Annotated in this window: 55 protein-coding genes and 1 pseudogene (1 of these 56 running past the window's edge); 33 read left to right on the top strand and 23 right to left on the bottom strand. The window is 53.5% G+C overall.

Features of this window, described 5'->3' with window-relative positions; genetic code table 11:
* The first annotated feature begins 217 nt into the window (after positions 1-217).
* Together AC2FJ5_RS16125 and AC2FJ5_RS16120 are read left to right on the top strand one after the other, a co-directional pair.
* Entirely contained in the window at positions 218-2,455 is a 2,238-nt protein-coding gene (locus AC2FJ5_RS16125) for a mechanosensitive ion channel family protein (protein WP_496794011.1), read from the top strand.
* 70 nt (positions 2,456-2,525) lie between these two features.
* The gene (locus tag AC2FJ5_RS16120) at positions 2,526-3,236 is read left to right on the top strand and encodes an IS6 family transposase (protein ID WP_496794010.1); all 711 of its coding nucleotides are present in this window, start codon (positions 2,526-2,528) and stop codon (positions 3,234-3,236) included.
* A gap of 165 nt (positions 3,237-3,401) precedes the next feature.
* On the opposite strand, the gene AC2FJ5_RS16115 is transcribed toward AC2FJ5_RS16120, so the two are convergent.
* A complete protein-coding gene (locus AC2FJ5_RS16115; protein WP_496794008.1) occupies positions 3,402-4,202 on the bottom strand; it encodes a transglycosylase domain-containing protein in 801 nt (266 codons plus the stop codon).
* Positions 4,203-4,901: 699 nt separating this feature from the next.
* Here AC2FJ5_RS16115 and AC2FJ5_RS16110 point away from each other — a divergent pair.
* Positions 4,902-5,210 (top strand): hypothetical protein, encoded by a 309-nt coding sequence (locus AC2FJ5_RS16110; RefSeq protein WP_496794007.1) that lies wholly within the window; start codon positions 4,902-4,904, stop codon positions 5,208-5,210.
* 137 nt (positions 5,211-5,347) lie between these two features.
* Here the strand turns inward: AC2FJ5_RS16110 and AC2FJ5_RS16105 are convergent, their stop codons facing one another.
* Positions 5,348-5,599, bottom strand: a complete 252-nt coding sequence (locus AC2FJ5_RS16105; protein ID WP_496794006.1) for a WGR domain-containing protein — start codon at positions 5,597-5,599, stop codon at positions 5,348-5,350.
* Positions 5,600-5,810: 211 nt separating this feature from the next.
* Here AC2FJ5_RS16105 and AC2FJ5_RS16100 point away from each other — a divergent pair, with 211 nt between their 5' ends.
* Positions 5,811-6,047 carry a DUF6429 family protein gene (locus AC2FJ5_RS16100; RefSeq protein ID WP_496794005.1) on the top strand — a complete coding sequence of 79 codons (237 nt, stop codon included), beginning with the start codon at positions 5,811-5,813 and terminating at the stop codon, positions 6,045-6,047.
* Between the two features lie 116 nt (positions 6,048-6,163).
* Positions 6,164-7,510, top strand: a complete 1,347-nt coding sequence (locus tag AC2FJ5_RS16095; RefSeq protein WP_496794003.1) for a DUF7986 domain-containing protein — start codon at positions 6,164-6,166, stop codon at positions 7,508-7,510.
* A gap of 156 nt (positions 7,511-7,666) precedes the next feature.
* Here AC2FJ5_RS16095 and AC2FJ5_RS16090 read toward each other — a convergent pair whose 3' ends face one another.
* The 7 genes from AC2FJ5_RS16090 to AC2FJ5_RS16060 form a co-directional block, all read right to left on the bottom strand.
* A complete protein-coding gene (locus AC2FJ5_RS16090; RefSeq protein WP_496703980.1) occupies positions 7,667-7,984 on the bottom strand; it encodes a bactofilin family protein in 318 nt (105 codons plus the stop codon).
* A 295-nt stretch (positions 7,985-8,279) separates the two neighbouring features.
* On the bottom strand, positions 8,280-8,531 hold the full coding sequence (locus tag AC2FJ5_RS16085) for a ParB N-terminal domain-containing protein (protein WP_496703981.1): 252 nt from the start codon (positions 8,529-8,531) through the stop codon (positions 8,280-8,282).
* A gap of 414 nt (positions 8,532-8,945) precedes the next feature.
* Positions 8,946-9,809 carry a sugar phosphate isomerase/epimerase family protein gene (locus tag AC2FJ5_RS16080; protein ID WP_496794002.1) on the bottom strand — a complete coding sequence of 288 codons (864 nt, stop codon included), beginning with the start codon at positions 9,807-9,809 and terminating at the stop codon, positions 8,946-8,948.
* Positions 9,810-9,822: 13 nt separating this feature from the next.
* The gene (locus AC2FJ5_RS16075) at positions 9,823-10,713 is read right to left on the bottom strand and encodes an NAD(P)-dependent oxidoreductase (protein ID WP_496794001.1); all 891 of its coding nucleotides are present in this window, start codon (positions 10,711-10,713) and stop codon (positions 9,823-9,825) included.
* Positions 10,714-10,851: 138 nt separating this feature from the next.
* Positions 10,852-12,126, bottom strand: coding sequence for a TRAP transporter large permease (locus tag AC2FJ5_RS16070; protein WP_176866991.1), 1,275 nt, complete (start codon positions 12,124-12,126; stop codon positions 10,852-10,854).
* Positions 12,127-12,128: 2 nt separating this feature from the next.
* Entirely contained in the window at positions 12,129-12,632 is a 504-nt protein-coding gene (locus AC2FJ5_RS16065) for a TRAP transporter small permease (RefSeq protein WP_496793999.1), read from the bottom strand.
* 59 nt (positions 12,633-12,691) lie between these two features.
* Positions 12,692-13,687 carry a TRAP transporter substrate-binding protein gene (locus AC2FJ5_RS16060; protein WP_496699481.1) on the bottom strand — a complete coding sequence of 332 codons (996 nt, stop codon included), beginning with the start codon at positions 13,685-13,687 and terminating at the stop codon, positions 12,692-12,694.
* A gap of 168 nt (positions 13,688-13,855) precedes the next feature.
* Here AC2FJ5_RS16060 and AC2FJ5_RS16055 point away from each other — a divergent pair, with 168 nt between their 5' ends.
* Positions 13,856-14,890, top strand: a complete 1,035-nt coding sequence (locus AC2FJ5_RS16055) for a LacI family DNA-binding transcriptional regulator (protein WP_496793998.1) — start codon at positions 13,856-13,858, stop codon at positions 14,888-14,890.
* A 311-nt stretch (positions 14,891-15,201) separates the two neighbouring features.
* On the opposite strand, the gene AC2FJ5_RS16050 is transcribed toward AC2FJ5_RS16055, so the two are convergent.
* Positions 15,202-16,119: a LysR substrate-binding domain-containing protein gene (locus AC2FJ5_RS16050; RefSeq protein WP_496694422.1), complete on the bottom strand. Its 918-nt coding sequence runs from the start codon at positions 16,117-16,119 to the stop codon at positions 15,202-15,204.
* 51 nt (positions 16,120-16,170) lie between these two features.
* On the opposite strand from AC2FJ5_RS16050, the gene AC2FJ5_RS16045 reads away from it, so the two are divergent.
* Positions 16,171-17,085, top strand: coding sequence for an NAD(P)-dependent oxidoreductase (locus AC2FJ5_RS16045; RefSeq protein WP_271950532.1), 915 nt, complete (start codon positions 16,171-16,173; stop codon positions 17,083-17,085).
* A gap of 137 nt (positions 17,086-17,222) precedes the next feature.
* Here the strand turns inward: AC2FJ5_RS16045 and AC2FJ5_RS16040 are convergent, their stop codons facing one another.
* Positions 17,223-17,552 (bottom strand): arsenate reductase family protein, encoded by a 330-nt coding sequence (locus AC2FJ5_RS16040; RefSeq protein WP_281973422.1) that lies wholly within the window; start codon positions 17,550-17,552, stop codon positions 17,223-17,225.
* Positions 17,553-17,862: 310 nt separating this feature from the next.
* Between AC2FJ5_RS16040 and AC2FJ5_RS16035 the strand changes: the two genes are divergently transcribed.
* Positions 17,863-18,165, top strand: a complete 303-nt coding sequence (locus AC2FJ5_RS16035; protein ID WP_142637291.1) for an SH3 domain-containing protein — start codon at positions 17,863-17,865, stop codon at positions 18,163-18,165.
* 380 nt (positions 18,166-18,545) lie between these two features.
* The gene (locus AC2FJ5_RS16030) at positions 18,546-18,836 is read left to right on the top strand and encodes a hypothetical protein (RefSeq protein WP_496793996.1); all 291 of its coding nucleotides are present in this window, start codon (positions 18,546-18,548) and stop codon (positions 18,834-18,836) included.
* A gap of 126 nt (positions 18,837-18,962) precedes the next feature.
* Here the strand turns inward: AC2FJ5_RS16030 and AC2FJ5_RS16025 are convergent, their stop codons facing one another.
* The gene (locus AC2FJ5_RS16025; RefSeq protein WP_496793995.1) at positions 18,963-19,808 is read right to left on the bottom strand and encodes a LysR family transcriptional regulator; all 846 of its coding nucleotides are present in this window, start codon (positions 19,806-19,808) and stop codon (positions 18,963-18,965) included.
* Between the two features lie 99 nt (positions 19,809-19,907).
* Between AC2FJ5_RS16025 and AC2FJ5_RS16020 the strand changes: the two genes are divergently transcribed.
* From AC2FJ5_RS16020 to AC2FJ5_RS15995, 6 genes are all read left to right on the top strand, one after another.
* Positions 19,908-20,837, top strand: coding sequence for an NAD(P)-dependent oxidoreductase (locus AC2FJ5_RS16020; RefSeq protein WP_496793994.1), 930 nt, complete (start codon positions 19,908-19,910; stop codon positions 20,835-20,837).
* Positions 20,838-21,587: 750 nt separating this feature from the next.
* Positions 21,588-21,974, top strand: coding sequence for a PaaI family thioesterase (locus AC2FJ5_RS16015; protein ID WP_496793993.1), 387 nt, complete (start codon positions 21,588-21,590; stop codon positions 21,972-21,974).
* A 34-nt stretch (positions 21,975-22,008) separates the two neighbouring features.
* A complete protein-coding gene (locus AC2FJ5_RS16010; protein WP_496793991.1) occupies positions 22,009-22,422 on the top strand; it encodes a winged helix-turn-helix transcriptional regulator in 414 nt (137 codons plus the stop codon).
* A gap of 1 nt (position 22,423) precedes the next feature.
* Positions 22,424-23,269 carry an alpha/beta fold hydrolase gene (locus tag AC2FJ5_RS16005; protein WP_496793990.1) on the top strand — a complete coding sequence of 282 codons (846 nt, stop codon included), beginning with the start codon at positions 22,424-22,426 and terminating at the stop codon, positions 23,267-23,269.
* Positions 23,270-23,299: 30 nt separating this feature from the next.
* Positions 23,300-23,800 carry a GFA family protein gene (locus AC2FJ5_RS16000; protein ID WP_496793989.1) on the top strand — a complete coding sequence of 167 codons (501 nt, stop codon included), beginning with the start codon at positions 23,300-23,302 and terminating at the stop codon, positions 23,798-23,800.
* Positions 23,801-23,889: 89 nt separating this feature from the next.
* Positions 23,890-24,753 carry an MBL fold metallo-hydrolase gene (locus tag AC2FJ5_RS15995; protein ID WP_496793987.1) on the top strand — a complete coding sequence of 288 codons (864 nt, stop codon included), beginning with the start codon at positions 23,890-23,892 and terminating at the stop codon, positions 24,751-24,753.
* 346 nt (positions 24,754-25,099) lie between these two features.
* Here the strand turns inward: AC2FJ5_RS15995 and AC2FJ5_RS15990 are convergent, their stop codons facing one another.
* The 4 genes from AC2FJ5_RS15990 to AC2FJ5_RS15975 all read right to left on the bottom strand — a co-directional run bounded on the left by AC2FJ5_RS15990 (position 25,100) and on the right by AC2FJ5_RS15975 (position 29,639).
* Positions 25,100-25,774, bottom strand: coding sequence for an IS6 family transposase (locus AC2FJ5_RS15990; protein WP_496794025.1), 675 nt, complete (start codon positions 25,772-25,774; stop codon positions 25,100-25,102).
* A 365-nt stretch (positions 25,775-26,139) separates the two neighbouring features.
* Positions 26,140-27,147: a TniQ family protein gene (locus AC2FJ5_RS15985; RefSeq protein WP_496793986.1), complete on the bottom strand. Its 1,008-nt coding sequence runs from the start codon at positions 27,145-27,147 to the stop codon at positions 26,140-26,142.
* Positions 27,140-28,015 (bottom strand): TniB family NTP-binding protein, encoded by an 876-nt coding sequence (locus AC2FJ5_RS15980; protein WP_496793985.1) that lies wholly within the window; start codon positions 28,013-28,015, stop codon positions 27,140-27,142. The genes AC2FJ5_RS15985 and AC2FJ5_RS15980 overlap by 8 nt, the downstream gene beginning before the upstream one ends.
* 4 nt (positions 28,016-28,019) lie before the next feature.
* Positions 28,020-29,639: a transposase gene (locus AC2FJ5_RS15975; protein ID WP_496793983.1), complete on the bottom strand. Its 1,620-nt coding sequence runs from the start codon at positions 29,637-29,639 to the stop codon at positions 28,020-28,022.
* 157 nt (positions 29,640-29,796) lie between these two features.
* Between AC2FJ5_RS15975 and AC2FJ5_RS15970 the strand changes: the two genes are divergently transcribed.
* The 5 genes from AC2FJ5_RS15970 (at position 29,797) to AC2FJ5_RS15950 (ending at position 36,230) form a co-directional block, all read left to right on the top strand.
* A complete protein-coding gene (locus AC2FJ5_RS15970) occupies positions 29,797-30,852 on the top strand; it encodes a tyrosine-type recombinase/integrase (RefSeq protein ID WP_496793982.1) in 1,056 nt (351 codons plus the stop codon).
* A gap of 542 nt (positions 30,853-31,394) precedes the next feature.
* Positions 31,395-32,597, top strand: coding sequence for a plasmid partitioning protein RepA (gene repA, locus AC2FJ5_RS15965; RefSeq protein WP_496791561.1), 1,203 nt, complete (start codon positions 31,395-31,397; stop codon positions 32,595-32,597).
* A 1-nt stretch (position 32,598) separates the two neighbouring features.
* Positions 32,599-33,573 (top strand): plasmid partitioning protein RepB, encoded by a 975-nt coding sequence (gene repB / locus AC2FJ5_RS15960; protein ID WP_496793980.1) that lies wholly within the window; start codon positions 32,599-32,601, stop codon positions 33,571-33,573.
* Between the two features lie 205 nt (positions 33,574-33,778).
* Positions 33,779-34,831, top strand: coding sequence for a helix-turn-helix domain-containing protein (locus AC2FJ5_RS15955; RefSeq protein WP_496793979.1), 1,053 nt, complete (start codon positions 33,779-33,781; stop codon positions 34,829-34,831).
* 172 nt (positions 34,832-35,003) lie between these two features.
* The gene (locus tag AC2FJ5_RS15950) at positions 35,004-36,230 is read left to right on the top strand and encodes an ATP-binding protein (RefSeq protein WP_496793978.1); all 1,227 of its coding nucleotides are present in this window, start codon (positions 35,004-35,006) and stop codon (positions 36,228-36,230) included.
* Positions 36,231-36,432: 202 nt separating this feature from the next.
* Here the strand turns inward: AC2FJ5_RS15950 and AC2FJ5_RS15945 are convergent, their stop codons facing one another.
* A complete protein-coding gene (locus AC2FJ5_RS15945; RefSeq protein WP_496793976.1) occupies positions 36,433-37,596 on the bottom strand; it encodes a DNA cytosine methyltransferase in 1,164 nt (387 codons plus the stop codon).
* The gene (locus AC2FJ5_RS15940; RefSeq protein ID WP_496793975.1) at positions 37,589-37,717 is read right to left on the bottom strand and encodes a hypothetical protein; all 129 of its coding nucleotides are present in this window, start codon (positions 37,715-37,717) and stop codon (positions 37,589-37,591) included. The genes AC2FJ5_RS15945 and AC2FJ5_RS15940 overlap by 8 nt, the downstream gene beginning before the upstream one ends.
* 201 nt (positions 37,718-37,918) lie before the next feature.
* On the opposite strand from AC2FJ5_RS15940, the gene AC2FJ5_RS15935 reads away from it, so the two are divergent.
* From AC2FJ5_RS15935 to AC2FJ5_RS15920, 4 genes are read left to right on the top strand one after another with little or no spacing between them, the layout of a single operon-like run.
* A complete protein-coding gene (locus AC2FJ5_RS15935; protein ID WP_496793974.1) occupies positions 37,919-38,785 on the top strand; it encodes a hypothetical protein in 867 nt (288 codons plus the stop codon).
* Positions 38,782-40,101: a hypothetical protein gene (locus tag AC2FJ5_RS15930; RefSeq protein WP_496793972.1), complete on the top strand. Its 1,320-nt coding sequence runs from the start codon at positions 38,782-38,784 to the stop codon at positions 40,099-40,101. The genes AC2FJ5_RS15935 and AC2FJ5_RS15930 overlap by 4 nt, the downstream gene beginning before the upstream one ends.
* Positions 40,101-42,002 (top strand): DEAD/DEAH box helicase, encoded by a 1,902-nt coding sequence (locus tag AC2FJ5_RS15925; RefSeq protein ID WP_496793971.1) that lies wholly within the window; start codon positions 40,101-40,103, stop codon positions 42,000-42,002. The genes AC2FJ5_RS15930 and AC2FJ5_RS15925 overlap by 1 nt, the downstream gene beginning before the upstream one ends.
* A gap of 31 nt (positions 42,003-42,033) precedes the next feature.
* A complete protein-coding gene (locus AC2FJ5_RS15920; RefSeq protein WP_496793969.1) occupies positions 42,034-42,897 on the top strand; it encodes a protein NO VEIN domain-containing protein in 864 nt (287 codons plus the stop codon).
* A gap of 98 nt (positions 42,898-42,995) precedes the next feature.
* Here AC2FJ5_RS15920 and AC2FJ5_RS15915 read toward each other — a convergent pair whose 3' ends face one another.
* Positions 42,996-44,870, bottom strand: a complete 1,875-nt coding sequence (locus AC2FJ5_RS15915) for a hypothetical protein (RefSeq protein WP_496793968.1) — start codon at positions 44,868-44,870, stop codon at positions 42,996-42,998.
* A 255-nt stretch (positions 44,871-45,125) separates the two neighbouring features.
* Here AC2FJ5_RS15915 and AC2FJ5_RS15910 point away from each other — a divergent pair.
* Positions 45,126-45,484 (top strand): annotated as a pseudogene (locus AC2FJ5_RS15910) (transposase); the annotation flags it as partial.
* A gap of 143 nt (positions 45,485-45,627) precedes the next feature.
* Here the strand turns inward: AC2FJ5_RS15910 and AC2FJ5_RS15905 are convergent.
* The gene (locus AC2FJ5_RS15905) at positions 45,628-46,260 is read right to left on the bottom strand and encodes a tyrosine-type recombinase/integrase (RefSeq protein WP_496702580.1); all 633 of its coding nucleotides are present in this window, start codon (positions 46,258-46,260) and stop codon (positions 45,628-45,630) included.
* 213 nt (positions 46,261-46,473) lie between these two features.
* Positions 46,474-47,376 carry a LysR family transcriptional regulator gene (locus AC2FJ5_RS15900; RefSeq protein WP_496694316.1) on the bottom strand — a complete coding sequence of 301 codons (903 nt, stop codon included), beginning with the start codon at positions 47,374-47,376 and terminating at the stop codon, positions 46,474-46,476.
* Between the two features lie 90 nt (positions 47,377-47,466).
* Between AC2FJ5_RS15900 and AC2FJ5_RS15895 the strand changes: the two genes are divergently transcribed.
* From AC2FJ5_RS15895 to AC2FJ5_RS15885, 3 genes are all read left to right on the top strand, one after another.
* Positions 47,467-48,198, top strand: coding sequence for a pirin family protein (locus tag AC2FJ5_RS15895; RefSeq protein WP_496793966.1), 732 nt, complete (start codon positions 47,467-47,469; stop codon positions 48,196-48,198).
* Between the two features lie 18 nt (positions 48,199-48,216).
* Positions 48,217-48,807, top strand: a complete 591-nt coding sequence (locus tag AC2FJ5_RS15890) for an isochorismatase family protein (RefSeq protein WP_496707142.1) — start codon at positions 48,217-48,219, stop codon at positions 48,805-48,807.
* A gap of 432 nt (positions 48,808-49,239) precedes the next feature.
* Entirely contained in the window at positions 49,240-49,635 is a 396-nt protein-coding gene (locus tag AC2FJ5_RS15885) for a hypothetical protein (protein WP_496707117.1), read from the top strand.
* Between the two features lie 178 nt (positions 49,636-49,813).
* On the opposite strand, the gene AC2FJ5_RS15880 is transcribed toward AC2FJ5_RS15885, so the two are convergent.
* Positions 49,814-51,151: a metal-dependent hydrolase family protein gene (locus AC2FJ5_RS15880; protein WP_496692680.1), complete on the bottom strand. Its 1,338-nt coding sequence runs from the start codon at positions 51,149-51,151 to the stop codon at positions 49,814-49,816.
* Between the two features lie 624 nt (positions 51,152-51,775).
* On the bottom strand, positions 51,776-52,501 hold the full coding sequence (locus AC2FJ5_RS15875; protein WP_496793965.1) for a TetR/AcrR family transcriptional regulator: 726 nt from the start codon (positions 52,499-52,501) through the stop codon (positions 51,776-51,778).
* 196 nt (positions 52,502-52,697) lie between these two features.
* Between AC2FJ5_RS15875 and AC2FJ5_RS15870 the strand changes: the two genes are divergently transcribed.
* From AC2FJ5_RS15870 to AC2FJ5_RS15850, 5 genes are all read left to right on the top strand, one after another.
* Entirely contained in the window at positions 52,698-53,351 is a 654-nt protein-coding gene (locus AC2FJ5_RS15870) for a hypothetical protein (RefSeq protein ID WP_496793964.1), read from the top strand.
* Positions 53,352-53,496: 145 nt separating this feature from the next.
* A complete protein-coding gene (locus AC2FJ5_RS15865; RefSeq protein WP_496793962.1) occupies positions 53,497-54,000 on the top strand; it encodes an outer membrane protein in 504 nt (167 codons plus the stop codon).
* Between the two features lie 387 nt (positions 54,001-54,387).
* Entirely contained in the window at positions 54,388-55,491 is a 1,104-nt protein-coding gene (locus tag AC2FJ5_RS15860) for an alpha/beta fold hydrolase (protein ID WP_496793961.1), read from the top strand.
* An 80-nt stretch (positions 55,492-55,571) separates the two neighbouring features.
* A complete protein-coding gene (locus AC2FJ5_RS15855; protein ID WP_496713864.1) occupies positions 55,572-56,084 on the top strand; it encodes a DUF6653 family protein in 513 nt (170 codons plus the stop codon).
* A gap of 38 nt (positions 56,085-56,122) precedes the next feature.
* On the top strand, positions 56,123-56,772 hold the 5' portion of the coding sequence (locus tag AC2FJ5_RS15850; RefSeq protein WP_496699581.1) for an alpha/beta fold hydrolase. The gene runs 97 nt beyond the window's last position; only the first 650 of its 747 coding nucleotides appear in the window; its start codon is at positions 56,123-56,125; its stop codon lies beyond the right edge, outside the window.

The raw sequence follows: 56,772 nt of genomic DNA, 5'->3' as shown, positions 1-56,772 counted from the left end.
ATAGCCTAGTTTGATCAACTTGCCTGATTGCTGATTTTGGTCCAGTGCAATTTTCTTTCTGAAAGTGTGCATCTGAACAATTCTTGGCCCTCAACACCGATACTAATGCCTGTTGACACAGTGTGCCCTACATGGTCGCAGATAGCTTCTACCGCATGTGACCTAAATCCCTTTCAAGCTGACACCAATGCTAAACTCCGAAATCAAGGCCCAATGAATGCTCCACATGCTTCGCCTCGTTCTGTCACTGGTATCCATATTCTTTCTGGTTGTGCCGGTTTACGCGCAGGACAGTACGGCCGCTCCGGTCGCGATTCCTTCTGATTTGACCCCCGAACAGGTCGATGATCTGGTTGCGCGCATGTCCGACGATCAGGTCCGGTCCATTCTTCTTGAACGCCTGGATGCCGTCGCCGAGAAAAACGCGGCTGAAGCCGAAGAGCGCGAGGACCCGATTACCGAGCTCAACGAGATCTGGGCCGAAATGGTGACCTCGTGGACCCAGGTCATTATGACCGTTCCAAATATCTTCCACGCGCAGGTCGAGGCCGTAAGCAATTTCACGGGAACTTTCGGAACAGCCGGCGCGTTTACCTTGATGGGCCTGGTTCTGAGTGTTCTGGTCGTTGGCCTGGTCGCGGAAAAGTTGTTTGAATTGCTCACACGCCGTTGGCACGTACAGAGCGAAGCCGAAAACGAGAACGATCTTTGGGGCGCTGTCCGCTATCTGTTTGGACGTTTTTGTCGCGAAATAGCCGGGCTCGTTGTTTTTTATATCGTCATTCGTGCAGTCGGTCGCGGCCTTTTGACACCAGAGCAAATCACATATGCCGCGCCGTTTGTCTTCTATTTGATCTGGATCCCGCGCCTGGGTGCGGCCGCTTCGCGTTTCGCGTTTGCGCCCAAGAAGCCGCACTACCGTCTGGTCAACATCGACGATCACTGGGCAAAGTACCTGCATCGCAACATTATCGGACTGCTGATCCTGATTGGTTTCACCCTGTTCCTGTTGCACTTTAACCGACTCAACGGGATCACCGGCGGCGAAACGCGTATCGGCTTCTGGCTGAATGCCGGAATTCATATCTACATCGCCGTGATCGCCTGGAAAGCGCGTGAGGGCCTGTCGCAGATGATGCTGGGCACCGACCCCGATCACACCAAATTCGATGAGGAAGTGGCCCGCTACTATCCCTATTTCGCGATCGGTGTGTCGGCGGTTGTCTGGCTGTTGGTCGAGTTTTTGGTGGCGCAACGCCATCCGTCAACCCTCGCGCTGCTCGCCAATGGTGCGCATTTCACGACGATGTTCTGGTTGCTCTGTGCCCCTGGGCTGGACACGCTGATCCGTGGCTTGGTGCGCCATCTGCTGCCGCCGATGCAAGGCGTCGGTCCGGTGGCTGAGCGCGCCTACAGGTCGACCAAGCGAAGCTATATTCGTATTGGCCGCGTCATCGCTGGAATTCTGCTAATCCTGATGATCGCTCGAGCCTGGGATCTTAATCTTCAGGAAATCGCGGGTGGCGGAGCCGATTCCGGCAGTAAGCTGATCCAGTTCTTCATCATTGTTGCGATCGGTTACATCATTAACGAGCTTGTCTCGCTGTGGATCAACCGGTGTTTGGCCAAAGAGCAAACCGCATCAGAGCAAAGCCCCGATGAAGAGGCCGGTGAAGGCGGTGGCGCTGGCGGGTCGCGCTTGACCACGGTTCTGCCGCTGCTGCGCGTGACCGCTCAAGTCACGATTGCAGTCATCTTCACTTTGCTGGCGCTGGGTGCGTTGGGCATCAATATCGCTCCGCTTTTGGCCGGTGCAGGTGTTCTGGGTCTGGCCATCGGCTTTGGTGCGCAGAAACTGGTGTCGGATATTGTTGGCGGTGTGTTTTTCCTAGTCGACGATGCTTTCCGGGTTGGGGAATATGTCGATGTGGGCGGCACCACCGGCACGGTTGAGAAGATCTCGATCCGCTCCATGCAGTTGCGCCACCATCGCGGACCGGTCCACACCATCCCTTACGGTGAAATTCAAAAGCTGACCAACTATAGCCGTGACTGGGTGATTATGAAGCTGAAATTCACCGTGCCGTTCGACACCGACCTCAAAAAGGTCAAGAAGATCTTTAAGAAGATCGGTGCCGAGATGATGGAGGACGAAACCCACAAGGATGGCTTCCTGCAGCCCTTTAAATCGCAAGGTGTGTTCGACTTTGACGATGTCGGCATGATCATCCGCGGCAAGTTCATGGCCAAGCCGGGCAAGCAATTCACCCTGCGCAAGGAAATCTTCAATCGAGTCAAAGTCGCGTTCAAAGAAAACGGGATCGACTTTGCCCGCCGCGAGGTGCGCGTCGCCATTCCTGGACTAGATGAGGCCGACAAGTTGACCGACCAGCAAGAGGCCACGGCAGGCGCCGCTGCGAGCGCTCAAAACAACCTAGCTCAAGGAATCACATAGGTAAACTTCGCTTCAGTTTGAATGGCATTGCCAACTTGTTTGCGCGTTCTGAACTGGTTACCGCTCACGCATGAAGATACCGTTCAAATTGCCGCGCCTGAAGGGCTTTCGTTTTCCGCGAGAGGTCATCGCCTATGCCGTCTGGGTCTACCATCGCTTTGCGCTTAGCACCGCCGATGTTGAAGATCTTCTCGCGGAACGCGGTGTGACGGTCAGCCGGGAGATGGTCCGGCAATGGGTCAACCGCTTTGGCGGCAATTTCGCGAATTGCATCAGGCGATACCGGCCAGCCGCGGCCGACAAATGGCATTTGGACGAAGTGGTCATCCCGATCAACGGTCGAAAATGCTGGCTCTGGCGAGCCGTGGATGCGAACGGGGATACTCTTGATATTCTCGTCCAACCACGGCGGAGTGCTAAGGCCGCCCGCCGCTTTCTGAAGCGATTGATTTCGCAATTCGGCAAACCCCGTGTTGTGATCACGGATAAGTTGCGAAGCTATTTCAAGCCAAGCCGCGATCTTGCGCCGGGTGCGGATCACCGAGCACACAAAGGGTTGAACAATCGGATCGAAGGATCACACAGACCCACTCGAAAGCGTGAAAAGCTCATGGGGCGCTTCAAGTCGCCAAAGCAAGCGCAAAGGTTCCTTGCCGCTCACGACCAGATCAACACCGTGTTTCGACCCCGCCGCTATCAACTCTCCACAATCTCATACCGTCACGCCAGAACCGATGCTTTCGGCCTCTGGGACGGTTACGCTCTCGAAATGACCGCCTGACAGACGCAGGCCAGACTGCAGTCAGCCGCGTGCAAACAAGTTGGCAATGCCATTCTTCGCCATGCTACTTCTCCATGTTGCAGAAATAGGCCAAGCCTAACCTGCTGGGTGAAGCAGCCGGTACATCCCATTATAGACCGATGCTGCGCCGAGAATGAATGTCAGCTATTTCTCCAATTCGCAGCGTTCCAGCGGCACGCTTGTGACTAAGGCCGTCTGGATAGCACTTTCAGCTTCATCGTCTGAAATAAACCCTGCTTTCAACATTTCCGACAGCACGAAGTTTCTTCGCTCAATGGCTCGGTCGTATGATCTAATAGGATGGAAATGCGCTGGGGCCTTGGGGAGAGCTGCTAGGTAAGCGATTTCCTCAAGTCCCAAATCTGCAACAGGTTTTCCAAAGTAAGCCATAGCCGCGCCAGAAATGCCAAAGCAGGTTTGCCCTAGGAAAATCTGGTTTAGGTACCAGCTCAGAACCTCATCATGTGAGAGCGCTTCACCTATCACAAATGCAATCGCTAATCTTTGGAGTTTCCCTGCACGTGGTTGAAGATACCAACGTCCAATCTGTTGTGTGATGGTTGAGTTTTGAGGTGGACGTTCAAAGAAGTAGCGATCTTCTGCCGCGACAAAGGCCAGTTGGGCGGTGCGGGGTATCGTTGACCAATTGGCTGCCGATTCTTGATAGTGCTCGCGTATTTGATCTGGGCGTGGAAGCTCTGAACCTGTGTTGTCGCCTCTGGCAATAGTCGCCGCGACGACGATGGCAAAAATACTAGGAAGCAAGTGTGGAAAAAGGCGCATAAGGAAGCCCATCAGACAAGTTTGTTTGAAGGTTAGAGTCAAAGGCAATGGATAGCCAGCCGATCTGAAAAACGCAGTTGTCAGTCGTTTCTCCAAAGCCGGCAAGCCGCCGTTCGCGCAGCCGCAGCGAATTGGCGCTTTGTCCGCGGTTTTCGAGTTCATGACCTGTGCAGCGAACGGCAGCTACTTTTGCATGTTCTTATATTGTTCTGAATTTTGGCCACTTTTGCACGCTCGGTCCAGTTGGGCCAGAGTGATGCGGCCCGCAGCGCAACGCGCGAGGACACGGTCTTGTCTATTTGTCTTGTCCGAGGGGGGAGGCTGTGCCTTCCCCCTGACGTCGGGGGGCGTTTGGCTTGTCCAAATCCCGCCTGACCCACAAAAAAAGGGCAAAGGAACTTCGATCCTGCGGAAGCGCAAAAGGGATCGTCTCCCGAACGGGCAGAACACCCCAGCATGGACCGACCATGACCCAAAGCCCCTGCCCCGGCTCGCGAGAGACGGATCAGGGGCCACTGGGACAGGGAGATCATGCTGGGGTGTTCTGGGTGGGAGCCTAACCAGGAGCCCGATCACGAGCCGGCTGGCTCGGGATTTGCCAAAGCGTTGCACGTCAGATGACTTTGACCTTCACGTCACAAACTGATTCAGAACCGGTAAGTGTAGTTTCAGGGTTGGGGTGAGCGCGCGCGGGTCCCAATTCACCGTTTGCGTGGTCTTATCAGAAAACAAAAGCACGCGTGTTACCCTCTATCGTCAGAGGCACCACATTTAGTATGCGATTGCTAGGAACCCACAATATACTTGCATTTGAGCCCCTTTTGTTCTATTCTTGACCTGCGCTGCCAAGGGGAAGAACACATGTCCGAAACTGCCAATTCAGAGACACAGACCGCACTTCCAGCCACAGCCAAACAACTTGCTTACGCACGAAAGATCGCGGAGCAGCAAAACATAAATCTACCCTGGGAAATCCAGCAGGATCGGCGGGCTTTGAGTCAGTGGATTGATACGCAGAGGTCAGCACCTCGCGTACGCGATACCCGACCAAGCTCCAGACAGGTGGCATTCGCGGAGCGCATCGCGCGGATCAAGCGTCGCGCTGTTCCAGACGAATGCTTTCGGGATCGCTCCCTGATGTCCCGCTGGATCGATAGCAACAAGCCCTGAACAATATCACGCTGGTTTGGCATCTTTAGCATTGCCTTGCCATGTTGGAAGAAACACCGATGCGGTGCTTTCACACATGCCTTGCTGAATACCATTCCATTGAATAGGCCGCATCATCTAACCATGGGATCAAACGGCTATGCTCCGACCGGAACATAGCCTCGGCGACGTTTTTGTCCTTCAAGTTTCTGGAGCGCGTCAGCAGCCTGGGCTTCGTCATCGTACGTCACCATCATGGCCTGCCCGTTCGTGCCAATACGTCCCCAGGCACGAAGAACGGACACTTCCCCGAACAGCGTCGGCTGCAACTCAATTCCATAGAACCGTGCCATGTTGACGTCCGGGTCTACATGGATCAGGTGGACAGGTGTGGTGTCTGTCAGCTCCATGACTCTATTATTGTTTGGCACAGCCCAGCTGTCCAATGACATTGCGATATCTATTCTCTGGGAGCGATTCATATCCGTGATGTGAGGCGGCACGGGTTTCACCCGGCCTTATCGATCTGGTCGCACCATATACTAGCTGAAGATCTTTGCAGTCCCTCCGTTCGCCGGATCAGGGTTGACGAGCCCAGCCCTTGTCGCATCCGCTGTGGGTATGGACATAGATGAGAACAAGGTGGATGAGGCTGTCCTGGCGCTTCTCTGGTTGACGCTGCATGACGAGCGCCGCGCGTGGAAAGGTTTTGACTGGGACGCGCTTGATCGCCTGCACCGCAACGGGTTGATCCTGGACCCGGTTGGGAAGGCAAAATCGGTGGTGCTGACCGATGAAGGCCTTCGCCACTCCGAAGAACTTTTTGCAGAGCTTTTTGCGCGAGGGCCGAGGACGTAGCACTCTCAGGCGGTGTGACAATCCATCTAACGCAGTTCAGCACAAACTTGTGGTATGGCTGGCGGTTGCGACCTGCGCTAGATCGCCTCTGTCCGGCGAACAGGGAGAAGGTGAAAATGGCGACGGGGAACGATCTTGGCGGGCTCATCGGGTTTGTCACCCGTGACGAGATTTGGTACGAGCGGCTCGCGGACGTGTTGGACGAGCATTTTCTGCCAGCGCTCGAGGCATTCGATCTCGATTTCGAGGATTTGGGCGACCTGCTGGGCGATGACTGGCCAATGGTCCTGTGGGGCGGTGGCCTTGAAGACTTGCTGGGCAGGACATTCGGACCGGGCGCCGAAAACGCTGCAGATGCTTATCTGAACGGGAGCGGTTCTAATGAGAGTGCGCAGACCCGCGCCTATATCAAAGGATTGCGGGACGCGCCGGTCAGCCTTTATGAGGTGAGCGAGATAGACCCCGGCAGATCCATGGTATTGCGCGACGCGCTTTCGGACGCCGAGCCGGTCACCGTCCGGGAACACAGCGCAACGCAGATGCTGCAGCGGTGGGATCGCATCGCCGCTCGGGTTGTCACGCAGGGCGATCACTATGTGATCTCGGGGGCGCTGCTTCCCTTCGAGCCGGACACCGTCGCTTTTTTTGAAGACGGGCTCCGCTCCGTGTTGAAACTGAACCCCGACGATGAGCTGAGACTGACGCAGGATCAGCTACACCGCTCCGCACCCCTCTTCACCAATGCCTGGCTCTTCGCACATTTGCCGAACTTGCTGGACCCGGAACCACCGCAGATCAGCAACAGCGATGGCGGCGATCTGCTCTTTCACGACATGCGCTTCCCGCTCGCCAGTAAGGTGACGCAAAGCCAGGTCTCGCAAAGACTGTCCCAGTCCGCAGAACTCGTGGTCTCTGGTCAGAAGGATTGGACCTGGCTTGACGTCGGCAACCCGTCCGGCAACACCCGTGGCACCGGCCTCGTGTTGGACAGGTCAATGTCAGGGGCCTCCGTGCTTGGGTCCCTGAACCTGAAAGGCAAGACACTCACACTTTCTGTAAATTCTGCAGCGCGCGCCGATCGCGGCGAAGCCTTGGTCCGGGACCTCCTGGAGGATCTGGTGAAGTCACCGCTGACATCAATTCAGACCGTCGAACAGATGATGGCGGATGACAGCCTGAAAAGCGAAGTGGCAGAAGAAGAGGACATCCCCCCTGCCCTTGCCCGTCAGATTGCCCACGAACATCTCGACCATCACTACCGCGACACGCTTGATCAGCCGATCCCGGCCCTTGGGGACAAATCACCGCGCCAGGCCGCTCGCAGCACGGCGGGCAGGAAGAAAGTCATCGACTGGCTGAAGACAATCGAAAACCGCAGCGCGCGCCAGACCCGCTCTCCTGTTGCAGACTATGATTTCGGCTGGATGTGGGACGAGCTGGGCCTGTCAAACCACCGAAAATGAAACAGGTAACCTACACAGTCGAGGCGTAAGACGGGCAAGCAGTTTGCTGGGCAGCTTCCCAGAAGATGCGCATCGAGCCTCTCAGGTTTCACTCTGAACCAGGCAATCGCATTTGTCTGAAGTGTAACCATGATACTGGTCGTTGGCAGGCATGCCCTACTGCCCGCCCGCGATGTTAACTTTGCCCACAACCTTCGCACCGCTTTCAGTCGCCATCGTCTTGGCCGCTACATCAGCTCGAATTTGTGCGCTCGATGCAATCTTCAGATCGTCGCACTTCAGGCTTCCCTGGTGCTTGCCATCAATAATGATCTTCTTGGCCGATAGTTCACCGTCGACCGACCCGCCAACCTGAACAATGATTGTCTCAGCGCTAACGTCGCCAACCACTTGCCCTTTGACCTGGATGCCTCCCGCACTTGAGTTGAGATTGCCTTCAATTGTCAGATCTTCTTCAATGATTGAGCTTGCCACGTTGAAACCCTCTGGATGAGACGTTGGCGACCTTAGAAGGAAAGTCGCTGCTTGAACACCTTCCAATCCTAACCATCGTCGTGCTGCTCAAACGTTCATTTATTGGCGAGTTCCACCTAAAAATCGAAGGTTTCGGAACGGTCGTCGCGACATGTACCGTATTTACCGATCGTCCAATTCTGCCGCTCATCACTTGATCTAGCGCTGCGGTACGGCTTCCTCAGAACGGACTTTCGCGCTCAGCGTATCAATTGGTTAGGTTTTCAGGATGAAAAAACCTGCAATTTGGATACATTCAGTGTAGCTGAGCGTGAACCAGAAATCCTTCGACTTCAACTTCACCAATAGCGCGCAAAGCCTCAAGCCGGTGATATCCTTCGACAAGAATGTAACCGCCGCCCTTATCGGCGCGCAGGCGTATGGGCGTGGTTTGGCCGTTTTCCATTATATCGTACGCGATGCGTTCGACTTTGGCGGGATCCAGAGTTTTTCTCCGTTTGACCGGAATGCGAACGTCACAAATGGCATATTTTTCTTTTATAGGCATGATCTCAATTTGCGCGAGAGGGCAGCCTATAAGCAAGCACTTCGGCCGAGATATCCACCAATTTCCAATTTTGTCTCATGGCGCCGCTAGATAACAGCCTATGTACAAGCGGCCATGAGTTCGTAAATTACCGAGCATTTAGCCAAATCGAGGGCATCTTGGTGAACTGCCCAGAGCCGACTTTGAGCACTGTGTCTAATTGCTGCGGTCGAGCCCGCTTAGCGGCCATTCGTTGCGCTGCCAAAATTTGTGTCTGTTACAACTCACAGGTTGCGGGACATTGCCGACCTTGGCCTATCCAGTATACTCTGGATGCATGTGTCGACGGTTTTGCGTCGTGCAACAAATGCAAAATGGGCCACCCGGATCGTTGAAATCAAGCTGGGCGACCCTTTCGGGCAAAAGGGAGAAGGTTTACCCGAAGTTTTCTTGAAAACGCTCTATGCAGAGACGGAAGCCATCTTCGAAATTGCCGTTGCCAGGATGGTAGACGCTTTCAAAGCTGATGACACCGTCATAGCCATCGGCCCGCAACGCATCGGCCATGGGTTCGAACTGGTCAGCCAATTGACCCTCACCCATGCGCCGTAATTCTAGCGTGGCACGTGGGGTGTCGACCTGTACGTCCTTTATGTGGATATGGCCAAGGTAGCCGTCTTTCACCTCTTCATAGCCATCGGGGAAAGCCCTTTCGTGGCACCAGCAATTGTTGGCCGGATCCCACAGCACTTTCAGGGCGCCTTTGGCATCCAGATCGTCGATCAACTTGCGGCCAGTGTAGTTCGAGTTGACCATGGTGCCGTTGCCGGTTTCGACCACCAGCGTAAGGCCCGCGTCCTTGATCACATCGACCGCAGGCGCGATCAGCGGCAACATCGCATCCCAGGCACCATGTGCCACGTTCCACTTTTCGGCCCCGTTCAGGCCCCACAGGATTTGTTCTTTCTTGGGGCTCATAATCCGAACTAAGGGTGACCCGACCACATGCGCCATATCGATAACGCGCTTCAGCGCATCCATGTGTTTGGTATGAAGCTCGTCTCCCGGCTTGTTTGCTCCGGTCGTGCCAGCAAAAATATGACGAGACAGGCAGGACACGGGTTTACCACGAGCGCGCAAGAGCGTGTCGATTTCCTTGATTTCCTGCGCCGAGTGGTCGCCCACTTCAGTATCACCAACAAATTGCAGTTCCGCATATTCGAGGCCGAATTCGTCCATAACATCGACAGAATAAGAGAGATCTCGGCTGATGCCGTCGCAGATGACGCCTAATTTCATGAGTCTTTCCTTTTTAGCGGTGCAATTCTGCGCCAATGATTTCTTCCATGACCCGCGTGCAAACCCAATTGTCGCCTGCGGGGTATTTGGTCTTTCCCTGATGGAATATCTGCATGGCGGTCGAGGCCATGAACAACGGCACGCCGATTTCCTCAGCCAAGTCCAGCGAGATTGTCAGATCCTTGTGCATAGTGCCGATACCGGATCCGGTGCCTTCGAATTTACGATCAATGATATTTTCAAGCGCGGTATTGGAAACGCCGCAACCCGCCCCTGATGTTGAGAAGACATCGAACAGAACCTGCCCAGAGACTCCGGCCTTTGCGGCAAGAGCGGCGGCCTCAAAAGTCGCGCCAAAGATTGAGCCAATCAGCGTTTGCAGGCAGGATTTGACGACCTGTCCGTCACCGGCCTGGGCACCAACCCGGTGGATGGTTTTGGACACCGCCTCCATCACAGGTTTGTAGGTATCCAGAACCGAGGGTTCACCCGCGGCCATCATGGTCAACGCACCGCTCTGTGCACCGGGAAAACCGCCCGAAACTGGGCTGTCAATCAAGTGAACTCCGGATCCTTCCATCGCCGTCGCGATCTCACGCGCTTCACTAGGTTTGATCGTAGCAGTTAGAACCACCGCGCCACCCTTGGTCATGTGGCTGATCAGGCCGTTATCCCCCAGGATAACGGCCTTGGCCTGCGCGCCGTTCATCACCATAACATAAACCGCATCAGCATTCGCACCGACTTCGGCCACGCTGGTCGCTGATATGCCACCCATCGCGGCAAACGCGCTCATTCGATCTTCACTCAGATCTAGGCCGGTCGTTGCAAACCCATTTTTGATTAGGTTCTTGGCTAGCCCGCTACCCATATCCCCTAAGCCGATGACACCAGCTCGTAACATTTCAGCTTCCTTGTATATCCGGCACTTGCCGGGCCGTTGACGTTTAACACCCGGTTGCCGGACGCTATTGCAAGAGAGGTTTCAACGCGTTCGCGTCGGGCGGGTCCAAAAGACACCTCCTGCCCATTTCATTCCCGGCTAGAAAACCAAGCCGGGTATCCACAACACCAACTGCGGGAAAACACAGATCAGGATCAGCACAACGACGTTTGCGCACAGAAACGGGGCCGCCCCGAGAAAGATTTTTCCGATGCTGAGTCGCGAAATTGCGGCGCAAACGTTTAGGCAATTGCCGACTGGCGGCGTACAGGCTCCGACAGCAAGCCCCGAGATCATCACCACCCCGAAATGCACCCCCGAAATGCCAAGCTCCTGAGCAACCGGCAAGAGCACGGGCGTCATCAACAGGATCGCCGGGCTTACGTCGATGAAGGTGCCTGAAATCAGAATCAACAACGCCATCAGTAAAATGAAGCCCGTTGGACCTAAGCCAAACCCTGAAACAAAATCAGCCAGTTGATTGGGAACCCGCTCGAGTGCCAGCACCGTGATGAACACCTGGCTGAAGGCGATGATCATCATAATTTTGGCAGACATGATGATGGCTTGCCGCATGGCGCCGGGCAGTTCCTTGACCACCACCAAACCAACTAGAAAAAGCCCGATGATCAGGCCGTAAACCACAGCTGCCCCAGCCGTTTCTGTTGGCGTCACAAAGCCGAAAACCACGGATCCGACAATCATTATAGGCATGATCACCACGGGCGCAGATCGCTTGGCTTCAAGCCACGCAGCCCGCAGTGTGAAGGGGATGTTTTCGGTCGGGTAGCCGTTGCGGCGGGCCATGTACCAAACCACAATCATCTGCATTAGCCCGACCATGATACCGGGAATGATGCCTCCCAGAAACAGCTGCCCAATCGATTCCTCAGCTGCGATAGCGTAGATGATCATCGGCACCGATGGCGGAATGATCATACCCATCGTTGACGAAGCGACAGTAATGCCTGCGGCCACTTCTTTCGGATAGCCACGCTTTTCCATCTCTGGGATCAGGACCGCGCCGATCGACGCCGTGTCTGACGCCGACGAGCCAGAGATGCCGCCGAAGATCATCGAAGCCACGACGTTCACATGGCCCAGACCACCACGGAACCGGCCCACGAAGAACATCGACAGATCGAGCAGGCGGCGGGTGATGCCGCCGGAATTCATCACCAGCCCCATCAGAATGAAGAATGGTAACGACACCAGCGGGTAATTGTTTATGCCTGAAAAGAACCGCTGCACGACAAAACCCATCGCAGCAGGTGCTTCGATCATGAAGTAAGCGACCGATGCAAGACCCAACGCGTAAGCGACGGGCACGCCGATGACCAAAAGAAGCAGAAGGGATCCAAGGAGAATAAACATGGTCAGTCCTCGGGCATCCAAAGTATGTCGGTCTTCTCGTCGCCAGACAACGTCAGGACGATTTTGATGGCGCAAAACAACACGGCAAGCGAGCAGGCAAGCGGGACAATGACAAAGACGTAAGATTGCGGCATGCCAAATGGCTGCCAAATATTCTTGCCCGGTCCAGCAATCCAGTCAAAGGATAGATAGACCAACAACCCATTCATCGCACCGACAAGCGCCAGGCCCAAAATATACAGGCTGACTTTAATAGTATGCGGCAACAGATCTATGAAGACGGTGATGGCAATGTGTTCCCGACGGGAAATTGCGACCGCACCACCAAGGGCGCTGGTGGTCAGGAAAGACATCTTGACCAGTTCATCAACCCCGTAGATCGCAGCATCGAAGGGTCGCATCAGAACTTTGGCACATACTATGACCAGAAAAATGGCAAATAGAACCACCATGATGTTCTCCAGCAGAGCAGTCAGCACCCGATTTATGGCAATAAGACGATCCACAACATTACCCTTCTGCTTGCAGGGTTCGGGCCAGCAACTCAGGCCCGAACCCAATCTGATCAATTGCAGGACTGAGCAGCAGCGCGGGCTGCATCAATGTCATCTTGGGAGAAATGACCTGCATCAATCATCTGTGCGTAAACAGGTTCAACGGCGGTCTGGAAACCAGTCAGGGCAGCGGGTTCCAAAGTATTGATTTCCACAAATTCCTTCATGTCTTCAATCACATTAGTTTCGGCCTCGCGGTACAGGTTGTCGGACATTGCGAGCGCTTCCACCGAAACCTCGTCAAAGATAGCCTGCAGATCGGCGGGTAGAGCGTCGTACCATGCCTTGTTCACGATAAGCGGATCGGGGCCTGTCATATGGTTTGTAAGAGACAGATATTTTTGGACTTCATGTACCTTGAAGTCCCAGATGTTTTGCGGCGGGTTATGCTGGCCATCAATCACACCCTGCTGGAAAGCCTGATAGGTTTCAGAAAATGGCATGGCAACTGGAACAGATCCAAGCGCGGTACCGGTTGCGATCATCAAATCGGACTGCGGTTCGCGGATTTTTAACCCGGCAAGATCTTCGACTTTGGTGATGGGTTTCACATTGTTTGTATAGGCGCGAAATCCTTGGCTGATGCCGGTGGCGGGCACGTGATAGCCATTGGCCGCGGCGCGGGCTCCGATTTCTTTGGTGAAATCGCTACCAACCAAGCACTGCATTTCGTCCCAGCTCGCAACCAAAAAAGGCAGCTGAAACAAATTGAAGGCCCCGCTGGCATCAGCAAAGAATCCGCCACGCGTACCTTGCAAAAGCCCCGACGTGACCTGATCCATCATTTCGCGTTCATTACCTAACGCGCCACCAAAGAATGTCTCGACATCAATGCGGCCACCCGAGCGGTCCTCAAGTTCTTTTTCAAAGAATACCATCGACTGAGACCGGATCGAAGCTTCGGGCTGTTCGTTCCCATATTTGAATGTAAAATCAGCCGCCGACGCGCCGGTTGCTGCGATGATCGAGCTGACCACTGTGGCCAGAAATTTTGTTGTCCGTTTCATGACGTCCTCCCAGTTTTTTGGGTGCGTAGACCCAGCATAAGCGAGAAACTCACGATCGGTGCCGCCCATTGCAAGGAATATCGGGCATCAGTTCAATCATGATGCAAAATGATGTACACATTTGGAAATTATTACTAATAGTGATGCAAAATGATGTGGAGGTAGGCCGTGGATTCAGAACCACTGATCCCAAAACATGCACGAGTCGCAGATATCGCACGCCTTGCCGGGGTTGGGACAGCCACTGTCGACCGCGTCCTGAATGGTCGCGGTAATGTGCGCGATTCAACGCGGCAGCGCGTCATTCAGGCGAAAGCCGCGATTGAAACCGGCACACCTGTGGTCGACCGAAACAGACCCTGGCGGTTGAAAATATTTTTACCAGGTAAAGCCGGCCCTTCCACCGAATATCTTGCCCAGTGTTTTCAGGAATTCGGCGCCAGGGGGAACGCAACGATTGAATGCGTCTTTACCACCAAAATGGAGCCGGGTGCGTTGGCACGCAAACTACGCGCTTGTGAAGGACAAGGTATAGATGCCGTCGCCTTCCAGGCACTGGAAGATCAACGCGTGCGCGATGCGGTCGACCACTTGAAGATCCGCGGAATTCCGTGCCTGTCCCTGATTTCTAGCCTCGCGAATTCGGCCGTCATTGGATTTGTCGGAACAGACTCGCGCGCCGCCGGACGTACCGCTGGATTGCTTATGGGTCGCCTGTGTCAGTCAGCCGGATTGGTCGCAATCATCTCGGGCGGTCAATATTACAGAAGCCACGAAAATCGCGAAATGGGTTTTCGCGCGGTGGTCCGCAAAGAGTTTCCACACCTGCAATTGGCTGATACGATTTCGGGTCAAGATGACATCGAAGGAAACTATAACGCCACCTGTACCTTCATCGAGGAACATCCCGACTTGTTGGGGATCTACAGTGTCGGCGGTGGCAATGAAGGGATCGTTAGGGCCCTGCAAGCTAATGGCGTCGCTGGCGAAGTCAAATTGATCGGCCACAATCTGACGGCGAAGACGCAGGCATATCTGCTTGAGGGCAGTATGCACTATACGCTGCATCAGAACATGCGTCGGGCCGCGGAATTGGCTGTCCAGGTGATGATCGCGGAACTGGAGCACCAAAAACCTATAATTCCTATTCTTCCAATAGAAATTATCACCCGAGAGAACATTCTTGGTACAACTTTCGGTTAGAACATTGCGATGCAAGAGCAGGCTTCATCCGAGCAGTACCCGGCGCGGCACTAAAGTTTCTCAGTGACTACTACCCCTGAGCTCTGGCTGCCATGCACAGTTTTCCTCTTGGCATTTATGACAAGGTGTTGGAAGCGACCGATGCCGCCCGCATCTTAGAATCGACAAACGGCCCACACCGGACCTTCGCCCCTGCCATTAACGCAGCGGTGCGGCATCCACAGAGCGGACCTTCAGTCGTAGCGCAGCATTGTCGGGTCGTTACCTTGTAAGTCAGTCCCTATTTGACTCTAACCGGTGCTCTTTATCGTCTACAACAGGTGAGCGGGCGGCCATCGGAACAGGCTTTTCTCATATTCGGTAATTGATTTTGAAAGCCACTGTATGAACAGTTTTGCCACTGGCCGAACCGGACCAGACAGCGTGACAAGGTAATAGCCGATCCGTGGTATTGGATCATCAAACAGCGCCACGAGTTGTCCTGACTTCAACTCGTCAGAGACAAAGGCCGGTACTGTCGCCCCGATACCGTCACCTCGGCGGATGCCATCCAACAGCATGTTGCCCGGCATGCGGATCACTTTCCGTTCCGCTTCGGGCGGGATGCCAGCCTTTTCCAGCCACAGATCAAACTCGACCGACGCCTGTTCCTGAAGAAGTGTGAAATCAAGCAATTCTACAGGGTTTTTGAGCACCCTGTTTCCGATCAGTTCGCGGGACGCGACGACCGTCAGACAACCAGGTAACAGCATTTGCGAGACAAGCCCTGGCCAGCGACCTGTTCCGTATCGGACGGCCATATCAATTCCGCCCGGCTTGAGATCGACAGCCTGGATCGTTGAATCGATCCTCAATTCGATATGGGGGAATTCGTCAATGAACGTCGACAGTCGCGGCATGAGGAACGCGCTTGAAAACATCGGAGTCGCGCTGACCACCAACGGTCGAACCGACTCTGCACTCGTCACCCTCTCGGTCACAGAGGCCATTTCAGCGAAGGCTTCAAGCAAACCAGCCGACAGGAATTCGCCTTGCGATGTCAGAGAAATACCGTGCCGGGTACGAGTGATAAGCCGGGTGCCGAGTTGTTGTTCTAGCCCGCGGATTTGCTGGCTGACTGCGGAATGGGTCACGTTCAGTGCCTCTGCCGCCCGGGTCAGATTTTGAAACTCGGCGGCGGCGGCGAAAGCTCTGAGAGATGTCAACGAGGGAAGCGTGCGCCAATCCATAAGTTAGACCATCTAACAATATAGAAAAATTTACAACTATGTCATCTCCCCATGCCGGCGCATGCTGGTGCTGGAACTCATTGGCGGACACAGGAGGCTAAGATCATGAAACTTGCTGTATTGGGACTGGGCAACATGGGGTCAGCGCTGGCGCATTGCCTGCTCAAGTCAGGTCACGATGTCAGCGTTTGGAACCGCACGCCGGAAAAGGCAGAGGTTTTCGCTGAGGTTGGCGCCACCATCTGCTCCTCACCGAATGATGCCATCGCGGCGTCTGATTTTGTCATCATTTGTATCAAGAGCCACACGGAAACAGTTGAACTAGTCAACGGGCTGAGTCTTTCGCTAGAGGGTAAGACTATCTGCGACATGAGCACAGGCGATACCTCGGATGCCGATAGACTGGTCGCCATCCTGGAGAAACAGGGGGCTGGCTACATGCTTGGCATGATCAATGCCTACCCTTCTGGCATTGGCGGTGACGAAACCACAATCCTGACGGTCGGCAGTGCCGGTACCTGGGACCGTTATGGCAGCGTCATCGGAAACTTGGGTGGAAAGTCCGCCCATGTTGGAGAGAAGCCAGCGGCGCTTGCCGCGCTCTTCGCCGGCCTCTTCACGGTTCGGCAGGGGTTTATGTTCGGAATGATATACGGTGCACTTGTTTGTCAGAAAGCGGGCATCCCGATGCAAGTTTATGCCGACCAACTTCCTGCCACGATCAAATTGGTCAAGGACTACCATGATCTCTTTGCCAGAACCGTTCCGACCGAGGACTACGACAATGCAGAAGCCTCTCTGAAGGTTTACGCGATGGCGCAAGAGGATGCGTTGAAGACCTATCTCTCACTTAAGGCTCCCGCTGATTTCATCCGGTTGATGCATGACCGAACCAAGACGGCTTGGGACGATGGCCATGGCGACAGACAGCTGACCTCACTGGTCCAGCATATGACCGATGCCTGATGCAAAAAGGCTCTCCGCCCATTGCAGACGTTCTGCAGCTACCACGATCTACCGAACGGCACTCCGAGAGCGGGCATTCGGCCCTGTGCAGCATTTCAGCGGGTTTCGTTAAGCTAATTATGCATTTTTTTAAAAACTCAGCTCTGTAGCAAAGCGACTTGAATCGTCTCATCCCAGCCAAGATACAACACATCCCGATCGCGTATTACCGGGCGCGCCATCACCTTGGGTTGGGCCGAAATCTGTGCCTCTACTTCCGAATTTTTTAGCCAGTCATTAAGCGCTCGGTAATCGTTCGATTTTCGGTCCACCAGCAAGTCCCCGAATTCTGCAATCAGCTCAGCCAGCTCCGCTTCGGTCAGAGGTTCCGCCCTGACATCGCGGAAAGTGACTTCCTTGCCTTCTGCCTCCAACGCCTTTCGGGCCTTCTGGCAAATCGCGCAGGTGTTCAATCCATAGATCATCATGTCGCGGTCTCTTTTGCAGCCATCTCGCAACCTCACGCATCAACCCCTCCAACGCAACCATTTGATCTGGCATAGCTGCCCACATGTATCCCACGCTACGAACATTGTTCGTCGTTCCTTGAGGTTTCTGGATCAACCCATTCCAGTAAATTGCCTGACAATCGAGATACTGCGTTGCGGCCCTTCGAACCGGGCGTGGCAGTCATAGCCACCAGACTTTGGCCAATTTGCGCATTCCTGTCTTAGGGTTATTCCTCTTGGTGAGCTGAATCGCTACGATTGTAGATGAGGCAACAAGCAGGATAACGCGATGCGCAGTGCAATCTTCTTACCCGTAGCGGCGATGTTCCTGGGGGCCACAATATACGCTGCACCAGCAACGGCCGCCTCACTCGGACGATACGAGGTTTTTGGCGTCGAAGACGGTGACATGCTGAAAATGCGTGGTGGACCCGGAACAGGCTACAATGTGATTGTTGGTCTGCCAAATGGAACCGCCTTACGAGTTCACAGTTGCGAGCAAACCGGTGGCACCCGTTGGTGCCGCGTTTCTTTGGTGCGTGCGCGTGGGCTCAAAGGGTATGTCTCCTGGGCATATTTGCGAAAAATTTGATACAATGGCGATCAGCATTGCCATGTTAACAGCGACCTTGAAATGTCGATGGAAATTGCCCTTTCTGTTCAATTGGCATCGTTCAACATGGGCTTAAAACTGACCTATGGGCCGCAGAGGGGTTGGCCCGTTACACTCCTTGGAAATTAGCGATAATTGCTGACGTTGGTGCGGCAATTCGACGACGCCTTGCATCAAGCGACCTACAGCAATTTACGGATAGCGCGGCATTACTTCTGATGGAGCCAATTGCGGCCACACGAAGAATGCTTCCCGCAACAGCCCCGAGGTATTAAAGTAAGAATGAAAAATCTGTTGCTGCCTGAATGTGCATGAGGCAGGCCAACTGCCCTCACCTCCTAAGCTTTAGGACAGACTTGATGTCAACCGAGACCGCATCCAGCCCTTCATCCTCGACTGCCGACAGTGCAAAGAGCGCAAGCCCCAAGAAGCTTGGGCATTTTGCTATAACGCTGCTGGTGGTCAGCGCCATGTTTGGCGGAGGAGTATTCAATATCCCGCAGAATATGGCTCAATCTGCGGCACCTGGGGCAATCTTGGTTGCGTGGATGATCTCGGGCCTGGGCATCTTCTTTCTCGCCCGCAGTTTTCAGGTCCTGGCCGATATTCGTCCCGAAATGACTAGTCATATGGCTTGCCGCACAGGTTGATTAGCGGCCATTTGTGCGACTTGCAGCATCCGGTATTTTGGGCTCGCAGCCGACCTTCGAGGCAGCGCAGCTTAGGGTCATGGCGACGTCACCGTCAGGGCCAGCACTGATTGTTAGAATGGCAAGTCAGAAAGCGCTTATCACCAGTTCCTTGATTTGAAGGGCTGCGCTGGACAGACCCTTATCGCGTTCTACAATTTGAATGCAAGTCCTTGGCAAGTTAGGGAGCCGGTAACTCTTGGAAAGCGGGCGCAGCTCAACAGGAATGGTCCCCAATGCCATGACGGTAATAGCGGTTTCCGCGGCGGCGGCGCTCTGAATAACCTGCCCGCTGGGGCTGACCAAAGCTTCACGGAACGCTATGCCTTGCTCAGCAAGACATTTCTTGGCCGCGGCGCGGAACGCACAGCCCTCAGGAAAGAAGGCAATAGGCCAGGGCGTTCCCTCTCCATGTCGGAAGCCAGGGGCGGCTACCCATTTCAACTCAGGTTCGGCCAGCACATGCGCCCCGGGTTTGGTCTCTGGTAGTGTCACCACTGCCAGATCCAGATTGCGGGCTTCAACCTGCTGGCACAGGTTTCGACTGAGCCCAGTAACAATGCTCAACTCGATGCCGGGATAAATTTGCTGTACGCGCTTCAGAAGATTGGCCAACATCGGTAAAACATAGTCCTCGGCAATCCCCAGTCGCACATTGCCTGACACCTGCCCTTTGCGAGCCCGGTTCAGGAAGTTGTCGTGCTCGTCTACCACTCGCTGGGCATGGGGCAACAACTCGGTGCCGCCGGGGGTGAGGACAACACTGTGATAGCCGCGTTCAAACAATGTAACGCCCAACAGCCCTTCGAGCTGACGAATGCGTTGCGACATGGTCGCCTGCGAGTATCCCAAGCGACTGGCCGCGTTGGAAAAGCTGCGTTCAGTGGCAACTGAGAGAAAAGACCGCAGAAGTTTCGTATCGATGTCATACATGAAGTATTGGATATTCCAATATCATTGATTGGTCAAAATTGTTTTACTGATGATACATCGCACCCGTAGAAAGCTACCGACATAAGGAAGGATTCTATCATGAAAGTCGGCTTCATCGGTCTTGGAACCATGGGCGGTAACGCTGCCAAGAACATCATCCGTGCGGGTTTTGAAACCTATGTTTTTGATCTGCGTCGTGAGGCGGCCGAGCATCACATCGCCATGGGTGCAACTTGGGCCGATAGCCCGAAAGCTATGATCGATCAGGTTGACTGCGTCGTTTCAATGGTCTTTGGCCCTCCGCATTGCGAGGCGGTTCTGAAAGGCGAGAACGGCCTGATCCACGGGGACTGCGCCGGCAAGATCTGGATCGATCTAACCACCTCGTCGCCCGGTTTCATGCGCGAATTGACTAAGGATTTCGTCGCCAAGGGCGGCAAGCCGGTGGATGCGCCAGTGACCGGTTCTGTGGACGCGGCCATTCGTGGTGACATGCCCATGTTCGTCGGCGGTGAAGACGCTTATGTCGAAGAGGCCCGCCCGGTGATTGAAGCTATGGGCGAAGTCCGAAAGGTCGGTCAATATGGCAACGGTTACGTCGCCAAGTTGGTCAACAACCAGCTTTGGAAGATCCATGCCGCTGCCATTGGTGAAGCCATGGTGACCGCCAAGCTGGCCGGGATCGACCCCGATGTCTGGTGGGACGTGATGAAAGGCGGCGCGGCCGACAGCTTTGTCATGCAGCACGATGTGCCGTCGATCTTTGCAGGCCATTATGATCCGTCCTTCCCGTTGAAACTCTGCTTGAAGGATCTGGCGCTGATCAAGGAACTGATGGACGCCACCGGCACTCGCTCCGAGCTGACCGATGCCTGCCACGACCGGTTCAAGGAAGCGGGTGAACGCTATGGCGTGGATGCTGGCGAGATGACCGTCTGCAAGCTAATCGAGGAAGACGCTGGCGTCACGCTGCAGATCGAAGGCGATTGGGTTGCTCCGTGGGAAGTGCCCCACGACGCCGTGGCCTAGAAAGAAACGCGAAGCCACGTCAACGACATGGCTACCTCAATCCACTAGCAAAACCGGGCACGGGGATCACTTTAATTTCATCGGATGATAAGCGAGTGTAGGTCAGCAAGGCGTTGACGATGTGGAGACCCGGCCCAAAGCGGACATTGACCGGCGGAATCCATCGCCGCGGTGCGGCCCGTCGAAGGAGACATTCGCTGCGCTTGCTCACTCTCAAGTGTCGCAGACGTTCGGACCACGGACCATTGATGACGTTTGCTGCATCTGCAGTTTAGTTTGCACAGGACGTTTGCCTTGCACACTACATAGCGCAAACCTCTTTCGATAAAATGCCAACCAAAGCCTGAATCTATTAGTGGCTGTCGCTCACATCAGTGCATGAATGCCAGGCCTATTTGCTTAGCCGTGAATTCATATGCGCAGATTGCCGAATTATCCTTTTCACAAACAATTTTGGAGAATTGAAATGAGAGTTCTAATCGCAGGTGCAAATGGACTGATCGGAAGCGCAATCGCCGACCGGTTCTCTACCAAACATGCAATCATCCGGGCCGGGCAAACCGGTGGCGATGTTTAGGTTGATCTTGGATTAAAGGTTTCAGTTGAAGCAATGTCGTGGGTGTAGCTTAGTTCGGATATTCGCCCTCTCCATTCTGTCATTTTAAATCTTGGAACTTGCAAAACACAAGTGTTCGTCGTATATCCAGAGCCTTGCAAAACGCAAGTTTCGATACAAAGGAGCTGGAGAGTATGTCTCACCAAACTGCCAATCTGAATGGATCGGTCGAATTTGACGTTTCGTTCGTTGCAGAAGGTGTAGCGACGGGCCTCATGCCGATCCAAGATGGAATCCGAAACCCATTCGGGACTGTGCACGCAGGTGCGATGATCTGGTTCGCGGATGTCGTGGCGACCACGCTGGCGCTTCAGGGCGAACACACAACGCCTGGCATGAAGGGTTTCCCTTTGGCCATCACCCTTAACGCCAATATTTTGTCCAACAGCCGGGAAGGCGCACTTCAAGCAAAGGCCGTATTTGTGAAGAAGGGTCGAACCGTTTCGACAGTGCGCACAACAGTCTCCTCCGATGATGGCAAGACATTGCTCGACCTGACCACTACTCATATTGCGTCATAACGTGCAGCCGCAGGAACAGTCAGGGGGAATGTCAATGAAACAAGGCAATCGTTCGAGGTGCCCCATCAACCTTTCACTGGAAATCTGGGGGGACAAATGGACCCTTCTCATCATCAGGGACATGATGTTCGTGGGAAAACGCACCTACGGCGATTTTCTGAAGTCTGAGGAAGGGATATCGACGAATATCCTCGCAGACCGGCTCAAGATGCTGACCGAAAAGGGCATCATCGAACAGTCTAACTCGACCCAAACCAGATCAGGCTCTGCCTACAGGCTCACCCCGAAAGGGATCGGTCTGCTCCCAATCATGGCAGAAATCTACATATGGTCGGATGCGCATTTGGATCTCACTGACGAGCTGCGCAACCGCATCCAGGACATCAAGAGTGATAGGGCTGCTTTCATTGCGGCCGTCACCGAAACCCTCTCCAGGGACAACCCATAGAATGCACGCGCAAACATCCCGCTATGTCGATGCCGAAACCCAATTTGTTTCTGTAAACGGTACCAAGTTCGCATATCGGACCATCGGTCCTAAATCAGGTGCCCCAATCGTGATGTTCAATCATCTTGCGGGCACAATTGACGGTTGGGACCCAGCGGTCGTTGACGGGCTGGCGACGCAGCACCAGGTTTTCACTTTCGATAATCGCGGTATTGGTGGCTCCGAAGGCGTCACCCCGAAAACGGTCGCGGGCATGGCGGATGATGGCACTTCCTTCATCAAGGCACTGGGGCTCAAACAAGTCCACATGCTTGGGTTCTCTCTTGGTGGCGCCGTCGTTCAGGACATCGTCTTCAAAGAGCCCGAGCTCGCTAAAAAAATCATTTTGGGTGGTATCGGTCCAAGGGGAGGTATTGGCATCCGCAACATTCCGAGTCAGGCCTATCGCAATCAACTGCGCAGCATTGTGACGTTCACCGATATTCGAGTTTTCTTGTTTTTTACTCGTACCGAAAACGGCAAGCGCGCGGCGCGCAGATTCCTTTCTCGCTTGAGCGAAAAGAAAACCGGACGGGTCAAAACGGTATCAGTAAGGTCGTTTCGCGCTCAGCTTGCGGCCATCGCGGAATATGCAAGCAGCGCACCGCCCGATCTCAGCCGGATTACCATGCCGACATTCGTCGCGAATGGCGAACATGACATCATGGTTCCCAGTGTGAACTCTGCGCATCTGATGCTCGGCATCCCGAACGCGCGTTTATCGCTCTACAAGGACGCGGGTCACGGCGGGATCTTCCAGTATCACGAGCAGTTCGTGAAAGAATCTCTGGAGTTCCTGAACGAATGAAGATGCCAGGGCTTGTTGTGCGGGGCGATTGTGACGTCCTCAATTGATCTCAACTTTTCTCCACGCAGAGGTTTTGGCGGATGCCATTGCGGGAACGTACGTTACGCCATTGAAGGCGCCCCGTTGTTCCGTGCGTTCTGCCATTGCGAGACGTGTCAGGCTTACAATAAGGCCGACAATGCGGACATCATCGTGATGCGCTCCGAGAGCGTTACACTGCAAGTTCAGGCCGAAATCGACTTTCAGTTTCACCAAAGACCACCGCTTGTTAATCGGGGCAATTGTTCGGTCTGTAGTGGCGTGGCTGTTGAGAAAATCAGCTTTCCACTGTTTCCGAAGTTGATCGCTATCCCTGTACAAACGCTGGAGTCTCAGGATCGCGCACCGGCGCCCGCGTTCCACATGTTCTGTCACCGGCGCGTCAGCGAGATCGAAGACAACCTACCCAAGTATTCCGGATACCTCAGCAGCCAATGGGCATTTACTTCGGCGGTCTTGAGGGGTCTTCGAAGGACTCGGGCATCCATCTGAATTGGCAGGTCAGGAACGACAATCCTGCTCTGGGCGATTGAGCATAGGTGTACAGCGAACCAACAGATCACATACAGAAGGAGCCGAACATGAAAAAGCAACTTGCAATCGAAACCTTTGACATCCCTACATACGCCTTGAACATGCCTTCCCAACTAGAGGCACCTGAAGGTGGTTGGACATGGCCGTATTCGACCGCAACGCTCCTTTCTGGGGAAGAAGAAGCTGTTCTTATCGATGCTGCCCCCACTATTAAAGACTCCGAGCGCTTGGTTGATTGGATAAAAGCTTCGGGCAAGCGACTGCGCACAATCTACATCACTCACGGTCACTTTGATCACTACATTGGTGCCTCAATAGTTCTGGAGCATTTCCCTGAAGCATCCCTTATCGCTACTAAATCAACGATAGAATTCATTGAAGAAGAGAAGGAAACGGGGCGCGATCGCGCTATTTGGGCATCGCTCTTTTCGGAAGATATCGTACAGACGATTGTTGTACCTGAGCTTACCAACGGAACTCTTGACATCGAAGGTCACAAGATCACTGCTGTTGAAGTCGGCCAATCAGACATAACGCGATCAAGCTACGTGCATGTTCCCAGCCTTGGGGCAATAATCGTAGGGGACATTGCCTACAATCAGGTACACCCGACCTTGATTGATAGTGATCATGACAAGCGTTCGGCCTGGATTCAAACGCTCTCAGATTTGCTTGATCTGAAGCCGCAGATCGTCGTGGCATCTCACCGGACCCCGGATTCAGCGAACGACATCCACGCCATAGAAGAAACGATCGCCTATTTACGTCAGGCCAATCACTTCTTGGCTGAGAAGCCCTCAACCACTGAATTCATTGCTAAAATGATGGCTGCGTTTCCGTCACACAATAACCTATCTACGCTCTTTGTCGGTGCTGCCTCTCTAAGGTTAGATGAAGCCTCTGGTGGTTGATGATTGAGGGTTTCACCCTCCTCCGATCGGCTTAGTCATGAAAGCTGAACGATCCGGCATTTCATGTAAGCTGGACGTTCTCATACTCCTACGGAGCGGCGACGCGGGCGCCCCACTAAAGTACTTGCGATTATGATCGACTGCGCGTCCGTCTCTCGATGCCGCGCCTCTTTTTGGCCTCGAAATCCATCGAGTTTCAGGAACTAAGAAACCAGACGTTCGCTACTCTTTGGCTAAGAATCGGATTGGGCTCTTTCCAGACCTCGGATGCACCGCTGTATCTGACTCGTTGAGGTTGTGTCGCAAACTTTTGGAACGGCCAGAGGCGGCGATTTACTGGACACATCTATCCTGCGATCTCAGCAAACATCCGAAAGCCCGAGGTAGCAGTGCTAGAGAATTGCTGCTTCCGGATCATGTTGGCTACCTCAATGCCATCCAATGTGGTTGAGGCGGATTCGAACGACTTAAACCCACACATGTGCCGAACACGCCGCTTTATGAAACGAGGATCCTGTTCGATCATGTTGTTCAGATACTTGGACCTGATTGTCTGTATTTTGGCTGGGCACCCAAATCGCCTCAGAATTCTGTTCACTTCTCGAATACCGGCCGCGTTTGCTCCACTTTTGTCGATGACGATCTTGCTCGGGATTCCATTTGACGACAGCGCTTTGGCAAAGAACCTTGCTGCAGCTGAACGATTCCTTCGCTCAGACAGCATGAAATCAAGGGTGTTTCCTGCTTTGTTGACAGCTCGATAGAGATATATCCATTTGCCGCGAACACGTATGTAGGTCTCGTCCATTCTCCAGGACTTCTGTTTTGGGCGTTTCTTCGATTGCGCTCGCGCGGCGACCAAGGGTGAGAATTTTACAACCCATCTGTTGAGAGTAGCGTGGTTAACCTGCACACCGCGCTCAGCCATGATCTCTTCCAAATTACGATATGACACCGTGTACCGCAGATAGAAATACACAGCGTACAAAACCGCATCCTTGGGGAAATGGCAGCCCTTCAGTAGAGATCATGTTGAAACCTGTTCAAAATCTATTCGACGGGAACAAACGTCAGATCACGCATATTCGTCAAATGGACCTCAGAGTTTGCGACACATCCGCGAAGTTTAAACAAGGCGACAGAGCGACTTACGTAACCGGTCAAATTCCAACTTATTGCAAGACTTCTATTCGCCTTGCGCGCAAAATTGGGCATTTTTGATCGCTACATTTCCAACTTTCTAGATTCGCTGTTACATTTGATAAGTACCGCTTATCAAGAATAATTGATTATCAGCAGAATCCGGCGTAAATTGGTGCCCATTGTCGGTTTTCCTTAACCACTGGACTCGCGACGGCATTGGTCCAAAACCCGTAGACTCCTGCCCTACCCGACACCCTGTTTCCGAAGAATCTGATCTGCCTGTCGCCGCAGCGCTTTTGCTGTGACCGGTTGGCCTTGAGCCGTCAAATCTGTGCGGGCTTGCGCAAGGGCCTCCGCCACGCGGTCCTTCAGCCCGTCGAGAACAGAGACCGGCTGCGGAGGTTTTGGTGTCACCATAGCTGTGTGCGCCGGTGCGACACGCACCTTACCCTTGGTCGGAGCCGCCTCGCGCGCCGCCAAGACCGGCATATCGGCCAGCACAACGTTTTGTTCCGAGGCCGCGATTGCACAGGCTTCCAAGGCCGCCCGCCAGTCTCGAACAGATGTGCCTGCCGCAAGGTGATGTCCGTATTGCCCGGCCAGTTGCCCCAGCGCGGCCCAATCCAGAGCCCCCGTCATCGCCCGGACCCGTGTCCGATCAGGGTCCGACACGATCTTCACGATACGCCGATGGATCGAGGCCAGGCACGCCATTGCCCTGGGATCGACCGGATCAACCGGGGTGACGCGGTAGGGCGTGGCACAGCGGGCACAACAGGTAAGTGGCAGGCCGGTCACAGGCAAGGGCTCCTGGCAGTGGCTGCACGCCCGCTCAAGCCACACGTGATGCGTCAGGCACACCGGACCGCCCATGCGCCAGTGCAGCGGCCATAGCGGCGTGGCCGTGGCCAGGCACAGGGGACAAAAGCGCCGGGTGCCATCTAACAGCCGGAACGGCCCGATCCGCCATGGAGCAGCTGTGACCCGAAGCCGATCCGCAAGCCTGGGCGCCTCCTCGACCCACGGCAACACCATCGCAGATAACCGCGCGACATCGATGCCAGTGCACCGGGCCAGCGCCTCCAGATGGGCGTGATCGGGTCGATCGCTATCCGCGAGGCCGTTTTGCTGGCCCATCCACCACCACATGCGCCGTTCCGTCCCAAAATACAGCGCCTCCAGCTGACTCAACCAGCCCGAAAGGCTTTCTCCGGCCCGAGGCGTAGGGACAAATGGCAATTTGTCAGGCAAGGGCCTGCCATCCCCCCGCAGCTGCGGCTTCGAGACCCTGTAACGTAATACGCTCTTCACCCCCGACCGCTGCTGCCGCAGCCGTCGTCAGCAGATGAAATACATCCCCCGTGATACCGCCCGAAAGGGCCACAAGCGCCCGCATCACAGCCCTGTCCTGCACCGGGCTTGGGGCGCGCAACGGCATTGCAGCCACGATGCTGCACACCAGATCCGCAAATGCCTCATTATCTCGCCAGACCCGCAGGCCATGCTTGTCAAACCGGCTGTCGACCTGGGTATCCAGCTTCAGAACATGCAGGGAGGCATCGGTGCCGAAGGCGATCACGGGCATTTCAAGCTCGTTGGCCAGAAACTTGATCAGGTTCAGCAGCGCCTGAACATCCCGAACCCCTGATGCCCCCACATGCTGGAACTCATCCAGCAGAAGCGCCGCCGGCTGCAGGTGCCGCAACAGCCGAATGGCGGCAATCTCGATCTGGTCCAGCGTGTCCCGCGGGCGCGCAGGGGCGCCCAGCCGGTCCAGAAGATGTGCGTAAAACCGCCGCTCATCGGGTCGGGCCGGCAGTTGCATCGATACCAGCGGATGCGGCCTGTCGCTGCCCGGCACGGCAAAGCCGTCCGCATGATCCCGTTCCAGTTTGCGCCGGATCAGGGTTTTGCCCATGCCGGACGGGCCATGGATCAACAGCGAGCGCATTCGTGACACCCTGGGCCGCTGCAGCAACTCCTCGACCCGCCGCACCGTCTGCATTGCCAGCGGGTAGCTCACCCAACGATCAGACCGGATAATCCGCCTGCGCTCCGCGTCGCCCAGAGCCGCCAGCGGGCGTATTGCGGGTGGTAAATGCGTGAAAGATGCTTTCATGTCCTCACCAGAGTTCGGAATCGTAGATTTTTGGCACATAATCCGTGTCTGGCACCTCAGCTTCAGCACCGGTTTCTGGTGCGTTCAGCCCCTCATGCGCATCAGTTCGGCGCTGCTCAGCCCGCCGCGCCGCCCGGCTCTTCCCGGCGGCAGCCGCCACCAGATGGCGGCCCGCTTCAATGGCGTCGAACACAGCGGCCTCATTTGCCGTCCCCTGCCCCGCCTCGCGCAACGCAGCAAGGGCCGCCCGGTGCTCCCAAAGGGTGATCGGCGGGCGATCCGCATGTTTGGTGGTTAACCGTTCCAACCGCCCCTCCGGCGTCTGAAGCCAGACACAGGACAGATCCCGGGGATCGTAGCGCACCGGCAGTTTGCCGGGCTTTGACGCCGCCCAGACCGCCATGTCCGGATGCCAATAAGCGATATTGAACAGCTGCAGCCCATCGCGGCGCGGCGTGCGGTATGCAAAGGGCAGGAAATCGAGCAACAACCGGTCCGAATCTTTCGGAGTTCTGGGCACCCACCCTGTAGCCTCGGCCGCTCTCCAGGCACTCAACGGCGTGCGTCCAAGCGCCGTATGTACCCGGTTGTGGTAGACACCGGTGATCCGGCCGGCGAGCCAGGTTTCCAGCTCAGCGCGCGTCATGACGGCCCGGGCTTCGCTGTCATACCCCCCCTTTTCGACCGGGTTGGAGAACGTCGTGCCCGGCAACAGATGGCATTCGGTCATCAATGTGCCCATCAAACGCTCGATATGGCCACCCCACCAGGGCGCACCCGGCGGGCGAAAATCCAGCGCCATACCGTATTGTTCACACCCCCGTTTCAGTGCAACAGCCCGAAACTCTGCCGCATTGTCGAGCTTGATCGTGTCAAAAAGCCCTGTACAGGGCCAAATATGCGCGAGATTGCGCCCTGCAAGCCACTCCGCCTTGTCTCCAACGGCCTGTGCAATGGCCAGTGCGACCGACAGGCGCGATGGCGGGTCCAGAGAGACAACAAATCCCAGCACCATGCGGGTGGCAACATCCAGGACCAACGTCAGCCAGGGTCGGCCGATCGGTTTGCGACGAACGTCATCGACCAGCTGGACATCAACAAGCGTGTGATCAATCTGCACGACACTGAGGGGCATAGTGGCCTGGAGAGACCCTTTGGACGGCCCGACCTTTGACTGAGCAGCCCTATACCCCTCCCGTGCCCGCGTCAGTTTGACCTGATTCAGGCGTAAAGCACGGGATCTGACCGCCTTCAAACTCGGTGACTTCAAACCCTGCGCCCGGCAGAGCCTCGAAATCTCCCGGTGTACGGCAGACAGGACCGGCTTTTGTCGCGACGCATAAAACCGGTCCAGTTGATCGGTGATGATGACCTCAACCGCATCCGAGAGCAAACGATGCCCCTTTGGGCGACCACCTTTTGCGGGGACCAGCGACACCGTCCGGGGATCTTCCGAATATCTGTTCAGCAGCCGGTACACCCAGGCCACGGAGAGGTTCAGCCGTCGGGCCGCCCGTGCAACCTCGGCCCGGTTGCCCCGTCGCTGACTCAGGGGGCGGATTTCCCGCTCACGCCGCACGGCCTCCACCCAACGGGCTTCGTCAATCGCCTCAACACCACCCATTCGTCTCCGCCGCGCTGAAATCTGACATTTTGTAAACAAGTATTGGCACAAATCCAGCGCGAGTCTACACTTAAAGGACCAGCACAGCACAAGGCCAACCATGAAAAATGGTCAAAACAAGCAAGAGCAGTCTACAGGTTTGGGAAAATCGACACCCATGAAGCCCCCTGCCCCATATCTCCCTACCGCCGCCCCTGCCCTGTCCGCAGCGGATCAAGAGGCGCTCACTGATCTGTATGTGCGCGGCACACCGGAGAACACTTTACGAGCCTATGAGCGCGATCTGTTGTATATCACCGCCTGGAAATCCGCACGCTTTGGCACGGCGCTGGACTGGCCGGAATCCGAAGCCACCGCCCTCGCCTTCATACTTGATCACGCGCGTGACCTAAGTGACGCACTGGAAACGGATGTTGCCCGTGAAACCGCCGAAGCGCTGATCGCACAAAGGTTGCGCAGATCCCTCATCTGCCCGGCTCCCTCGACACTGGACCGCCGTATCGCCTCCTGGCTGGCCTTCCACCGGATGAAGAACCTCACCAGCCCCTTTGGTGCGCCACAGGTCAAACAGGCCCGGGCCAAGGCGCGCCGGGCGGCAGCCCGCCCCCCTGCCCCGAAATCGCAACACCCGATCACCCGCGACGTGCTGGAACAGCTGCTCGCCACCTGCCGCGGTTCACGTCGGGACTGCCGCGACCGGGCTTTGCTGATGCTGGGCTGGGCCTCGGGCGGGCGCCGTCGCTCGGAACTCACCGGATTGATGTGTGAAGACGTGTCGCTGAAGGAATTCGGCGACAAAGGCCTCATCTGGCTGTCCCTGCTGGAGACCAAGACCACCCGCAAAGGTGAGACACCACGGTTGGTGCTCAAAGGGCGCGCCGCGCAGGCGCTGGTGCACTGGATTGAAGTCGGGAAGATCAGCGACGGTTCCCTCTTTCGCCCGATCTCCAAGGCCGACCGTGTGCTGAAACGGCGCCTGTCCCCCGATGCGATCTATCAGATCGTCAAACACCGACTGAGGCTTGCAGGTTTACCCGAGGGCTTCGCTTCGCCGCATGGATTGCGCTCGGGGTTTCTGACTCAGGCCGCTTTGGACGGTGCCCCGATCCAGGCCGCCATGCGCCTGTCTCTGCATCGCTCCATGGCCCAGGCGCAGACATATTACGATGACGTTGATATAGCCGAGAACCCGGCAACAGATTTGTTGGGGTAAAGTCGACACCGCTTCAATTGAACCGCAGTGCCGCCATTTGTTGTTCCGCCGCTTCCCTCTCCCTGAAGATCATCGCCCAAAAAGTTGCAACAGCGACGATCGTCAGCCAAGAAACTCGGCAATCAAATGCCTGCCGCCCTACCCTAACTAGCTGGAAAAGCTGTCGCCTGATAGCAGGCGCAACCAACGTACGGACGCCACGTCGATTTACTGTATTGCGCAATATCTGAAGCAGTCGAACTTCAAATTGAGTAAGTCGTGAATGCACATTCACACCCGAGATTGACTGTCGATTCGTTTCGGAAGACAAATTTCTCGAAATCAAACAGCCCGGAAAAGAGCGGGATCCGAGGCCAAATTCTGAGCGGTAATTTGCATTCCCCAATCGCCTCTTGAGTGCTCGATGGCAACCTGAGTTAACAGCTGTTAACTTCGGGGCGCTTGTGTTGGCTGCAAAACGATCCACAAGTTATTGATTTTTCTCTTGACATGAATCGGAATACGAGTGCCTAAATATACCCAAGTTGCGCAACCAAACAAAAATGAGCAGGAAAACTGCAACTATGCTACAGACCACACCCATTGCTGCGACGACGCAGTCTCACGTTACACGTGAAATCTCTGATCGTCTACAAGTTGCACTGACGACTCACTTAACTCAGGCATATTCTCCCGAGCTGTCAAAAACCCTCCGCCTCTTTAGTGCGACAGAAGTGGCAGACCTATTTGGTACAACCGGTCAGTTCCTTAGAAAAGGTCACGCTGAAGGCTCACTTCCCGAGCCGAGCGTAAACAAAAACGGTCGGCGCTTTTATTCCGGGTCCGAAATCTTAGCAATGCGGCAGATCCTTGAGGGCAGCTCCAGAAAACCTGGTAAATACCTTCCTGGCCGTCGCGACGACGACCGGCTTCAGGTCATTCAACTTATGAACTTCAAAGGTGGCTCAGCGAAGTCCACTTCGGCCATTCACTTATGTCATTATCTTGCACTTCAAGGCTATCGCGTTCTAGCAATCGACCTTGACCCCCAAGGTAGCTTGACTGGGTTCTGCGGCATTCAACCCGAAATTGAATTTGACGGCAATTCTATCTACGACGCATTGCGTTATGAGGATCCAGTCTCAATGCGCGAGTGCATTCGGACCACATACTTTCCTGGACTGGATCTCTCCCCCGCCCAACTAATCCTATCAGAGTTCGAGACAGAAACCGCTGTGTACGCACGAAAGGGTATTCCTTTCTACAATCGGCTCGCCAGCGCGATTGAGTCTGTCGAAGCAAACTATGATGTAATCATCGTCGATAGCCCTCCTTCTCTGGGCTTTTTGACACTTGCCGGTTTGTTTGCTGCGACGTCTGTGATGGTTCCATTAACGCCAAGCATGTTGGATGTAGCCTCCACCCAGCAGTTTCTCGAAATGACTTCGGCTTACCTGGAAGAATTTGAGAACTCCGGGATTCCTATTGTTCACGACAATTTCCGCTTTCTCATAACCAGAGACGATCCATCTGATACACCTTCCCAACAGATTGTCAGCCTAATGCGTGCATTGTTTCAGGATCGGGTAATTGGCGCGACTGCGCTGAGAAGCACGGCTATCGCCGACGCCGCGATGCTGAAAATGACAATGTACGAAGTTGTTCGATCGGAAATGACGCGATCGACCTATGACCGTGCCCGATCAAGCATGGATGCCGTCGGACATGAAGTTTCAAACATGATTCAAACCGCGTGGGGCCGTTGAAATGGCACTTAAACAAAACAAAACCAGCATGGCAGCGGCGATTGCTGCGGCAGCCGGAAACCCGCCTATTCCACCTGCAAATACGGAACGTGCAAATGCAGCACTTCCTCGCGGCACGATTGCATCAGTCCGTGTTGGAGCCGGAGGCATCCAGGACATCGATACCTCGCTTATTTTGCCCTGGGGCCCAAAAGACAGGCTTGGTATCGAGTTAACACCTGTTAACTCAGAAGCCGAACCGTACGTCGATTCAGCCGTTTTTGAGCTGGCCGAAAGCATCAAGGAGGCAGGCGGTCAGCAGGTTCCGGTCCTCCTGCGCCCTTCAGAGGAAGTTGATGGTCATTTCGAAGTAATTTACGGTCGCCGTCGTATCTTGGCCTGTCAGCATCTAAACCAGCCAGTACGCGCGCTGGTGCGAACGCTTGATGACAAGGAGGCGCTTCAAGCGAAAGGTCTGGAGAACTCTTCGCGTGTTGATCTCAGCTATTATGAGAGGGCTCGGTTCGCCCGCGAAATTCTCAACCAAGGATATGACCGTTCGGAAGCGATCACAGCACTGGCGATATCCAAGAATACGCTGTCGCAATTGGAGCGAGTCACCAACGACATTCCTGACGATCTCGGGGATATGATTGGGCCGGCGCCGAAGTCTGGCCGCCCGAAGTGGACTGCTCTCGCTGAAGCATTGCGAAAGAAAGTAATAACAGCGGATAGGGCAAAAAGGTTTCTAGATAAGCTCAATACATCTGATTCCGACGATCGATTGAACGGGCTCCTAGGTAGCTTGACCCACAAGGAAGCAGCACAGGAAATTCATCCGGCACCTGACGTTGTCATCAAGACCAACAGTTCAGCGGTGAACATGACGATCAAAAGATCAGGGGAGAATGAAGCTTATGCACGTTGGCTTGAGGAAAACCTTGGTCAAATTATTGAGAAATCCTACGAGCGTTTCAAAGAAGGCGCCGAGGAATAAGCGAGTTAACAGGTGTTAACTCTACATGAGGCAATGAGCAAAAGGAGAAAAGCAAAAAAGAAACCCCCGAAACCTAAGGCTCCGAGGGCTGAAAACCAACTAGTGGTTATAGATTTGACACCTAAACCCTAACAGCCCGCGAATCACGAGACAACAAAAAACGCCTCTGGGTGAACAGGTTTTCTTTGTCTGCTGACATAAAATCATGAAAACACTAACAGGATTGGCTCCAAGTGGAGCAACCTTGTCAAGAATGGCAGGGCAGGGGGCTATTACGCCTAAAAAATGGATGCTTCTTCGAGCCGTTGAAGAAGCCAGAGAGCCCCTCGGGCTCAAGTCAACATCCCTCAATGTGCTGAGAGCAATGATCTCATTTGTGAGTGTAGATCAGATTTCTGCGGACCAGGATGATCACCATGTTTGTTTCGCTTCCAACGCTGCGATTGCCAAACGAACTCACGTCAGCCTTCAAACTGTTGAACGTCACATCTCAGCACTTGTTGAGCTCGGACTAATCCGTCGTGTCATGAGCGCAAACGGTAAACGCTGGGCGCGCCGGGATCGACAGGGCAGGGTGGTTAACGCATCTGGGTTGTCCCTGATGCCATTGTCGGAGCGGCATGGGGAATTCATCCAGGAAGCTCAGAAACATACTGACCGTGTTCTTGAATTCACTGTGCTCCGCGACAAGGTTTCGGCAGCCCTGGCTCACCTCAAGGAACTCGTTGCAGACGATAGCACAATCTCAGACCTGATGGTGACTGTACGCAACGCTCTGCGCCGCAAACCGGACGCAAACGTACTTAGCAAATTACTGTCTGAAATATCTGTGGAAATCTCGGAGATTACGCAAACCGATACAGAAAATTTGAGGGGCAATGACACTGAAATTGAGGGGCACAAAGAGGACTCATTGAATCCAGAAGTTAAGAAAGAGAAAATCTCTCGGATTCAAGTTTCCCCAGATCAAATGCAGCACAGTTTTCCACGGTTATGCTCCGAACTACGCTTTGCACGGGATCAAGCACATTGTGATCGTCTGATGGACGACATCGCTGCATATCTACGACTTGGACAAACCTGGTATGCTATGAAGTCGACACATGGCCCAGCTATTTGTTTCATGGTTTTGGGGTACATCTTCCAACGCGCTGAGAAAATACAGTCTCACGTGTCTTACATGATTACCCTTTTAGCGAAGTTAGACAGTGGTGAAATGAAACCTACAGCTCTGTTGGCACCAAAGGCTCGTATTTAAAAGATTTCGTCCTGACCACTGAAAGATACCATGAAAAAGGTACACCTGTTATGGCGACCAAAACTCAGTCAGCGCTTTCAGTCTTCAGTGTCGCGGTTTTCAATTAGTCGGTCATTGACTTTCAGTTGGTCGTGACCGTACTTTCAATCGGTCAGAATGAGATAGTTCAAGCATGTATCCAAGATTCGCTAAAACAAGAATTGAAGAGGCGTTGTCGGACACCCGTGTTGTTCTTATCTCGGGACCCCGTCAGTCTGGCAAGACAACGCTTGCCACAGACATCGCTTCCGACAAGGTTCCTTTTCTAACATTGGATGACGCGACCGTCTTGCAGTCAGCTGTCGATGATCCGGTCGGTTTTGTACGAGGACTGGATCGGGCAGTAATCGACGAGATTCAGCGGGCACCAGACTTACTACTGGCAATTAAGAAAACGGTGGATGATGACAGAAGGGCAGGGAGGTTTCTGCTAACCGGTTCTGCCAATCTCATGACCATACCGAAGGTCGCGGACTCCCTTGCAGGTCGAATGGAAATTGTTCGTCTCCTCCCCCTCAGCCAGACAGAAATCCTTGAAACAAAATCGGGCTTTATCGACAGGGTGTTTGACGCAAAGAACCCTGTCGTACACAAGCTGGTCATCGGAGATGACCTTGTAGAGACAGTTCTTTCTGGTGGCTATCCTGAGGCACTTGGACGGAAAAGATGGGGACGAAAGCAGGATTGGTACCACGATTACGTCGACGCTATTGTCCAGCGGGATGTCCGCGACGTGGCCCAGATCGAACAGCTCGCCATCATGCCGAAACTACTGGCAGTTCTCGCGGAGCATTCCGGTCAACTGGTCAACTATTCGGGGTTAGGTGCCGCCGTTGGTTTGAATCATGTGACCACCCAGAAATACATGCGCGTGTTCGAAAGCCTTTTTCTCGTGCACAGTTTGCAGCCGTGGTTCACAAATCGTCTGAAGCGCCTCACCAAATCCCCCAAGCTGCACTTTCTTGATGCAGGACTTCTTGCAGCGATGCGCAACGTCACCCCAGATACTGTCAAAAAGGAAAAGACACCCTTCGGGTCGATCCTGGAAACATTTGTGTTCAGTGAATTGCGCAAGATTGCCACCTGGAGCGAACAAAGGTGCACGTTTTCTCATTTCCGCGACAAAGACAGAAACGAGGTAGATATCGTTCTGGAAAACAGACGTGGGGAGATCGTCGGGATCGAGGTGAAGTCGTCTGCAACGGTTACTTCCAGCGACTTTTCCGGGATGCGCAAATTGGCAGAAGCGTGTGGTGACAAATTTGTTCAAGGGCTCGTTCTCTACGACCACGATCAGGTTGTACCCTTTGCAGACAACATGTTTGCGGCACCTCTATCGAGCCTGTGGGCGGCTACTTAATAGATGCGCAAAGCTATTGGAGGGCAGGGGGCTTAAGCCATCGCTATCTCCATTTGCAACACATAGCTTTCGGCACAAGCGGGCGGAAAGCGGTTATTCGCGGCAAGCGCAACTTTTTTAAAACAATAACTTGGAAGCAGACATTTGATGCTAGTAGAAAACTAGGAGACTTGATTGAGCTCCGGTTCGTAGTTGTTTAACTCTAAGCGGCTTCACCAATCTCTTTGTTAGGCTCTTTTACAAGATCTTGGTGAGCGGCCAAAGGTTCCAAAATCTGTTCGGCCAAGAAACGAACAACAGGTACAGCCACGCCGTCACCAGTTAGATGATAGGCGTCATTGTAACCTTCAGGTAGAATGTAGCCATCGTCCAGCCCCATTAGTCTTGCTGTTTCCCTAGCGGTTATTAAGCGAGATTTTACGCAATCGCCATTCACAATCATTATGAGTTGGCGGCTTGAACCTCCTGCAGGTGTACGAAGACATCCCGCGATACCATCAAATCTCACTTCTGCCCGCTGAATGCGTTCTCCATCTGCCGTCCCTCGCATTCGCTTGTAGATGCAACCTACGGTCAACTTCTTGGAGGCTTTAGCATCTTCTACTTTTTGCAAATGTAGCGGTGACATCATGTTCAGCAGAGCTTGGGTTTTATCCGCAGTATGCCATTCACCGATAAAGTCGGCGTGATCTAGTAATTCAACCAATTTGAGCTTCCGAGACGTTGGTTCGGGTAAGTGCCACCATATCCAGCGTCGAGCAACCTCATCAGGCAAAAGCTCTTTTGCCAGCACGAGCCGTTTAGAATGATATCTCTCGATCGGCTCATGAGTCAGGAGCTTATGGGGGATCTTAACGGTGTCCTTTACACCAATGATGAATAGCCGCGGTCTTGACTGCGGGACAAATAGCGAGGCATCGACAACAACCGCTCCAAATTTGTAGCCCCGCAAAGCAAAAGCCTCGCCAATTGCCGCAAAATCTCGACCACCATGTGAGGTCAATGTTCCGCAAACGTTTTCGAGGGCTATCACGTTAGGTGAGCGGCCTTCCTCGTCAAGCTGTCCCATCAAGTCCCAAAAAGGCCAAAAAGTCCCAGACCTATGGCCCATTAAGCCAGCTCCGCCCCCTGCAAGGCTCAAATCCTGGCAAGGGAATGAAGCCCAAGCGAGGTCCGCATTGCCCGGAATTTTATCAGAACGCAAAGCCGCAACATCTCCAACATGCAGCTCTGCCCCACCCCAATTCTTCTCGTAGGATATGGCCTTCTTCTGGTCGTAGTCATTTGCAAACAGACAAGTCCAACCCGAGCCCAACCCTGCCCTTGCCATACCACCACCTGCAAAGAACTCGTAGAACTCAGGCACCTTTTGCGTCCTCGATCCGAACACCTTCGCGCTCGAGTTTTTCGACGATTGCTTCAACGATCCAAGTGTTGCTCGAGATTGTTCCGGGTCTCAAAGAGCAGGCTAGGCTGACGGCGTTCATAATTTGCTCCTCGACTCTAATGCTTGTATGTTTTTTGTTGATCATCACTAAACCTAGGCTTGCATTGCATTAGTATGGGCGCCAAAGTGGCGCCAAAGCAAGGAAAAGTTCGGTTACTTGCCTTTTCGCGCCAACGATTGCTCGCAGCAGTTTTCAGGGGCTTTATTGGACAAGGAAACCCAGATAACCGGGACAGCAAGAATGAACGCTGAAGACGCCTTACCGTGCCGTCACGTTGGCGCTCCAAGTGAGAACGTCATCGAGCTAACACGTAAAGCTATTGCTGCAATTTCGAATGACAGTCACTTTCTGTCGAGTTCTGGACTTACACGCGAAGAATTTGAGCTGGCGCTTCCTGTTGTTTTGCAGCGTATGCGTGGAAGTGTTGCCGCAAGTAACACCGACAGGCGCAACTTCCTTCAATCAATTATCGACAGCATGAAGGCAGTGGGGCTGATCGAAGCAGTCAGAATGCCGAAGTACGGTGCAGACACGGTGTACCGCCTTGAGATTCCGGAATTTGGATCAGTGGCGATAATTCAAAAGGGCTGCCCAGACGGTACCCATAGTAGCGAAAACTGGGAGAGGCCAGAATGGGCGCAAGAGGCTTATCTCTGGTGGCTGTGTGACAGTGTAAGCAATGAACCTGGCGAGCACGTAGTTAAAGGTGTCAACAGGCTTCGCAACCGCTTTTTCGATATGTCGAACACTGACGCCATTGATGGCATCGTCTTTCATAACGCAACTTGTGGTTCAGCAGTTAGACCTTGTCCCAAGATGCAACGCACCATCGAAATCGATGGGATAAGCGTTCCGCCGCCTTGCATTTGGGTGATGCCTGAAAGGGTTGGGATTGAGCGTGGCGGCCAATCTTCATGGAACTGGAGTGGCGACCGAGAACTTTCATTTCCCAAGACGCTTATGTCGCTCTTTGGTCTGACCAAGAGCCAGTGTTCTAACTATGTAGGATACGTAGGCTTTAGCAGGGCGACTAGAGGCATCAGGTCAACAATATCAACAAATTCTGGCCCATGCCAAAATTCAGTTTTTAGGAGTAAATCACGTTGAACCCGGTATTAGACCAAGAACGCGCTCAGTTTGTCGCGACCCGCATCGCCAGCGCTCCAAAACAGTTGTTGCCACAATGGATTAGACGCAACAAGGAGTTACCCGTTGAGGACTTCCCTGTATCCTGGGTCAAGTTCTCCATTCTGAATCACCGGACGAGAGCAGAACAACTTCAAATTCGACGGCAGCCCGGCAAAGAAGACGTTTTTTCAGACCCTTTATCGGACGAAGCTCAGCAAGAACAATACAACATCTTGATCGCACAAGCTGAGGACGATCAGTTGCTTGACGACCTGAGAGATCGAGGGCAGCAAGAGCCCGCCGTGATCACAGCCGATGGTGTGCTAATTAATGGTAATCGCAGGGCAGCAGCGCTTAGAAAGCTCTACTCGGAAGATGGGTTACGCTCCGCACGAGAGATAAGGGCTTTTGTCCTACCAGATGATGTTACAGCGGAAGAAATCCTCGACCTTGAAACCGAACTTCAAGTCTCGCGGGACTTTCGTCAGGAATACACATGGGTAAATGAAGGTTTCTTAATTGAGGATATTTTTGAAGCGTCCAACAAAAAGTGGGACAAAGTCGCTAAACGCGTCCGCCTCAAGCCGAATGAAGCACGCAATAGATACACTCAGTTGCAGCAACTCCATCAGTTGGTTGAAATGTCGGGCGGCGCTCTAAACTATACCGATTTCGAAGACAAAGAGAGCCCCTTTACTGAGCTTACAACTTACATAGGCAACAAGACGCCAGATGAATCGAAGGTGGTAAGGGATGCGTTCTTCCTCGGAGTGATTGCTGATGCGAATTATCGCGATCTTCGTCACTTAAAGCGCCCTGACGCCAACGAATTCATTGAAAACGAGTTCCAAAAGGTACCCGTTCTCGTCAGTCTCACAGAACTGGCAACGGAAGAATCGAATGAACAATTCGATGTTTCTGATGATTTGCTAAATGGCGTATTGGGGACTTCGACGGAATCCAATGGGAACATGGCTGCCGTATTGTCGTTTTTGGCCCAGAAAGGAAAGTCAGAGGTAATGAACCTACCCGGCGGCGAAACAGTTGCCGTAGAAAATCTACTTAGTACAGTAAAGCAAGCTGTCACCGCCGCTGCATACGAAGCCAACGAAGAAAGTAAGGACAGCAAGGCAGTAAGCGCGCCTCTTGTAAGGCTAGATAATGCAATCCGTGATGCGAAAAGATCACTGTCGATCTTACCGGAGGCCAGAAGCTACGCAGAATTTGACGAAGATGGATTTCAGGATCGCGTCAAACAACTCAAAGCGATCGCAGCAGACTTAGAGCAACAATAATGTTCGCCGCAGAGCTGTACAAACAAGACCGGCCTAAAGTCATTATCGAACGGCAAGGGGAAGAGTTTCCTGGTGCCTGGGCCAGGTTGGAAGAAGCGTTGGCACGCGGAATTGAGTCCGGTTCGGCGTCTCGAACGGTTGTCCACGCAGATGTATTTCTCTCCGAACTTGCCGTTCTTCGTGAGATAAAATCCGTCTTTAATGTCAGCCTAAGCTTAGGTGAGAGCCTTACAGCCCAGCTGAAAAGTATGGCTAGCGACCGAAACGTAAGGGAGCGGGTTGTTGAACGAGGCGAACCTTCGGAACAGGACCTTGCACAACTGAGGACGGAACTTCGGGCTTCGGGTTTCAAACGAGAATTGAGGGATTTTCAGCTCAAGAACTTGCATCGACTATGCACCTTGCCCCATGGTGCAGATTTTTCAGTCCCTGGAGCAGGTAAAACAACCGTTGCCCTCGCGGCCTTTTCTCTGTTGAAGGGGCGCGGAGAAATTGAAAAACTGGCCGTCGTCGCACCCTTAGCTGCATTTGGCTCTTGGAAAGAAGAGCTTGTCGAGTGTTTTGATACCTCTCCCAAATACACAGTGCATGACGGGCAAGGTGCCATTATTCCGTCAGACACCGATGTGCTGCTATCGAATTATCACCGAACGGCAAGTGACTATCACACTGTAAGGTCATTCGTATCTTCTGCCACAACACAAGTCATCTTGGATGAGGCCCATCGAATTAAGCGGGGCTCGACTGGTCAACATGGCAGAGCTGTCTTGGACTTGGCATATGCAGCAACGCGACGCGATGTACTGACGGGAACACCTGCGCCCCAAGGAGCGCACGACCTAGTTGCGTTGGTGAGTTTTCTTTATCCTGGACAGGATCGCCAAATTCTACCGGACTCGGCGTATTTTGAAAGATTGACGCGAGACAAGACCGTGCTTTCCGCCACTAACAACGCAGTGCAAAAGTACTTCGTCCGAACTCCGAAGGTCGATCTCGACTTACCTGACACAGATTTCAAAGTAGAGCGGCAGAAAATGCCGCCAGTACAAAAGGCGATCTACGATGCTCTGTTGGGTCAATACAGTGCGACTTTCGCGCTTCCTGACTCAGGGCGGCATGAAATGCGACGATTAGGTCGCATCGTCATGTATTTGTTGGAAGCTGCGACCAATCCAATGTTGCTGCTGGCAGGCTCTGAGCCGGGCGACGATCCGGCATTCGTCCATCCTCCACTAGAGCTAAGCGGCAATGAACCCCTAAGTCTACTGCTGGCAAAATATAGTTCCTATGAAGACCCTTGGAAGTACGCCAAGGTTGAGGAGATAGTCTCAAGCGCTGCTGACAGAGGCGAAAAAGTCTTGGTGTGGTCTAGCTTTGTTAGAAACCTGAAGATGTTAGAGCGCCGCCTGCAGGATTACAGTCCTGCTGTTGTACACGGCGGGGTATCCTCGGACGAAAAAGCGCCGCCGGAGGTCCCCACAAGGGAACGCGAGTTCAATCGTTTCAGACACGATCCTGACTGTTCGGTGCTTCTCGCCAATCCTGCTGCTTGCGGGGAGGGAGTTAGTCTGCATCATTGGTGTCATGAAGCAATTTACATCGACCGAACCTTCAACGCGGGCCATTTTTTGCAGAGTCAGGACCGAATCCATCGTCTTGGTTTAAAGAAGGGCACAATTACTAAGTTCACTCTTTTGATAAGTGAAGGAACAATTGACGAAACGGTGGATCAACGGTTGATAGAAAAGGTCGCTGCACTGGCGACACTGATGAACGACCCGAACCTAGTCGACATTGCTCTTCCCTCACCAGACGAAGGGCTTGACGGTGCGCCAACTGCAAGCGACGACGTTGAAATGGTGCTTAAACATATAAATACGGCAAATGCGGCTAGTTCTTAGCAAAGGTCAGTGCCATGCAGTCTTTCTCCTAGTGCATGTCGTCGCACTAGGTGCCAGAAAGAGCCGCGAAGACTGGATCGCAGCTGCGAGACAAAGAACAACTATCGCCGCGCTTTCCTACGACTTTGAAACTGTCGCAGATGCTTTAATCCAAATGGGCTTGGCAAGACTTGATGACGCAATACGGATCGAAAAGCCTCTGAGGAACTTCCAAGGCGCAGCAGACATGCCCACGCTAAAGGGAATTGTGGAGTTACTGCTTCAGAAGCGCCCGCCGATTTGGCTGCGTACTGCAGTTCAAAATAGGTGCTTAAGGCCAGAATTGATCCCGTCTGAAGACATGCGAGCGCTTTCATGGTTGGGAGAAGACCTAGAAGCAATTCTTGTTGCTGCCCACGGACGAGTTTGTGAGCCAGCAGACACCGAGCTTCGTGTGAAACTTGGGTTGGCCGGCGAACTCAGCATACTCAATGCACTTAGGTCGACAGGCTTTGCACCCAAACACGTGTCAGTCATCTCAGACGCTTTCGGTTACGACGTAGAAGTCAACGCTAAGGGCGGGATAACCGGTTTTGAAGTTAAGACATCCGTAAAGAGTACAGCTGGAAAATTCTACCTTTCTCGCAATGAGTTCGAAGTATGTAGAAGAATGGGTGATCGTTGGAAGTTAGTTGAGGTCGTTCTATCCACCCGAGTCTTAACCCAAAACTTCGTAAGCGCATATGAAGTTGAGGAAATTAGAACGTTGTCTTCAAGCACGATAATTGAACTGGCTCCTTCGCCTGAGGATAAGTTTCTTTGGCTCGAAACGGCTTTGTTCACCCCCGCTGATCTGCAATGGAACGTGAGCGAATTGGCTGTAAGCGAGGACTTCGTTGCCTCGCTCGAAACCTAAGCTCTCACCCAGTCGAAATGCAAAATATCCCATCTTATAGCGCGGATTTCGACTGAGTAGAGGAGTTATTCCGCCAAAGAAGTGATCGATGTAAGCTGCTAGAGATCGTCGCCGTCAGATATCACAACGAAGTTCGCTCCAAGAGAATAGCAGTCAGACCTTGCTCCGAGCAAAAGTGCGTCAAGTTGTTGTAACCGTCTCACGTCGGCGCGATCCAGATCTCTAGCGTCCATTCGATCGCGGATTTGACCATAAACAGACCTGCGAACGCGCGGCTGAAAAATGACAACCGTCTTCTTAAGGTTTGAACCCAAACCATCAAGCATCGCCAAAAAGCCATCACGATTTTGCTGCCTCGTGCCATTGTGCCAAACAGCATCTTCAAGAACGCCGTCCGCGTTTGCCGCCAACTTACTGCGCAGTTGGTTCCGATCAATATGGCGAAGGTTCTTTATCGCTTGACCCACAACGACTTCGTAGTCTGACACCGAGATTCCCCGGTTTAAGCTTTCTGACCCGCTGCCTTTCACATGGATCAAAGTCAACTTTGGTGGCACAGCGGTGTCATCGACATGAATGAAGTCTGCAGACTCCATTGCGCCATCATCGCAAACCAGCCAACCGGATTGCGCCCCGCGTTGATCAAGATTTGGCCAGTGACGTACAATGCTTCCAAACAATGACCAATCGTCGTCATTGCCGGTATTTTCAACCGCGAACCGCTTCCCGTCGAGCGGCTTCTCTTGTTTGAAGACTGTCTGATCGCGGTCCATGCGGACCCAGTCCCAATCTTCGAAACGGGCGTCACGAAATCGGGTCTCATAAAAACGTCCGCGAGAGAACGTGTGGCCTGTGTCAAAATATATCGTCAGATTTGCCTGATCCCTACAAATTCTGAGAACTGCTTCATCCAAATCGTCACCATCAAACCCATTTATCTTGCGAATCTTGAGTCTGATCTCTGACGAAGATGTCTGCTCAAACTCAAATGCGAGACGGCCCAGTTTCGTTTCCGCCCAAAAGACATCTGCCTCGAAATCTGGTACGCCATTGGCAGGCGTGATTTCAAAGCGAGCCGCATCGCTAAACTGTTCGAGCCACCTCAAATCGTCATTGGCATTAACAGCAGCGCCAGTATCAACTTGCTCCGGCAAGATTAGAGCGACATCATATGGCTCCTGAATACCAGCAAGTGAGTTGATCGATGATGCGAGAATAGGCAAAGGCTTATCAGGTTGATTTGCATCACCCATCAGATTAGACGCGCGGTCGAGTACGAGCGTCAGCGTATTTGTGAATTCGTGCCAAGACCGAGTTGGGCCCAGCCAAATGCGGCCGCCACTAGGACTTGCACCAACAACTTTTCTGGTGATCTGATCGGAGAGAGACAGAGTGCTACGCACAGAACTAAAGTAGTAGCTTTGGTCGCCAAGCGGATCGAGCGCGGTTTCGAGCTCCATGCCAGACAGAACTTTTGAGTCAGGTTTCGTGGTTGACCGGGTATGCGTGCCATTAAGCCACAAAGTTCGTACTTGGTTCTCAACAAATGCCTTGTTTATTTCTGTCGGCGTAAAGCGTTTGATAAGAGCAAGCTGTCCGTTTGTTGCTGTGGCTACTTTCCGAGCAAAGACATTTCGCAAGCCAACATCAGAAAAGAGTAGCGCATATACGTCGCCACGCTTTGCGACAACGACGATGTGATTGTTAACATCCGTCAATCCAGCGCCGTCCAGCCAGCCGGGGGGTCGCTTAGTTGCATAGTGAGCCCATCCAATCGCTGTGCCGTCGATCTCAAGCTCTGGATCAGTGACGTTCGGAAACCGCGGCTTCTCCAGCCCTTTTTGCTCAGCTGCTTTCCTCGCGATATCTCGAATGCTTGATAGCAGTCCCGAGACATCTGCAGAGACATTTCCAGATGGTTGGTACAGTGAAACTGACAAATAGGGTGTACATTGTTGGCTGGAGATTGGCATTCACTTACCTCTTTATCCATTTCGACCCGCGCCCAAACTCGAGCAAGATCATTTCAAAACACTGATGCATGATCAAAAAGCCTTTTTGAAATATTTTAACATGATCATAGGGATACTTAGCCAAAGCAAGGAATGGAAATTGGCAAGAACAGCAGATTACCTAGTGGATCAATCCAAAGTTAATCTGATCTCGTTCAGTAGGAATGCCCCATTTGATTTGGATCACCGTTATCTTTGAGGAACGGAGGACCGAGAATGTCGAAAAAGAGACACAAGCCAGAAGAAATAGTACAGAAGCTGCGGCAAGTTGATGTGCTTGTCGGCTAGGGAATGATGCGTGCAGATGCGATCCGCGAGGTTCGCATATCGGAACAAGCCTATTACCGGTGGCGCAAGTAATATGGTGGGATGGGAACCGATCAACTAAAGGAACTCAAACGTTTGTAGAAGGAGAATGAGCGTTTGCGGAAGGCCGTCTCTGAACTGACACTCGACAAGCTATTTTTGAAGTAAGCAGCCCGGGGAAACTTCTGAGCCTCGGCCGACGGCGTGCCTGTATCGACCTGATCAGAAGCGTGATGAAGGTATCGGAACGCCGGATCTTTCGGGTATTACGAACACGACTGCCAATCCTTGAATTCGAGCACAGTGTAGGGGGGCAAGCACAACGAATGTCCGCTATGCGGGCTGCGACCGCAGCATCACCCGGGAGTGGTCAACGGCAGGTAAGGGCCGTCCTTTCGAACGGCCCTTTAGTCTAGATTTCAATGGCTTCGGCAATGGCCAATGCATCCTCAAGTTCGACACCAAGGTATCGGACCGTGCTGTCCATCTTCGTGTGACCGAGTAGGAGCTGAACAGCTCGGAGGTTGCCTGTCTTCTTGTAGATCTGCGTGACTTTAGTTCTCCGCATTGAATGGGTGCCATACGCGCTCGCCTCAAGACCGATCGATGTGACCCAATCTCGGACAATCCGTACATATTGGCGGGTCGAAATGTGCAGGCGCTCATGAAAGCGCCCGGGCCAAAGGTACTCGGAACCGACCATCAGCTCGTCCTCCATCCACTTTTCGACAGACGCGCGCGTTCCTTCGGATATCTCGAAGCGCACAGGTTTTTGCGTCTTGCTTTGAAGGACCGAGGCTCGTTCTTTGATTTGGCCTGAAGCCATGACATCGACCACTGTCATCTTCACCAGATCACAGCCGCGGAGCTTGCTGTCGATCGCCATGTTGAACAGGGCGAGATCGCGGTGGTTCTCGGCCAATTCAAGTCGAACCCGTATCGCCCAGACGTGTTTTGGTTTCAGTGGTCGCTTCTGGCCGACGATACGCCCTTTGTTCCAGGCAGGGCGAAGTGCGCGAATGGCTGGTAGGTTTGGTGTTTCCATGACTGATCCTCCGATCCGCCATGCCCTCCCAAAACGACAACCCGACGTTGACCGGAGCATTTTATCACGACACGCTGCGCTGCCTCCGAGGTCCGCTCTGAGCCCACAGCCGACATGTCTATTTCTCGCTGCGTGCGCTCGCAGCGCGGAAACCGCCGCGACCGCATCATTGCTAGCGCCGCTGAGCGGTACAAAAGCGGACTATTCCGTGCACTACGAACCTGATTGAGATCGGCACTGCTCGATGATGTGCTTGCGGACAGCAGCGACAGCGGGCATTGAAAGCCGCTGCGCACGACAAAGCAATGTGACCTTGACCGGTTTCAGCGACCAATCCGGCAGCAAACGAAAAAGTGTTCCGGCTGAGACGTCTGACTTTGCCAGTTGCTCAGGTAACATCGCGATTCCGGTCCCGAACATTGCCGCCGCACGGGCCAATTCCATTGTATTGACTCGGATGGCGGGCTCTGGACAAATGTCTTGTTGCACTCCGTCTGAGTTTCGAAACGACCAAATTGGCGCTTCCTGAGTACGCAAGATGACCGGCAGGCCTGGCAAGTCTGATGGTGTTCTCAAGGCGTCGAAACGATGTAGAAATTTCGGGCTTGCGAATGGCGCTCGCGGCGCAACCGGGAGAGACACAGCCACGTCTCGTCCTCTATCTCGTTCGCCCGTCCGAAATGAAAGGTCTATATCGTCGGTTGAAAAATCCGATCTGGCATCGTCTGCGTGTAACTCCAACTCAATTTCCGGATATTCGCGCTGCAGCCCCTCAATCATGGGCAGGAAAATTGTCTCCAGGAGACTGTTCGGTCCCGAGAGCGAAACGCGCCCTTCAACCCTGTCGCCTCTCTTAAGGCCAAGCTCAGCTTCGGCCTGCGCTGCGGCGTCAACCGATGCGACGCAAATGTTGAAAACCCGCTTGCCCGAAGACGTTGCCATGACCGATCGGCCAGATCGATCCAGCAGAGTGAGTCCAAGATCGGCTTCGAGCACGGCAATCTTCTGGCTGATAGCCGACTTTGTTGTTTTCAGATCAGCTGCAGCAGCGCTCATTGATCCGGCTCGGAGCGTGGCGACAAAGGCCTTGGTGCAGGAGAAATGCCTATCGTTCATAAATTCGAACGATAGTTTAAAAAAGAGCTATTTTCCAGAACTAACGGCCTAGCTAGGTTCTTCGCAACAAGGACGTACAGGAGCCGTATCGTGAGACAAGATTTGATATTCCATCCAGCCGATAGTCGCGAGCACAAAGACTTTGGATTCATGACTGCCCAGCTGTCTTTCAAGCCGCATCTGCAAACCGACCGGCAAAGGTTTGGCCCATTGATCACGATCGACGACGGCACGCTTGCACCTGGTGCTCAGGGGTTTGGCCTTCACCCGCACAAAGATGTTGAAGTGGTGACGTTTCTGGTCGACGGCTCCGTGGAACACATTGATCCAAATGTTCCGAGCCACAATGGTCGGATGTCTTCAAAAGGCATCCAAGTGATCACTGCAGGGACAGGCATCGTCCACAATGAGGTCAATGCTTCTTCAAGCGACCCAATGCGCGCGTTGCAGATCTGGTTTGAGCCCCACTCGCTTGGTCTGAACCCCGACTATGCGCGCAAGCAACTTGATCCGGGGGATTACACCGATGCCTTCCAACTTGTCCTGTCGCCGACGGGGGACAAGGAGTCTTTGGTTGCACAGCAAGATGTTCGCATGAATTACGGGCTGTTCACGACCTCTCAGACGCTCTCATTTCAACCCGCAGATCAAGGGCGCAGCATCTACACCTTTGTCATCAACGGCTCCGGCGAAATTACCGGAAAACGCCTAACCAAGGGTGACGGGGTCGGGATTGTGAACACACAGACGCTGTCGCTTGTGACACAGCCAGATCTGGAACTGCTGATTTTCGACTTACCACCTCTCACGCTATCAAACTGAAACTGAAAGGAAAAAGTGATGACCGCTAAGAAACCGAGCCCCCAAAATGCCGCCATGGTGCTGATTGACCATCAAATCGGTACAATGAATTGGGCCAAATCTGTTGATCGGGATCTGATCGAAGCACACACACGTGCGCTTGCAAGGGTTGCTATTGATCTTGGAATGCCTCTTGTGATGACATCCAGCATGGAAGAACACATGCAAGGGCCGCTGATGCCTGCGCTGGAAGAGCTTGCACCTGATGCTTATGCGGCCCGGGTGAAACGCCCCGGTGTGGTGAATGCTTGGGATGACAGTGCGTTCGCAGATGCAGTGCGTGGTACTGGCCGCAAGCATTTCATCATGGCGGGGATCACCACCGATGTGTGCCTTGCACCTCCCGCCATTGATGCTGCTGCCGAGGGTTTTGAGGTGACGGCTGTCGTGGATGCCTCTGGCTCGCCCACATCGCTGACAGATGAGATGGCATTTCGGAAGATGGAGCGCGGCGGAGTCGAATTGACCACGACGAGTGCACTTCTCGCCGATCTCGCGGTCAATTGGACCAGCGAGGACGGGCAGAAGATATTGGCGGTGTTGGGGGAAGAAATCCTCAGCCGGGGTTAAAGGTCGATGATCGATGGAGGGTTCGCTGTCCATCGATTGCCCTTCAATGTAGCTGTTCGTTCCTCAAGGCCGCGCCGAAGCGCCGTGCGAAGTCCATGAACATTCTTTGTTCTTTCGACCCCATTTCAAACAGAGAGACCATGTTGGCTTCCTGCGCTGCTTGGATTTCACAGGTTTGTGCCTGTCCGAATGTCTGAAAACGGGAAATTCGTTGCGCCGACAAACAGCAATCGCTGCGGACGCAAATGCTTTCTGCGTGAGCGAAAGCCGCAGCTGCACAAGTCCGGAAAGTCCCGCAGAGCCGACATCAGGCGCTCCTTATTGTGAACTCTCGAATGTCCGCTGAGAGCCCTTCGCAACAAATGCTGCGGACGGAACGAATGGCTGCTATGACGAGTTGGCTAGGAAGCAGTATGAGGTTTACCAAACTCAATGTTCGAAAAGGTTCTGTGTCTTTGGGCGTGGGGATCACCTGAAACACCTATGCAGCGATTAGGTGCATTCTTGATGATGTTGGTGTCTGTTTTTGCCGCCGCAATCACTTTGGGTGCTGTTTCTCAGGCTCTCGACAACACTTGGACCGTCTCAGGAGTAGCCGCAAGTGTATTTGGTGTCGGAGTGATGTCACTCTTACTCCCCACCGGGCTGGCACACGGTCTTGCGGCGGCTTTTCCTCTGATTTTTGATCGTTGGAAGCATAAGCGAAACATGCGATTGGGAGACTATGTGATGCTACAGCTGGATGGACTTAAGTTCTTTTATTCGCTTTTAGGTTGGGCTAGCTCAATTGGATTGGTCGTACTTATTGCGTATCTGCTAGTGTCCTAGGTCGCATAGCCCGTCTCGTTTCGTCAAACACTGCAGCCATTTGAGGGTTTGTTCCAAATGACCGCAAAGTCCGCAGAGCCGACATCAGGCGCTCCTTATTGTTGACTCTCGAATGTCTGCTGAGAGCCCCGAGCAGTCGTTACAAAGCTGGCTTTGAGCAAAGGACTTCATCTGGAACTCAGTCCAGCGTGTTCTTGTAGACTTTGCCGTCTTTCATGATCAAATCGAAATTCTCATGCGGGTCTGCGATCAGGTCGATATCTTGCAGCGGATTGCCGTCCACAAGGATTAAGTCGGCATAAGCGCCCTTTGCGATTACACCCAAATCGCCTTGTTGATAGGGGTGGCGCGGGCCTGAGAGTTTGAGCAGTTCAGCATTGGTTGAAGTCGCCATTTTCAGCACCTCGTATGGCGTGTACCAGCGCTGCAACTTGGCAAGGAACGCGCCTTGACGTTCGGCCAGTTTGGGATCGAACAGGATGTCGGTGCCGAAAGCGACTTTCACGCCAACTTCTTTCGCCGTTTTGTAGGTGAAATCTGTACCGTTGGTGACGTCGATCCATTTCTGCTGGCTAACAGGGTCGTCGAAAGAAAAGCCATCCTCGTCATCCAGAAGAGGCTGCACTGACAACCACACGTCGTTGTCGCGCATCAGTTCCATCGTTTCGCGGCTCATCAAGAAGCCATGCTCGATGGACTTAACGCCAGCGGCAACGGCTATCTCCACTGCCTCGTCCGTGAAGACATGAGATGCAACATAGGTGTTGTAGGTGTCAGCCACCTCTACGAATGCCTCGATTTCGGCCTTGGTGTATTGGCGTACATCCAGAGGGTCATAGGTAGATGACACCCCGCCGCCGGTGGAAATCTTAAGCTGGGTCGCGCCCATGCGCATGATTTCACGCGCGCGTTTGACCACTTCCGGAACACCATCAGCCTGCGCCATCAAACCAACGCTGTACCAGTACCATTGCGAATCCGCGCCGTTCGTCGGAACCGCTTGGTAGGGGCGATAGTCAAAGTGGCCGCCGGTTTGTGTCACGGGCGGGCCGGACGGCAGGATACGAGGGCCTTCGATCTCGCCTGCGTCAATCATCCGTTTTATGGCAAATGAATTGCCGCCAACGTCGCGCACCGTTGTAAAGCCGCGCATTAACGTGCCTTCGGACCCGATGGCACCCCGCACCGCGACTTCAAGAATATCGCCGGTCACAACCACGCTCTGCGGATTGCAGCAATAAAGCGTGTGCCAGTGTACGTCGATCAGGCCAGGCATCAACGTGCGCCCGCCGCCGTCGATGACGATACCATTGGCGACGGTGAGGGGTTCTGAGGACACATCTGTGATCAGATTGTCGGTTACAACGACATTGGCATTTGTAATCAATTCCTCATTCACACCATCAAACACGTTGACGTTTGTGAACAGTATCGGTCCCCCATCCTGGGAGAGCGCTTGCGAACTGGTTATTGCAAGAGCAATCGACGGAACCGCGGCAAGTTTGGGAAAATGCACTCGAAATTCCTCAGAAAATTCTGTCGGAGAAACCATCCCAGCGGAAGCAAGATTTTTCAAGCATTACCTCGCTTTTCTCCAAGGTCGGCTTTGTCCCGCACTCCCGAAGTCGGGTCACGCTACAATCTCGTGGGCGCAGCGAATGGCCGGTTCGGTGAAGCTGCACTGCGGCGTAGTCTGACACGATAAATGTCTGGTATGGGCCGTCCTTATTTCAGTTTTTGCGGGCAGGGGGCTTTGCTGCAACGGCATCGAGGTCAGCATCGAGTCGATTGTGTTGAAAAACTCGATAACCTGACAGCTGCATTTTTCCGCCAGAATCTGTTGTGCCGGAAAAATTGAAACCCAGTGCCTGGTAGGGCCGCTGAGAGCTCCGGACATTGCCAACGCGTGTCTTAGGCCGACCCCCTCGACAATTTCCGGAAAAGCCATCTACGGGCAAGTTTTTCACCCTTCTTCGCGATAATCGGGGTTTTTCAACACAATCAGCCCAATGTTCTTGACGCTGCGACTTACGCCAATATCCGACGGCTTAGGGAAACGGCCCTGACGCGTGTTGCGGAGAATGTCAGTGGCGAGCCCTTTTACCGAATGCTGCACCAGGTAATCGCTGACTAGGCCAGATTAGTTTGCCGATGGAGGAGTTGCAGGCACAGTTGCCATGGTGACCTCCACCGCTTCCGGCCAACCGAAATTCGTTGTCCGGTCAGGTAGGCCCAAAACTCTGTCGAGTGTGAGAAACTGCATGTCGATTGCCGCCTGCAACTTCTCCGCGGCATGATCGGCTGTGTCAGATCCCCGTGCCTCAATCGCGCGCAACAGCGCGAGATCAATAAATGTGCTTAGGAACAATATGAGTTCTGCGGCAGTATCAACATCTGCGACAGTAAATGTGCCCTCATCACAGCCTTTCTGAATGATCCCGGTCAGGACGGGCATAGCACCGGTTCTGACCCTGCGCTTGAACTGTTCAAGCAGAACCATGTTTTTATCCTGATTCATGACCCGGAAAAATTCGACCTGACCAGGGTAGTCATGTTCACGTAAGTAGTTGGCTCGCAGGTGGATAAAGCTGTGCAACAGGTCGAGCGCAGAGGAGGTCTCATCAGAGGCAACAACAGCCATCTGCGAAAATACACCCTCAGCCATTCCGTCCAAGACACCGAACAACAGCTCGTCCTTTGATTTGAAGTGATGATAAAATCCGCCCTTTGAGACGCTCGCCATATCCAGCACATCTTGTATGGTCGTATCCTCGAAACCTTTGGAAAAGAACAACATCTGTGCGCATCCCAGCAGCTGAGCCCGCCGTTCTTCGGGCGGCATGTTCTTTCGCTTCGTAGATTTCATACACTTTCCTCTTGCAAACCGACCGGCGGTCTGCAAATACAGACCCATGGTCGGTTTGTACCCCGACTCACCTGGCAGAGCAATGTAATTCACCTGCCAACCCGAATTTAACGATGCGTTTACGCAGCCCAATTCCGCAGGCAGTAGTGCTTTGCGGACCCGGTTGAGTTGTTCTCACGATGCAGGATCGAATGTCATGAATGCTCTTGTCTTTGGAATTACTTCACCATCCGAGTTGCGTCGAATGTCTCGCCTGGCGGGTATTCGCGAATTGCTCGGGATTCTGATCACAAATTGCCTGAAGCGGAAGCCCCCAAAGCAACTCGAAATTCAATCAGGATATGGAATGGCTATGAAAAAATCCGATAAATCAATAGGGCAGAAGAACCCAGTTTCTTTTGAGGCAGGTCGAGTTCGAAGGTTTGCAATGCAACGCATTGACAGCTCCGGTCAGTTTGTACGTTCAGTGTTCGTCGCGCTCATCTTTGGTGCCGCTCTGAGCGGATGTGCCGCCAACATGGCGGCGACAGGCAGAGATGGCCCTGATCTGAGCGTCGTTAGCCAGGAGGCCACCCGGTTCAATGTAGAACGCCAGTTGGGCTCACCCGATGAATTGCAGCAACAAGCCAATGGAGACTGGGTGGCCGTCTATGATGTTGAGCCCAGGACAAAACCGAACCTGGCGCGAGCAGCAGGTCATGGAACACTGGATCTTTTTACCTTCGGGCTTTGGGAAGTTGTTGGTGGCCCGCTGGAGGTGGCACATGCGCGCCGGGTGCTGGTCACTGCCCGATATGACCAATCAGGGAAACTGCTTCAAATGACCAGCAAACCCAAACCCATCCTCTAATCCAAGTTTTGGATCACCGCTGGACGGAAAACGGAAAGCGGGAATTCCAACACCCCCACTAACGGGAAATCACTCCCGCTGGCGCATCACGCATGCCCAGCGTCCAGATGGTCTTTCCGTACAATCAAGAGAACAGACCTTTTTAATGAAGACTATCACGATGATCACACTGGCAGCCATGATGCCAACTTTGTCCTTGGCAAATGAAAGCTGGACCGGTTTCAATGCGGGCTTGCAGCTATCCACAATCGATGTCTCCAAGGGCAACAACGACAATGGAAATGCAGCCCTGGGTCTCCATGCCGGTTACCTTCACGATTTTGACGGTTACGTAATTGGTGGTGAACTTACTTATGACGCGGGCGCTGAGGTCGAGTCCGGAGGGAAAGCCGAGAAAGTCGATACTGTACGCCTGAAGTTCAAAGGTGGGCATGTAATTGGCCAGACATACCTTTATGGCGTGATTGGTTACGCAAACATTGATGGCGGATCCAAGAGCGAAGACGGCTATTCCGCTGGTATTGGCGTGACCTATCGCGCGACGGACAGGGTTCTGGTTGGTCTTGAATACCTACGAGACACGTACGACACGTCTGGTGATGATATCACGGCTGACTCTGTCGCGCTTCGGGTGTCCTACAAGTTCTAGCTGTAGCCATTCGAGATTTCGAAAATGGCGGGGGACTTCAAACGGTTCCCCATTTTTCTACCACATTCAAATTCCGGAGAGGCGCCAGGTGACTAACGTGCCAACTCTAAAGACCGAACGGCTAAACTTAACACCACTTAAAGTAAAAGCTTGGCTCGGTTATCTTACTTTTATGGCCTCGAAACGCCCAGCGTTTATGGGCGGTCCTGTTTTCCCGCGTTTACCCAAACATGGCGAGCTGGCATTCCTATCTAATCACATGCGTCGCGATATTGGTCTCCCAGAATATGGCAAGCGCGAGCCCAATCTCTATCTGAGATAATGAGTTCAGGTCGCAACCGAATTCGAGACGCCACCACAATGCTTTAATCCAATGGACAGCGAACAATGTACTCATTCAAACTTCAACGCCGTCTCTTACTGTTGACATTCTGTGCCGCCAATTTTGCTGGGTCGTCATTTGCCCAGGATCGTAAAGAAATTGCCGTGACGCGCAGCGGCGAAGATGTTGCAGCCAAAGAGTGTTTCGGAAGCTTCGTTTCACAGGAAATAATTGTTCTTGGCGGGATTGAGCAAACGATACTTATTCGCACTTGTGATTTGTCCCAACCGGTCCTGCTGTTTTTGCACGGGGGTCCCGGTGGTGCCGTGATGCCCTGGGTCGATCTGTTCCACACGCCCTTGCTGGAAGAAAGCTTTGTCGTTGTCCACTGGGATCAACGCGGAGCCGGAAGTTCATTCAACGAAGATCTCACGGTAGAAGACATCACGCCATCCAAGTTGGTGGTGGATACGCTTCAACTCACCAACCTCCTACGCGACCGCTTTGGGCAAGAAAAAATATTCCTGACCGGCCAGTCCTGGGGCAGCGCGCTAGGGTTCATGACTATCGCAGAGGATAGTTCCCCCTATCACGCGTTCATCCCAACGTCAGAGCGTGTCGCGTGGGTACGCAGTATGAACATGGGTTTTGAATGGGCCCTGGATCAGGCGAAAGTTCGTGGCGATGTTGAAACTCAGCGGAAACTCAAGTCGATTGAGCCGTTCGATGCATTAGACGAGGCAGATCTCACCGTTCAGCGCGAAGTTTTGGCAGAATATGGAGCTGGAGACTTTCACACTGAAGGGCTATGGGATCGCTATCTCTCTTATGTGCTAGAAGGGCAGAGCCCCTACTACACGGACGCACAGGTTAAGAACTATCTCCGCGGTCTTGAGCTATCGAGCACAGCAATTGAACAGCCTGAGATTGTTGGTGCATACGACCTCTTCACCTCCCACCCGGTCCTAGATCTACCGGTCCACTTTATAACCGGAGCAGAAGACCAGAACACACCAGCCGATCTTGCACAGGAATATTACGAACACCTGAAGGCTCCAGCGAAGAGTTTTACCCGTATCGATGGCGCTGCCCATATGGTGATGTACGACCAACCCAATGCCTGGGCTGAAGCCCTGGTTCAAATAAGAAACCAGACGCCTACCAACTGACGAGCGGCCCAGCGTCGTCATACACTTCAATCAATTCGACCCTTCCCATTTTCGGAGAGGTGGATCCTGGAGTTGAAAAAATGGACATAGCTCGATTTTCCGAACGCCTTATGGGCATGAAGGACGAGGTTTGGCTGCGACATGCAAACCCTTGGTCCGTTTGGACCCGTGTGTTGACACCCCTGCCTCTTCTGGCGTTTGCAATCTGGAGCAGAGCCTGGATTGATTATTGGGCGTGGCTTGCGGTCGGCATAGTTCTTGTCTGGATATGGATCAACCCACGCGCTTTTTCGCGGCCGGAGACTTTCGACAGTTGGTCTGCACAGGGTGTTCTCGGCGAGCGTGTCTGGCTGCGGCATCGCGACAAAGTTGCGGAACATCATAAGCGCGTCGCAAATACGGTCGCCATTGTCAGCGGCGCTGGTCTTTTGCCGTTTGCCTATGGTCTGTGGGCATTCGACTTAGGGTTCACTTGCCTCGGCATGGTTGTGATCTCGGGCGGCAAGATGTGGTTTGTAGACCGCATGGCCTGGGTTTGGAGCGACTTCCTGCGCGACGGTGGAACTTTAGATGATCTGACGGTTGGCAGTTGATCTGTGGCGCCACATTTAAACCACTCGGGAATACGATCATGAAGAAAGTAGTGTTTTGCCACGGTATGCCTGGCAGCCCATCAGATGCGGAGCTACTAAGTAAGGCCAATCCTGGTATTGAAGCCATTGCTCTGAATTTGCTGAACTTTGATCCGAAGGCCATCGACGCAGATCTTTGTGATGCCATAGATACAGCGTTGGGGGAAAACGACGGCGAGTGTGTGCATGTGGTTGGCTTTTCCATCGGCGCCATGGCGGCAATAAAAGTTGCGGCGTCCAGGCCAAACCTGGTTGGCCGACTAACATTGATATCGCCCGCTGCCCCACTTTTCATAGGTGATTTTCTACCCAAGATGGCGGGAAAACCGGTTTTTGAGTTGGCCATGAAGCGTCCAAGGATACTCCGGATTCTGACGCGTCTTCAAAGTTTGCTGACCCGGTTTTTTCCAGAAACTATGGTCAAAGTATTGTTCGCAAAGTGCGGCCCTGCGGAAAGAGTTCTTTTAGAAGACGAGACCTTCGTCAGCGTTATGAAAAAGGCGCTATCGGAGAGCTTCGTACAGAGGCCAGCGGCCTATCTTGCATTTATCAGCGCCTATGTCGCGGATTGGAGCGAAACTATGTCAGCGGTGCAGTGCGACGTCGTCCTTTGGCACGGGACTAATGACACTTGGTCGCCGGTTGAAAT

The sequence above is a fragment of the Ruegeria sp. CDSA221 genome, assembly GCF_059611825.1.
The sequence above is the reverse complement of the archived record's forward strand: the minus strand, read 5'-3'. Positions and strand labels throughout refer to the sequence as shown.

Excerpts from the sequence above, each read along its gene's own strand:
- AC2FJ5_RS16045 (WP_271950532.1), top strand. The coding sequence starts at position 16,171 with ATGCCGGCGCATGCTGGTGCTGGAACTCATTGGCGGACACAGGAGGCT.
- AC2FJ5_RS15975 (WP_496793983.1), bottom strand. The coding sequence starts at position 29,639 with ATGGGTGGTGTTGAGGCGATTGACGAAGCCCGTTGGGTGGAGGCCGTG.
- AC2FJ5_RS16080 (WP_496794002.1), bottom strand. The coding sequence starts at position 9,809 with ATGAAATTAGGCGTCATCTGCGACGGCATCAGCCGAGATCTCTCTTAT.
- repA (WP_496791561.1), top strand. The coding sequence starts at position 31,395 with ATGAGCAGGAAAACTGCAACTATGCTACAGACCACACCCATTGCTGCG.
- AC2FJ5_RS16020 (WP_496793994.1), top strand. The coding sequence starts at position 19,908 with ATGAAAGTCGGCTTCATCGGTCTTGGAACCATGGGCGGTAACGCTGCC.
- AC2FJ5_RS15865 (WP_496793962.1), top strand. The coding sequence starts at position 53,497 with ATGAAGACTATCACGATGATCACACTGGCAGCCATGATGCCAACTTTG.
- AC2FJ5_RS16105 (WP_496794006.1), bottom strand. The coding sequence starts at position 5,599 with ATGGAGCTGACAGACACCACACCTGTCCACCTGATCCATGTAGACCCG.
- AC2FJ5_RS15955 (WP_496793979.1), top strand. The coding sequence starts at position 33,779 with ATGAAAACACTAACAGGATTGGCTCCAAGTGGAGCAACCTTGTCAAGA.
- AC2FJ5_RS16030 (WP_496793996.1), top strand. The coding sequence starts at position 18,546 with ATGTCAACCGAGACCGCATCCAGCCCTTCATCCTCGACTGCCGACAGT.
- AC2FJ5_RS16125 (WP_496794011.1), top strand. The coding sequence starts at position 218 with ATGCTCCACATGCTTCGCCTCGTTCTGTCACTGGTATCCATATTCTTT.
- AC2FJ5_RS16025 (WP_496793995.1), bottom strand. The coding sequence starts at position 19,808 with ATGTATGACATCGATACGAAACTTCTGCGGTCTTTTCTCTCAGTTGCC.
- AC2FJ5_RS16005 (WP_496793990.1), top strand. The coding sequence starts at position 22,424 with ATGCACGCGCAAACATCCCGCTATGTCGATGCCGAAACCCAATTTGTT.
- AC2FJ5_RS16120 (WP_496794010.1), top strand. The coding sequence starts at position 2,526 with ATGAAGATACCGTTCAAATTGCCGCGCCTGAAGGGCTTTCGTTTTCCG.
- AC2FJ5_RS16085 (WP_496703981.1), bottom strand. The coding sequence starts at position 8,531 with ATGCCTATAAAAGAAAAATATGCCATTTGTGACGTTCGCATTCCGGTC.
- AC2FJ5_RS16075 (WP_496794001.1), bottom strand. The coding sequence starts at position 10,713 with ATGTTACGAGCTGGTGTCATCGGCTTAGGGGATATGGGTAGCGGGCTA.
- AC2FJ5_RS15935 (WP_496793974.1), top strand. The coding sequence starts at position 37,919 with ATGAACGCTGAAGACGCCTTACCGTGCCGTCACGTTGGCGCTCCAAGT.
- AC2FJ5_RS16010 (WP_496793991.1), top strand. The coding sequence starts at position 22,009 with ATGAAACAAGGCAATCGTTCGAGGTGCCCCATCAACCTTTCACTGGAA.
- AC2FJ5_RS16115 (WP_496794008.1), bottom strand. The coding sequence starts at position 4,202 with ATGAACTCGAAAACCGCGGACAAAGCGCCAATTCGCTGCGGCTGCGCG.
- AC2FJ5_RS15980 (WP_496793985.1), bottom strand. The coding sequence starts at position 28,015 with ATGAAAGCATCTTTCACGCATTTACCACCCGCAATACGCCCGCTGGCG.
- AC2FJ5_RS15900 (WP_496694316.1), bottom strand. The coding sequence starts at position 47,376 with ATGAACGATAGGCATTTCTCCTGCACCAAGGCCTTTGTCGCCACGCTC.
- AC2FJ5_RS16050 (WP_496694422.1), bottom strand. The coding sequence starts at position 16,119 with ATGGATTGGCGCACGCTTCCCTCGTTGACATCTCTCAGAGCTTTCGCC.
- AC2FJ5_RS16070 (WP_176866991.1), bottom strand. The coding sequence starts at position 12,126 with ATGTTTATTCTCCTTGGATCCCTTCTGCTTCTTTTGGTCATCGGCGTG.
- AC2FJ5_RS15905 (WP_496702580.1), bottom strand. The coding sequence starts at position 46,260 with ATGGAAACACCAAACCTACCAGCCATTCGCGCACTTCGCCCTGCCTGG.
- AC2FJ5_RS16110 (WP_496794007.1), top strand. The coding sequence starts at position 4,902 with ATGTCCGAAACTGCCAATTCAGAGACACAGACCGCACTTCCAGCCACA.
- AC2FJ5_RS15870 (WP_496793964.1), top strand. The coding sequence starts at position 52,698 with ATGAATGCTCTTGTCTTTGGAATTACTTCACCATCCGAGTTGCGTCGA.
- AC2FJ5_RS15875 (WP_496793965.1), bottom strand. The coding sequence starts at position 52,501 with ATGAAATCTACGAAGCGAAAGAACATGCCGCCCGAAGAACGGCGGGCT.
- AC2FJ5_RS15995 (WP_496793987.1), top strand. The coding sequence starts at position 23,890 with ATGAAAAAGCAACTTGCAATCGAAACCTTTGACATCCCTACATACGCC.
- AC2FJ5_RS15925 (WP_496793971.1), top strand. The coding sequence starts at position 40,101 with ATGTTCGCCGCAGAGCTGTACAAACAAGACCGGCCTAAAGTCATTATC.
- AC2FJ5_RS16035 (WP_142637291.1), top strand. The coding sequence starts at position 17,863 with ATGCGCAGTGCAATCTTCTTACCCGTAGCGGCGATGTTCCTGGGGGCC.
- AC2FJ5_RS15950 (WP_496793978.1), top strand. The coding sequence starts at position 35,004 with ATGTATCCAAGATTCGCTAAAACAAGAATTGAAGAGGCGTTGTCGGAC.
- AC2FJ5_RS15885 (WP_496707117.1), top strand. The coding sequence starts at position 49,240 with ATGTTCGAAAAGGTTCTGTGTCTTTGGGCGTGGGGATCACCTGAAACA.
- AC2FJ5_RS15970 (WP_496793982.1), top strand. The coding sequence starts at position 29,797 with ATGAAGCCCCCTGCCCCATATCTCCCTACCGCCGCCCCTGCCCTGTCC.
- AC2FJ5_RS16015 (WP_496793993.1), top strand. The coding sequence starts at position 21,588 with ATGTCTCACCAAACTGCCAATCTGAATGGATCGGTCGAATTTGACGTT.
- AC2FJ5_RS16095 (WP_496794003.1), top strand. The coding sequence starts at position 6,164 with ATGGCGACGGGGAACGATCTTGGCGGGCTCATCGGGTTTGTCACCCGT.
- AC2FJ5_RS15890 (WP_496707142.1), top strand. The coding sequence starts at position 48,217 with ATGACCGCTAAGAAACCGAGCCCCCAAAATGCCGCCATGGTGCTGATT.
- AC2FJ5_RS16100 (WP_496794005.1), top strand. The coding sequence starts at position 5,811 with ATGGACATAGATGAGAACAAGGTGGATGAGGCTGTCCTGGCGCTTCTC.
- AC2FJ5_RS15860 (WP_496793961.1), top strand. The coding sequence starts at position 54,388 with ATGTACTCATTCAAACTTCAACGCCGTCTCTTACTGTTGACATTCTGT.
- AC2FJ5_RS16040 (WP_281973422.1), bottom strand. The coding sequence starts at position 17,552 with ATGATGATCTATGGATTGAACACCTGCGCGATTTGCCAGAAGGCCCGA.
- AC2FJ5_RS15855 (WP_496713864.1), top strand. The coding sequence starts at position 55,572 with ATGGACATAGCTCGATTTTCCGAACGCCTTATGGGCATGAAGGACGAG.
- AC2FJ5_RS15915 (WP_496793968.1), bottom strand. The coding sequence starts at position 44,870 with ATGCCAATCTCCAGCCAACAATGTACACCCTATTTGTCAGTTTCACTG.
- repB (WP_496793980.1), top strand. The coding sequence starts at position 32,599 with ATGGCACTTAAACAAAACAAAACCAGCATGGCAGCGGCGATTGCTGCG.
- AC2FJ5_RS15940 (WP_496793975.1), bottom strand. The coding sequence starts at position 37,717 with ATGAACGCCGTCAGCCTAGCCTGCTCTTTGAGACCCGGAACAATCTCG.
- AC2FJ5_RS16060 (WP_496699481.1), bottom strand. The coding sequence starts at position 13,687 with ATGAAACGGACAACAAAATTTCTGGCCACAGTGGTCAGCTCGATCATC.